Source organism: Robertmurraya dakarensis, from assembly GCF_900156875.1.
In the GTDB taxonomy this organism is placed as follows: Bacteria; Bacillota; Bacilli; order Bacillales; family Cytobacillaceae; genus Robertmurraya; species Robertmurraya dakarensis.
On record NZ_LT707409.1, the window covers coordinates 597580 to 655250 of the forward strand.

The 57671-nt window shown below is 35.0% G+C and carries 44 protein-coding genes (2 of these 44 only partly in view); 38 read left to right on the forward strand and 6 right to left on the reverse strand.

Annotated elements, in window-relative coordinates; genetic code table 11:
* The 3 genes in view from CZ487_RS11990 to CZ487_RS12000 are tightly spaced (each overlapping or abutting the next) and all read right to left on the reverse strand, a layout consistent with a single transcriptional unit that may run on beyond the window.
* Positions 1 to 528 carry the start of a UvrD-helicase domain-containing protein gene (locus CZ487_RS11990; protein ID WP_084783237.1) on the reverse strand. 1143 nt of this gene lie to the left of the window's left edge, so the window shows 528 of its 1671 coding nt (coding positions 1-528); the start codon lies at positions 526 to 528; its stop codon lies off the left edge, out of view.
* Complete coding sequence (locus tag CZ487_RS11995; protein WP_077212393.1) at positions 509 to 2986, reverse strand: hypothetical protein; 2478 nt, start codon at positions 2984 to 2986, stop codon at positions 509 to 511. Before CZ487_RS11995 ends, CZ487_RS11990 begins: the two co-directional genes overlap by 20 nt.
* On the reverse strand, positions 2961 to 5357 hold the full coding sequence (locus tag CZ487_RS12000) for a UvrD-helicase domain-containing protein (RefSeq protein ID WP_077212394.1): 2397 nt from the start codon (positions 5355 to 5357) through the stop codon (positions 2961 to 2963). Before CZ487_RS12000 ends, CZ487_RS11995 begins: the two co-directional genes overlap by 26 nt.
* 397 nt (positions 5358 to 5754) lie before the next feature.
* Here CZ487_RS12000 and CZ487_RS12005 point away from each other — a divergent pair, with 397 nt between their 5' ends.
* The 8 genes from CZ487_RS12005 (at position 5755) to CZ487_RS12040 (ending at position 18644) form a co-directional block, all read left to right on the forward strand.
* A complete protein-coding gene (locus tag CZ487_RS12005; protein WP_077212395.1) occupies positions 5755 to 6630 on the forward strand; it encodes a phosphorothioated DNA-binding restriction endonuclease in 876 nt (291 codons plus the stop codon).
* A 217-nt stretch (positions 6631 to 6847) separates the two neighbouring features.
* Positions 6848 to 9376: a hypothetical protein gene (locus CZ487_RS12010; protein WP_077212396.1), complete on the forward strand. Its 2529-nt coding sequence runs from the start codon at positions 6848 to 6850 to the stop codon at positions 9374 to 9376.
* Positions 9376 to 10083 carry an OmpA family protein gene (locus CZ487_RS12015; protein WP_139339567.1) on the forward strand — a complete coding sequence of 236 codons (708 nt, stop codon included), beginning with the start codon at positions 9376 to 9378 and terminating at the stop codon, positions 10081 to 10083. Before CZ487_RS12010 ends, CZ487_RS12015 begins: the two co-directional genes overlap by 1 nt.
* Positions 10076 to 11329, forward strand: coding sequence for a hypothetical protein (locus CZ487_RS12020; protein ID WP_077212397.1), 1254 nt, complete (start codon positions 10076 to 10078; stop codon positions 11327 to 11329). Before CZ487_RS12015 ends, CZ487_RS12020 begins: the two co-directional genes overlap by 8 nt.
* Before the next feature lie 328 nt (positions 11330 to 11657).
* Positions 11658 to 13130 (forward strand): ATP-binding protein, encoded by a 1473-nt coding sequence (locus CZ487_RS12025; protein ID WP_077212398.1) that lies wholly within the window; start codon positions 11658 to 11660, stop codon positions 13128 to 13130.
* On the forward strand, positions 13123 to 15777 hold the full coding sequence (locus CZ487_RS12030; protein WP_077212399.1) for a Z1 domain-containing protein: 2655 nt from the start codon (positions 13123 to 13125) through the stop codon (positions 15775 to 15777). Before CZ487_RS12025 ends, CZ487_RS12030 begins: the two co-directional genes overlap by 8 nt.
* A gap of 23 nt (positions 15778 to 15800) precedes the next feature.
* Complete coding sequence (locus CZ487_RS12035; protein WP_077212400.1) at positions 15801 to 16811, forward strand: PD-(D/E)XK motif protein; 1011 nt, start codon at positions 15801 to 15803, stop codon at positions 16809 to 16811.
* Positions 16812 to 16826: 15 nt separating this feature from the next.
* On the forward strand, positions 16827 to 18644 hold the full coding sequence (locus tag CZ487_RS12040) for an AIPR family protein (RefSeq protein ID WP_077215292.1): 1818 nt from the start codon (positions 16827 to 16829) through the stop codon (positions 18642 to 18644).
* A 38-nt stretch (positions 18645 to 18682) separates the two neighbouring features.
* Here CZ487_RS12040 and CZ487_RS12045 read toward each other — a convergent pair whose 3' ends face one another.
* Positions 18683 to 19099, reverse strand: coding sequence for a very short patch repair endonuclease (locus CZ487_RS12045; RefSeq protein ID WP_077212401.1), 417 nt, complete (start codon positions 19097 to 19099; stop codon positions 18683 to 18685).
* 378 nt (positions 19100 to 19477) lie between these two features.
* On the opposite strand from CZ487_RS12045, the gene CZ487_RS12050 reads away from it, so the two are divergent.
* The 23 genes from CZ487_RS12050 to CZ487_RS12165 all read left to right on the forward strand — a co-directional run bounded on the left by CZ487_RS12050 (position 19478) and on the right by CZ487_RS12165 (position 50470).
* Positions 19478 to 22000 carry a UvrD-helicase domain-containing protein gene (locus tag CZ487_RS12050; RefSeq protein ID WP_077212402.1) on the forward strand — a complete coding sequence of 841 codons (2523 nt, stop codon included), beginning with the start codon at positions 19478 to 19480 and terminating at the stop codon, positions 21998 to 22000.
* Between the two features lie 23 nt (positions 22001 to 22023).
* Entirely contained in the window at positions 22024 to 24681 is a 2658-nt protein-coding gene (locus CZ487_RS12055) for a hypothetical protein (RefSeq protein WP_077212403.1), read from the forward strand.
* On the forward strand, positions 24678 to 24884 hold the full coding sequence (locus tag CZ487_RS12060; RefSeq protein WP_077212404.1) for a hypothetical protein: 207 nt from the start codon (positions 24678 to 24680) through the stop codon (positions 24882 to 24884). Before CZ487_RS12055 ends, CZ487_RS12060 begins: the two co-directional genes overlap by 4 nt.
* 11 nt (positions 24885 to 24895) lie before the next feature.
* Positions 24896 to 26329 carry a 3'-5' exonuclease gene (locus CZ487_RS12065; RefSeq protein ID WP_077212405.1) on the forward strand — a complete coding sequence of 478 codons (1434 nt, stop codon included), beginning with the start codon at positions 24896 to 24898 and terminating at the stop codon, positions 26327 to 26329.
* A gap of 11 nt (positions 26330 to 26340) precedes the next feature.
* Positions 26341 to 27183 (forward strand): hypothetical protein, encoded by an 843-nt coding sequence (locus CZ487_RS12070; RefSeq protein ID WP_077212406.1) that lies wholly within the window; start codon positions 26341 to 26343, stop codon positions 27181 to 27183.
* A 494-nt stretch (positions 27184 to 27677) separates the two neighbouring features.
* A complete protein-coding gene (locus CZ487_RS12075) occupies positions 27678 to 27911 on the forward strand; it encodes a hypothetical protein (protein ID WP_077212407.1) in 234 nt (77 codons plus the stop codon).
* 304 nt (positions 27912 to 28215) lie between these two features.
* Positions 28216 to 30231, forward strand: coding sequence for an AAA family ATPase (locus tag CZ487_RS26165; protein WP_084783238.1), 2016 nt, complete (start codon positions 28216 to 28218; stop codon positions 30229 to 30231).
* A 17-nt stretch (positions 30232 to 30248) separates the two neighbouring features.
* Entirely contained in the window at positions 30249 to 31502 is a 1254-nt protein-coding gene (locus CZ487_RS12085; protein ID WP_077212408.1) for an LlaJI family restriction endonuclease, read from the forward strand.
* A 219-nt stretch (positions 31503 to 31721) separates the two neighbouring features.
* A complete protein-coding gene (locus CZ487_RS12090; RefSeq protein WP_077212409.1) occupies positions 31722 to 31934 on the forward strand; it encodes a hypothetical protein in 213 nt (70 codons plus the stop codon).
* A 40-nt stretch (positions 31935 to 31974) separates the two neighbouring features.
* A complete protein-coding gene (gene dcm / locus CZ487_RS12095) occupies positions 31975 to 33171 on the forward strand; it encodes a DNA (cytosine-5-)-methyltransferase (protein ID WP_202617829.1) in 1197 nt (398 codons plus the stop codon).
* Positions 33172 to 33551: 380 nt separating this feature from the next.
* Positions 33552 to 34466: an HNH endonuclease gene (locus tag CZ487_RS12100; RefSeq protein ID WP_237562961.1), complete on the forward strand. Its 915-nt coding sequence runs from the start codon at positions 33552 to 33554 to the stop codon at positions 34464 to 34466.
* 97 nt (positions 34467 to 34563) lie between these two features.
* A complete protein-coding gene (locus CZ487_RS12105; protein ID WP_077212412.1) occupies positions 34564 to 35718 on the forward strand; it encodes a phospholipase D-like domain-containing protein in 1155 nt (384 codons plus the stop codon).
* A gap of 1097 nt (positions 35719 to 36815) precedes the next feature.
* Positions 36816 to 38081, forward strand: a complete 1266-nt coding sequence (locus CZ487_RS12115) for an AAA family ATPase (protein WP_077212414.1) — start codon at positions 36816 to 36818, stop codon at positions 38079 to 38081.
* Positions 38082 to 39398, forward strand: a complete 1317-nt coding sequence (locus CZ487_RS12120) for a hypothetical protein (protein WP_139339568.1) — start codon at positions 38082 to 38084, stop codon at positions 39396 to 39398.
* 105 nt (positions 39399 to 39503) lie between these two features.
* Complete coding sequence (locus CZ487_RS12125; RefSeq protein ID WP_077212416.1) at positions 39504 to 40487, forward strand: PDDEXK family nuclease; 984 nt, start codon at positions 39504 to 39506, stop codon at positions 40485 to 40487.
* Between the two features lie 312 nt (positions 40488 to 40799).
* A complete protein-coding gene (locus tag CZ487_RS12130) occupies positions 40800 to 41726 on the forward strand; it encodes a LysR family transcriptional regulator (RefSeq protein WP_077212417.1) in 927 nt (308 codons plus the stop codon).
* A 286-nt stretch (positions 41727 to 42012) separates the two neighbouring features.
* Positions 42013 to 42858: an enoyl-CoA hydratase-related protein gene (locus CZ487_RS12135; RefSeq protein ID WP_077212418.1), complete on the forward strand. Its 846-nt coding sequence runs from the start codon at positions 42013 to 42015 to the stop codon at positions 42856 to 42858.
* A 163-nt stretch (positions 42859 to 43021) separates the two neighbouring features.
* Complete coding sequence (locus tag CZ487_RS12140) at positions 43022 to 44266, forward strand: acyl-CoA dehydrogenase family protein (RefSeq protein WP_084783240.1); 1245 nt, start codon at positions 43022 to 43024, stop codon at positions 44264 to 44266.
* Between the two features lie 140 nt (positions 44267 to 44406).
* Complete coding sequence (locus CZ487_RS12145) at positions 44407 to 44970, forward strand: OsmC family protein (RefSeq protein WP_077212419.1); 564 nt, start codon at positions 44407 to 44409, stop codon at positions 44968 to 44970.
* A 52-nt stretch (positions 44971 to 45022) separates the two neighbouring features.
* A complete protein-coding gene (locus CZ487_RS12150) occupies positions 45023 to 45526 on the forward strand; it encodes a TRAP transporter small permease (RefSeq protein WP_084783241.1) in 504 nt (167 codons plus the stop codon).
* Between the two features lie 172 nt (positions 45527 to 45698).
* Positions 45699 to 47000: a TRAP transporter large permease gene (locus tag CZ487_RS12155; protein WP_077212420.1), complete on the forward strand. Its 1302-nt coding sequence runs from the start codon at positions 45699 to 45701 to the stop codon at positions 46998 to 47000.
* Positions 47001 to 47204: 204 nt separating this feature from the next.
* On the forward strand, positions 47205 to 48308 hold the full coding sequence (dctP, locus tag CZ487_RS12160) for a TRAP transporter substrate-binding protein DctP (RefSeq protein WP_077212421.1): 1104 nt from the start codon (positions 47205 to 47207) through the stop codon (positions 48306 to 48308).
* A gap of 59 nt (positions 48309 to 48367) precedes the next feature.
* Entirely contained in the window at positions 48368 to 50470 is a 2103-nt protein-coding gene (locus CZ487_RS12165; RefSeq protein WP_077212422.1) for an acetate--CoA ligase family protein, read from the forward strand.
* Positions 50471 to 50601: 131 nt separating this feature from the next.
* Here the strand turns inward: CZ487_RS12165 and CZ487_RS27990 are convergent, their stop codons facing one another.
* A complete protein-coding gene (locus CZ487_RS27990; RefSeq protein WP_419865748.1) occupies positions 50602 to 50742 on the reverse strand; it encodes a DUF3887 domain-containing protein in 141 nt (46 codons plus the stop codon).
* A 230-nt stretch (positions 50743 to 50972) separates the two neighbouring features.
* Between CZ487_RS27990 and CZ487_RS12170 the strand changes: the two genes are divergently transcribed.
* The 6 genes from CZ487_RS12170 to CZ487_RS12195 all read left to right on the forward strand — a co-directional run bounded on the left by CZ487_RS12170 (position 50973) and on the right by CZ487_RS12195 (position 56151).
* Entirely contained in the window at positions 50973 to 51185 is a 213-nt protein-coding gene (locus tag CZ487_RS12170; RefSeq protein ID WP_077212423.1) for a hypothetical protein, read from the forward strand.
* 133 nt (positions 51186 to 51318) lie between these two features.
* Positions 51319 to 51552, forward strand: coding sequence for an HIT family protein (locus tag CZ487_RS12175; protein ID WP_272914224.1), 234 nt, complete (start codon positions 51319 to 51321; stop codon positions 51550 to 51552).
* Positions 51553 to 52182: 630 nt separating this feature from the next.
* Positions 52183 to 53193, forward strand: a complete 1011-nt coding sequence (locus CZ487_RS12180) for a phospholipase D-like domain-containing protein (RefSeq protein ID WP_077212424.1) — start codon at positions 52183 to 52185, stop codon at positions 53191 to 53193.
* Positions 53194 to 53268: 75 nt separating this feature from the next.
* Complete coding sequence (locus tag CZ487_RS12185) at positions 53269 to 53679, forward strand: hypothetical protein (protein ID WP_077212425.1); 411 nt, start codon at positions 53269 to 53271, stop codon at positions 53677 to 53679.
* A 48-nt stretch (positions 53680 to 53727) separates the two neighbouring features.
* A complete protein-coding gene (locus tag CZ487_RS12190) occupies positions 53728 to 54108 on the forward strand; it encodes a hypothetical protein (protein ID WP_077212426.1) in 381 nt (126 codons plus the stop codon).
* A 195-nt stretch (positions 54109 to 54303) separates the two neighbouring features.
* Entirely contained in the window at positions 54304 to 56151 is a 1848-nt protein-coding gene (locus tag CZ487_RS12195) for a DUF2075 domain-containing protein (RefSeq protein ID WP_077212427.1), read from the forward strand.
* Positions 56152 to 56360: 209 nt separating this feature from the next.
* Here the strand turns inward: CZ487_RS12195 and alsR are convergent, their stop codons facing one another.
* Entirely contained in the window at positions 56361 to 57257 is an 897-nt protein-coding gene (gene alsR, locus CZ487_RS12200) for an acetoin biosynthesis transcriptional regulator AlsR (protein ID WP_077212428.1), read from the reverse strand.
* A gap of 133 nt (positions 57258 to 57390) precedes the next feature.
* On the opposite strand from alsR, the gene CZ487_RS12205 reads away from it, so the two are divergent.
* Positions 57391 to 57671 carry the 5' portion of a 2,4'-dihydroxyacetophenone dioxygenase family protein gene (locus tag CZ487_RS12205; protein WP_077212429.1) on the forward strand. 211 nt of this gene lie beyond the right edge of the window, so the window shows 281 of its 492 coding nt (coding positions 1-281); it begins with the start codon at positions 57391 to 57393; its stop codon lies beyond the right edge, outside the window.

The window sequence follows — 57671 nt, forward strand, 5'->3', positions numbered from 1 at the left end:
AAAGAGCTTCTCATATTGTTGATTCTCCTTAGACTCGTTAAACTGCGCCAAAATCGAATGAACTCTGCGAAAAAGCAAATCTTCATGCCTTTTAATGCCAGCAGGGGTGATCGAGATGTATGGCAAAAAAGGATAGCCGCACTGCAATAATATTTTACGAGCCATATGATGAAACGTTAAGATATCAATATCGTGTTTCTCTTTAATACTAGTATATAAGGAAGATAAATGTATTTTCTTCTTTGCATCCTGAATTAAAGTTTGGTTAAAGGATACAAACAATACCCGCTGCCGTTCTTCCTCTTGTTCTAAAATTTTTAATAAACGAAAGATAAGCATTAGGCTTTTGCCACTGCCGGCAGAACCTTGAATGATCATTTGCGGTTCGTTTTGCTGGACAATTTGGTCCTGTTCGTCTGTTAATTCTACATTGGGCAAAACGCCCTCTACATTAAAATACTGCTGCCAGGTTCGAGCAGATTTCCTCGCAAAGGTTAGAAACTTTGAATTAGATGCGACTGCTGTCAATTGGATACATTCCTTCCATACAAATTGTTAGGTGAGGACACATGCTACAATGGTGACCGTTATCGGCTTCTACTTGATGTTGGTCAATAAACTGCACAAATTGATTCAAAAGCACTTTCTCGTTGAGTCGGCCATCTTCATATTGATTTCTCGCTTTTGTCCGATGATTTTCCCTGTACACACTCCTTAATTTCTGAAGGCGGTTCATCGCCTTGGGATATCGGACATTATCATATTCATAATATTTTCTGAACTTCGCAGGAAACTCGGTAGTTAATAAATTCAATTTTAAGGCTCCAGTCCATTGTGGAAAGAGAGGGAAGAGCGCTTCTTCCACTTCTTTTCTACCCCCGGATTGCTGCTCAAGCAGTGAGGATATTGTTGCAAAAGCCAGCCTTTGGTGAAAATCCGTTTCATAGATTGGCTGCTGCTCGATAATAGAAGTAAAGAAAAATTTTCTGGCACAAAAATCAAGGTCGAGCCAGTATAGATTTGGAAATTCACCTTTAATTGGTATTAAATCCTCTTGCCCGCCTTTTTCATGACGGATTGGCTCCCGCCACTCAAAATTATCATCTTCAGCTGGCAATGTACTTTGTGATTCGCCATAAATCTCCGTTAAAAATTCTAAATATATACTAGGGAGGTCATTTTCTCTTAAATTTTTGATCCAGCTTATTTCCAAATTGCCTTCATAGAATGCAACCAGCGAATAGAGGTTGTACAAGGATATTTCAGGAGCGTATTTTCGGCTTAAAAAGTCGACCAATAAACAATGCAGCAGAGTATTCTTTTGCTTATGATCAGGTGTAATCATTTCCTTTAGTCTTGAATGCTTCAACCATTTTGGTAAAGCTGGAATCACACTAGGGTATGAAAATAAACTGATATCCGTAACATGCAATGTTCTATGCTTGCTGAATAAGAAAGAAGGGATCTGCAAGAATCCTTGCACAGGTTCAGTTTCCTGCTGTTTATCCGATAATAATAGATTTAAAAGATCAAAAAGCTCCGGCTGATAGCATTCAAACGATTCATTTAGCTGAATGTTATAAATGCTTTGATAATACGCAGCTTGTTCTTCGTCCCAGTGTCGGCTAATACGGACGATGGCGCTTGTGAATCTTTTTAAATATTCATTAGCGTCCATTGTTTCTGTATCGTTTAATACCAAATATTGCAATTTTTTTTGCAAATCAACGGTTAATTCATAGAGCTGTTTGATGGTCACTTGGTAGCGGTGCCTATGAACGTAAGGCAGGACACGAAAAGGATTCGAAAGATAGCGTTTTACCCGGTTTTTTCCACTTTTTTCGGCGCCTTCATCATCGAAGACTTTGCTCACTTCACTAAGTTCTTGGAGGGTGGCGAGTCGCTCAATGATTTCTTGAATATTTTTGACCCCTTCCATATAACCTCGCAAATCCTTCACTAAAGCTTTAGAATCTACCCCCGACACATTCCTATCAAATACCCAGGCAGAAGTGATTAATTCCTCATATGTCTGATAAGACAAATACAATTCGTCGTTCCGTTTTTCGCATCGCTGCAAGAAATAAATGAATTTCCCGTATATATTCTCATATTTTGAATTAAAGGCTGTCGTAACAACGGTGTTTACTTTATCGCGATCAGCTGCGACCCATGCGTATGGATCTTTTCGTTCATGGAAATAGGTCCGAAAATGCTCGATTAAGTTAAAACGCATAATGGCGGGGGAAGCCTCATCCTGCATATTTTCTTTCTTGCCATCTAAGAAACCGGCGAATTTCGTTCCTTTTGTATGATGAGGGCGTTGTAATACTTCCCATTCTTTAGGTTCTTTCCTCGACAAACCATGGTAGATTTTTTGCCAGCCTTTATAGGCAGCTGGAAACCGGTTCTCATATGGAATGCGAAAAATAATCTTGATCCCAATGCTTCTTAACGCATGCACAAGCCTCATTGCGGTCGCGGACATAAGCTCCATCCCGTAAAAATAAATGGCTCTACAAGGTTGTAATTTTTCCTTCAAATAACCTTTGTTCCTTAAATGCTTTTTGGGTGAATGATGAGTAACAAATTCATCCTCTTTTAATTCTTCAACAATCTTTACGACCAGTTTTTCTTCGTTGTTTCGAGCATAGGTTTGATCAAAAGGAAGTCCACTTTCTTCAATAAATCGAAAAGTAATCATCATTTCACGAATGGAAGATAACAGATGCTTAGCTTCAACGGTAGTTTCTTTTAGCAATAAAGCTCTAATTTTACTTTTTAAGTATACGTCTGTCAGTGAATGATACCATTCTGGAAACAAAAGAATTTGAAGTTGTTGAATAGATAATGTTTGCATCTGGTATTTTTGTGCAACATCGACCATGGATTCTGAACCGAAAATGTGCATTTCATCGGATCGGTGATCGATTTTCTCCTCATCTAAAAACTGCTTGAGATTAACGTATGTTTGGACTTGAAACAAGATTTTCACTTCCTTTGACGATAAGATCGCTCCACGTACGAATAGAGAAATTATTTGTTTGATCAGGAGATTGCACGAAAGCTCCTTTCTTCGCCCTCGTGAGCGCTACATAAAGTAATCTTGTTTCTTCTCCTGCTAGTTCGGTTGTTTCTTCTCTTCTCATACCTTGATAAAATTTGTTCTGAATCCCTCCTTTATTGGTTAAATCAGCTGAATATCCGATGTTGTCTCCATCTAAGAGAACGTCCATACCGGTAAATTTCTCGAAAGGCTTGTTCGTGTTGGGGATAAAGACATAATCAAATTCGAGGCCTTTCGCTTTATGGACCGTCATAATTTTGATTCTTTTTTGGTCTTGTTCTTCTAGTGCCAATATCGATTCTGTATTATTTCCAGTCATGGAAATAGATAAATGCCTTTCGATAGCAAATAGGGTAGGGACCGAATAACGAAATGATTCCTTCAAAAGTATGAGCAGTTTTTCCAAATTCATCGCATATTCTCTTTCTTGAGTTCTTGCTTCGGCTTCAATCATGTCAGCTGGAATGTGAGTCTGTTTTTCTCTTTTGGCTGTATAGAGCCTCTCTGCATATCTCTTTGATGGTTTTATTTGATATATTAATTTTTCTAACACCTCGAAAACAGGCCGCTTGTCAAAATAGTCAGCAAATGCCGACAGATGTGGGTCTAGATCTGATAGCAAAGGCTCAATATACATTTTTTCCGAGGAATACGAACCAATTACATCCAAAATCGTTGTGGAACGGTCTCCGTAGGAAGACAGGTGCAAGGCCAAACGATTTTTCCATACATTGGGCTGCAGGAAACGTCTAATTAATAAATAAAATTCACGTACAGCCAGAGAGCGGTAGAAAGTGCCGTCTTGAACTGTTCGGAAGGCGATCTGCTCTCTTGACAGGATGGATGCTATTTCAAGAACTTCTTTATTCGTGCGAACAAGAATGGCTGTATCATTGTATTGATATTCTTCCAAATCCTCCAGGAACTCGCGATTTCGATGCCAGTTCTTTTTCACCAATCCGACTGCAGCCAGATCATTATCATGGATTGGCTTCAGATGATCTCTATCTTTGTATAGAAAGCCGTTGACCCACTTCGGCCAGCGATTGAACATATAATTAAAATGATGAATGAGCAACCGATTTGAACGGTAGTTTTTCTGAAGTGAAAAACGAGCGAAATTTGAGATGAGCTCTTCAATCTGCTCGAAAGCCGTATAATCAGCACCGCGGAACCTATATATGCTCTGCTTTACGTCTCCAACCACAAATAATGGGGCTTTAAGCATTTTTGAGAGCCATCCAAAAAAAGCCACCTGCGTTCGGTCAGTATCCTGAAATTCGTCGATCATGATCGATTTATAAGTAAATTCTTCAGGGAGTGATGCTGAATAAAGTGATTGCAGTTCGCTAATTAAATCATTTACATCTAAATAGCCTTCTTCATTTTTAATTCTGTTCAGCTTGCTGTATGTATTTTTAACAAGAAAATTAAGCAGATGATTCATTTCTTTTGTATCGTCTCCAAAAGAAAGGTCCATAATTTTAGAAGAGTCTAGAGCTAGATTGTCCAGGTGATCCAATATTTTTTCTACTAATGACACGATTTCATACTGAGGAACATAAAGCCATTCTTTGAATTTATCTTTATATTCCACCGTGTACGCATCAATCGAATCTTCAATAAGGAGGCGTCTTTGATAGCGATATCCCTTTATTTTAATGCGGTCATTGCTAACATATTCCTTTCGATTTGAAGGGAGAATGCGTCTTGCAAAAGAATGAATAGTGCCAATGGCCATATCCCTAAGTTCTTCCATCCATAATAAATACTTTCGATCTTTCGTGCATGCGTAATAGCCGCGAAGTTTTTTCAGCAGTTTATCTCTCATATTTGACACCGCTTCGTTTGTAAAGGTTACGACGACCATTTCATTAAACTGAATAGGGACATCATTATGCCTTAGAAAGAGGAGTCGATCAATCATTACCGTGGTCTTCCCAGTGCCGGCACCTGCGTTCACGAGTATATTTTCATCAATAGGAGAATGCTCAATAAGGTATTGTTCCATATTAAATGTTTCAAACGCCTTAGATAATTCTGTTAATTGCTCCTGTGGAATATTTCCATTTTCAAAGCAGAAGCGATTCCCCTGGTACCAAGAATCGGAAGGCAAGGTAAACACTTGCAAAATCGAATACTCTTTAGCTGTTTGCAAAAGAGGAGATTGAACGAAATCAAAAGGTGTCGGTGTAAAAAAGTATACCTTTATTCCATTTTCAACATCATTGATTATCGTATCAATATTTTCATCTGTTACTTCTGGTTCATAATAAATTTTGGAATACATTTCATAATCCTCCAAGAAATGACTATATGTCTATTATACTATTTGTGAATGGATTCAGTAAGTGAGAAGCTCCTAACCAACTTTTAACTAATATTATTCCTCTTTTTTAAAGGGCTTTATTCTTAATAATTGTTCTATTACTAACTTACGCAACTGCCTGGAAGTTCGAGTATAATAAGCAAGAAATATCTTGCCCATCTCTCAAAGATAGGTATAAGAGTAAACTATCTCAAGGGTTCCAGGCATTTAATGTTTTTTGATAAACTAGGGAATGAAGTTATTTGAGGTCTGTGCCAGTAGTTATTGGAAATAAGATTTTTATAGTATATATTCTTATTTTAAGGCAGAATTTTACTTAATTAGATTTTTCTAAATCATCGAAAAGGGAACGATAAAATTGAACATTGAAGAGTTAATAGAAGCCATTAAGAACTTAACTATATGGAAAAAAGGTAATCAGCGGGCTCCCCATAAACCATTGCTAATTCTTTACGCATTAGGAAAAATTCTTAGTAATCAAAGGCTGCTGTCGTATGAGCAGGTAAGTGGAGATTTAAAACAGCTTCTTATCGAGTTTGGTCCTTTAAGAAAATCATATCATCCAGAGGAGCCCTTTGTTCGTTTAACACGAGATGGTATTTGGGAACTTGATAAAGGAGTAAACTTGTCTAACCCAAATAATAGGTTGTTACTAGAGGAACAAGTTAACGGCGGATTTACAAACGAGGTTTATCATTTATTGAATCAGAATATAGAACATATTCCCATTATTGCTCAGATTATTCTTGATCAGCATTTTCCCGCTTCTATTCATGAGGATATTCTGGAGGCGGTAGGGTTAGACATGTCGTTTTCAATATCTAGAAGGAAAAAACGTGATTCAAGGTTTCGTGATAAGATATTAAGAGCGTATCGATATAGCTGCGCTATTTGTGGTTTTAACGTACGTCTCAGACATACATTAGTTGCAGTAGAAGCAGCTCATATTAAATGGCATCAAGCTGGTGGACCTGACGTTGAAGATAATGGTCTCGCGCTATGTTCCATGCATCATAAATTATTTGATAGAGGTGTATTTACTATAAATAATGAAAGACGTATGGTTGTTTCTCAGGATGCCCATGGAACTCAAGGATTTGAAGAATGGCTTATGCGCTATCATGGTAATGTCATTAAACCCCCTATTGAAACTATTTATCAGCCGAGTTCCACCTATATTAACTGGCATGTAAAGGAAGTTTTTAAGGGACCTGAGAGATATGTGACAGGTTAATCAATCAATTAAGATAGGTTATATAAGTTAACTAATAGTAAATTAATCATAGAAATACTCGTTGGTTTACGAATTACCATAAATATATATTGGTAATTTATTGTTATATTTTGTACTATAAATAAGAATGATCGGATTAGATATTAATCCGATTTTTATTATGTCTTTAGATGAGTACTATAATACTATTTATATAGATTACAGAGGAGGAAAAAATATGCTCTTGGACCTGCTTGTCGATATGTATCACAGTCCATATATTATATTTCTAGCAATTTTAGCGTTAGTGGTAGTTGCCATTTTTATGGTTCGTGCCTACCTGTTAAAGAAATCAGTCGCCATACTTGTGAAAAAATTAAGTGAATTAAAAGAAAGCAATCCGGAGGCATCAGACAAAGAGATAGCACATTTGTTTAATGAAATAATCGCAAGTGAAAATGTTAGCGAAGCTATTAAAGAATGTTGGGATCAGTACTATAAAGACTTAAAAGATTCTCAAGTCCCACCTGATGTGTACCAGTATTTTACGGAAAAATTACTTGTCAATGGTTATGGTTATCGTAAAATAGCAGAATCTATCCCTGCTGTATTCCTATCATTAGGTATTTTAGGAACTTTTTATGGTATCGCAGCCGGGATGAAAAAAATTGATCCGTATGCCCCATCAGAAGAACTCCGTTTAGGAATTGCAAATTTGATGGGGGGAATGGAAATTGCATTCCATTCTTCGATTGTCGGGATTATTTTATCTTTGCTTATTCAATTTATTGATAAAGGTTATATTTATAAAACCTTAACATCTAGTTTTCGAGTACTTAGAAATGCAATGGATAAAGCATTTCCAGTAAAAACAGAAAGTGACTTTTTGAACGATATTTTGGCAGATCAGACAACTAAGAGTGAAGGGTTAAAACAATTTGTCATTCAAGATTACTTATCAGCAATGAAAAATGAAATAACAGATATTGTTAATGACCGTCTTATTCCTTACTACACAAGAGATCAAGAAATTTATGAGACACAGGTTTCCTTACTTTCAAGTATGGAATCTCACCTAAGGCATGATTTAGCTATTCAAATAGGTTCAGAGGTAAGGGATATAGTTACAGGAACCTTGAATCCAATAATCGAACAGTTGCATGAAGCTCAAAAGCAGCAAAATACAAAACTAACAGAAGTAAATGAATCCATTGTAAAAGAGCTTCCTCAATTATTGAAACAGGACCTCATAGAAGTCATGGATAATAATTTTAGACCGCATTTTGAACAAAATAATCAAATTATGGCGGAAATGGCGGAAGGTACACAAACAGTTCTTCGAGAACACATGGATCAAATGGTGGACCATTTCGTAGGTACGATGAAAGACATGGCTGGAGAGCAAATTGAAAAACTTCAAGGAATTCTTACACAGACGATGGACTGGCAGACCAAAGTATATGGTGAACTAAATCAACTTGTTGAAAAACTACAGGTATCTGCAGATAGACAGTCAGACATGGCAGATAAATCTAGTACTCTCTCAGACAAACTGCAAGAATTCGTCTCAGTATTCAATGAATACCAAGAAAGTCTTGTTGGCTCAATAAGCGAATTGATGACCGTTACAGACCACAATAAATCAATACAAACACACACAGGAAAGCTGCTTGAACAAATATCCAGTGAAAAAGAAGTTCATGGCAAAGCAATAGTAGAGATGATCGGCAAATTAGTAAACGTAACAGACAACTTGGACAAGCAAGCAGCGGCACTAGGTGATATGCAAAAAGAAATGTCAACTCTTTCTGCTACGTATAATCAAGTGGAAATTCTTATTGAAAGTCTCGAAAAGTCAACAGAAAAACAAACGCAACTAGCTGCAAAAACATCTGAGTTGTTCAAGGAAAATGAGAAATTTGCAGAGCAGCTTTCTGATTATCAAGTTAAAACAGCAGAATCTTCAGAAAAGTTGTCAGAATCAGCCCTGAAGCAAGTTGAGACACATGAGAAAATGTCAGGGTTATTACAGGATATAACTAAAGAACGCATGAATATGCTTAAAGAATTCGAAAATCAGCTGAAGCAATTTAGTGAATCATCACACGTAATGAAAGAGCAGGGAGAAATGTTGAATTCGCTTCAAAAAACAATGGTTTCTTCCATAGAAAAATACAATAACTCAACAAAAGGTTTAGAGGAACTGACATTAACAAACAAATATTTGGCTGATAATCTATCAGACTATACAGGGAAAATAAATCAATCGGCAAAAGGTCTTGAACAAATCCTTGCTAACGCTGGGAAGAATATTGAATTACAGCACCAAATTCAAAAGGATTTGAATGGGATTGTAAATAAATTCACTGTAGAACGTGTGCAATTTGAAAAGCTTACAAAAGAAGAAATGAACACATTAAAAGAGCAGTTAAAAAATGCTGATCAGCGTTCCAAACAATTACAAGCATTTTGGAAAGACAATGTTGAGCAATTAAAACATGGACACAGAATGTTTGCAGACCTTAATGAAAAATTAGACAAGTCTATGGAACACTTTGCTGATCATATGTATAGAGGATTGGATCGTACATTTACCCAATTCGATAAGCAGTTATCTACTTCTGTATCTTACTTAGACCGTGGTGTCGGAAGTATCAAGACGGTCGTAGATGATATGGAAGAGAGTTTTACAGGTATTCACCGCAGTATTCGTTCTTTTCAAGAATCATTAGAGCAAGCAGCAATCTCTAAGGAGAGTGAAAAGTAATGGCCAGAAGAATTCGCGGATCAGATGATTTGCATGATGTTGATAGAGAAGAAACAAGCAGTCATTGGATATCTTATTCCGATTTAATGAGTGCTCTACTTTTAATGTTTGCTTTGTTTCTTATGATAAACATCTTAGAAAGCAAAGCTGCAATGGAAGAAAAGGATCAAATGATTGAGGAATTAACAGGCGTTCGAACCAAAATTATTGAAGAACTGAAAGCAGAATTTGAGCACTCTAAGCTGAGTATGGAAGTTGACCCGCAAACGGGTGCCATTCGTTTCTCTAGTGGTGTCTTCTTTGGCACGAATGAATCAACTGTTTCAGATCAGGGGAAAGAACATTTAAAAGAGTTCATCCCTAAATATATTGATGTTCTTTTCTCGGAAGGGTTTAAAGATAATGTAGCCCAAATTATTGTAGAAGGCCACACAGATCAAAGTGGAACCTATCTGTATAATTTAGATCTATCACAAGAACGTTCTTTAGCCGTTGTCAAAGAAATACTGTCTGATGAATTTCCTGATTTTGAACATAAAGACCAACTGCGTAATCTTCTAACTTCAAATGGCCGGTCTTTTAGTGAGTTGATTTATGAAGATGGTGTGGTAAATCCAAACAAATCAAGACGGGTGGAATTTAAGTTTCGACTAAAAGACGAAGATCTAATTAATAAATTACAGGATATGGTACTGACTCATGAGTAAGAGTGTCGTGTTTCATTCATTTGAATTCCAACCTTGTAAACTCAAAGAATTAGCTGGTTTTTTAGAAAATAAATATAAGGATGAGAAGAAATATTCTTCTCAAAATCTAAAAGAAGATATGCTGCCGCCTTTGCTTGACGAAATTAGGAAACTCTCCAACGAGAAAAAATTCATCATAGATTATGCAAACAATCTAAGCAGCAAAAATATCCGGTTGTTAGCATTCTATTATCCTTATATTCATAACGAAAAAGCAGATACTAAGAAAAAAATCCATCTCATTCTAAAAGAACGTTACCAAACTTTTGTTGGCGGCATAATGTGGAACCATTTCCAAAATACGCCAACAGATCCTATTATCATAAGTATATTAAGATTGGCATTTAATATGGAGAATGACGATTTCCTATCATTAGACAAAGAAATTCGGAATACTATTAACATAGCTATTAATCAGAAGAACCTTCTTCATAACTTGGAAAGATACCTTTCTCGTCAGAGAAAAACACTAATGGATATGTTTAAAATAATGTCTATCAACCCAGAAGGGAAATTGGCAAAATATCTTTGGTATTTCTCCCTAAAGGAAAATTTGCATAAACCCTCTTTTTTAAGAAAAGAAGGAGATCTATTTATTTTGGGCAAGTTACATGAGTTAACAATTAAAAATTATAAGCAAGTATTCATTAATTATCTTAGTAATGTTGCTGTGAATGAATTTAATAGTTTGTTCTTAGAACAAGTCTTAGAGAAATTAAAGGATCCGCGGAAAAATGACCTGGATTGGAAAGACATGCCTCCTTTATGCATCGAGAAAGTAAAACAATGGTTGATTCGTAATGAACTAAAAAAGTTCTTTGCTGAAGATACTAAATATGACCGTTTCCGATATTGGGAGAAACACACGAAAAATATTAAAGATGTAGACTTTATTGAGAACCCTATGCTAGCCATTATGGATTTTGGAGAATTTGTCGTGGTAGAATTTGCGGAAACGGGCAATGCAGCATACTTTTATCGAAAAGAAGCCTTTTATAACTCAATGTATATAAAGGTGAAATATGGAAACCATTCACCTAATCAAATCAAGCAATTGTTAAAAAGCAAAGATGCTGATTATTATATTAATAAAGAAATTCACTCGCCATCGAAGCCAGAGCCCCCTGGCTGGCATACAAAGTTTAATGGTTATATGCGAGCTTATATGCAGGGGGATTTCCTATACAATCATCGAAGCACATCTTAAAAGTTCCTGAATTTTCATGGTTAATTGTAATTAATAAACATCATGTGCCTATCATATATAAATCGCAATTAATATAAGGCCTGTCCCTCTGTAAAGTTTACTTTAACGGGGACAGGCCTGTTTTATTCATTTGTTACCAAAAGGTATATAATTTTTTAATCCCCCTGGCTGTTAGGCATGTTCAAAACTCTTATAAAAGTCAGTTTTTCACTAAAATGGGTCAAATTAAATTTTTCAAAATTAGTAAGAACGAGCTCAAAGCTATATTCTCCTATGATATGTTGTTATAATGGAAAATAGACAATTAAAGGAAACGGAGTTATTAACCATGAATGTTGTTCTTACTCAGCCATCTGCTGCACCGGTTATTCAAGCATTAAGATCCATTGGTTATACTGCCAGTACAGCTATAGCTGATTTAGTTGATAATAGTCTTGATGCTGAATCTTCAATTGTTAATGTGTATTTTGAATATGGTGAGTCTGATGGATTAATTAAGATAGTTGATAATGGTACTGGTATGAACGAGGATATGCTTCAAACAGCTATGAATATCGGTTCAAAAGACCCTAGGGCAAAAAGAAGTCCGAATGAACTAGGGAGATTTGGAATGGGATTAAAAACTGCTTCATTTTCAATGGGAAAGCGATTAAGTGTGTTAACGAAAAAAGATGGAGTTTATTTTGAGAGGTGCTGGGACTTAGATTATGTATCTGAGTGCAATGAATGGCAACTCTTCACCCGGATACCGGACGAGGTAAGGGTTAAATTGGGTGAAATTGAGGGACAGAACGGTACTGTCGTTTGTATTGATAAACTTGATCGGTTTATGGGCTATGGCAGAAAGAGAAAATTAAAGGAAACCAGTTTCTTTAATAAGGTTTCAAGGATTAACAAGCATTTAGAATTTGTATTTCACTCTATTATAGAAAAAAATGATGTAGGAATTTTTGTTAATGGTAATAAAGTTGTTCCTTGGGACCCATTTTTGAGGCATCACCAGAACACAATTGAGGGTGAGATGCAGCTATTAAAATTAAATGACCACAGAATAAAGGTTCAATATTTTATCCTTCCTCACGCCTCGCACTTAACTGAACCTGAATATAAAAAAGCAGGCGGCTATAAAGGATGGAGGGATCATCAGGGGCTTTATATTTATAGAGAAAATAGACTTCTGCACTTTGGAGATTGGATGGGTTTGTTCCCAAAAGATGCGTCTTCGCAGCTTGCAAGAGTGCGAGTTGATTTGCCAAATGAAGCCGATTCTGATTGGCAGGTAGATATAAAGAAATCCGGAATTAATTTGCCCGAAGAGGCCAAAAAAAGGCTGGAGGCCATTTCAGCTATTGCGAGGAAGGTATCCAGAGATATCTTTTATTTTAGAACTCAAAGTACCAATCATGGCAGGAGAATGGCCGGAAGCCTAAACACATGGGAGCAATCCGGGCGAGATGATGGGCCGCAGTTTATTTTAAATAGAAATCATCCGATTTTATCAGAGTTATTTAATAAAATTGATAATGAAAGTGCCAAATTGTTAAATTTATATCTTAAGTTTGTTCAATTAGGGTCACCTAGCAACATAATTGATTCCCCTAAAGTACCTGAGGAGACTGTTCAAGAGATATCCGATGCAGATAAGGGGCTTGTTTTGCAGTTTGCTTCAACCATGCTTGAATTGAACGTTGCTAGTGATGAAGAACAGCTTCTAAACATTATGATAACCCAGCCCGCATTTGATGGTATAAATCGTGTAACCTTGAAATTCATTCTAAAGGAGGCAGGTGTAATTGGCTGAGATAGAACAGAAAAGTCTTTTCGAACAGACATTCAGCAATACTTTTTATATATTTAAGAGTAATTTTCCGACTATGCAGGAAGCTGCTGAACAAGCTCTAAAACTTGCGAAGCAGGCAGTAACCGCTAAATATGGGGAGCTGGAAGATAGTAAATATAAAAAGTGGTCCCTTGAAATGTTTGTGAGGTATAAAATAGGGACGGAAATTTCTAAAAGCTATGTAATGAGATCTCAGAACGATAAGAAATGGTTCAAGCCAAGCATGATTGCCAGCGGTTTCTTTTGGACTAGATACCGCCAATATCTTTCTCACATAAAGAAATGGCCTATAGAATCTGTACAAGCAATTGACGACACAACGAATGAAATCCTGGAATCAATTGGAGACCCTAAATCCATGACACCTTTTGATAAACGCGGACTAGTGTTGGGGTATGTACAGTCTGGGAAAACGGCGAATTTCACCGGCTTAATTAATAAAGCCTATGATGTCGGATATAAATTAATTATTGTTTTATCAGGAATTCATAATGACCTAAGGGCTCAGACACAAATCAGGCTTAACGATGAGGTTATAGGAAATCGTATTGATAAAACAGGAAAACCTTTGGGAGTAGCACAGATTTATTCAAATACTCAAGACCATATTATACAATCGTGGACAACTGAAGACAAAGATATCAGTTCTGAACATGGCGGCACGAGTAATTTAAATTCCCCTACACTAATGGTAGTTAAGAAAAATAAAACAGTGCTGGAATCGCTTCGTGATCAGCTGATCTATCACCGGAACTTGTACAGCCTTGATATACCATTATTGATTGTGGATGATGAAGCAGATCAGGCATCTGTAGACACCTCTGATCCTAATAAAAATGAAGATCCAAAAACGATTAATCGATTAATAAGACAGATTTTAGAAGTGTTTAAACGTAAAGCGTATGTTGGTTATACTGCCACGCCATTTGCCAACTTGCTTATCAGTATGGATGCACAAACTGCAGTTGAAGGGGCAGATCTCTATCCAAAAGATTTTTTAGTGGGGCTGCCAAAACCAAAAGGATATTGTGGTCCGGAAGAATTCTTTAATGTAGAAGAGGATGCTGACGACTCTAGGCCGAGCTTAATTCGTCATTTAAACCAGGAAGATATAGATGCATTTACACCGCTTAAGAAAAAGACAGATGCAGATAAATTTGACGAAGTGCCTCCACAGCTGAGAGAGGCAATAATAGCATTTTTACTGACTATTTCTATTAGAAATCTGCGGGGCCAGAGAAGAACACATAATTCTATGCTTATTCACACATCACGTTTTAAGGATGTTCAGTCAAACGTGAAAGATGAAGTATTTAAAACGTATGATGCTATACTAAAACAAGTACTTTACAATCCAAATAGTGAAACAATTACAGAAATAAGGGAATTGTACGAACAGGACACAAGGCCTACTAGCAGAGAATGGCCAGAAGAAATACAAGACTTCAGCTGGGAAGAGGTTCTTGAGGAACTGAAAAAATCGGCCGGAAGTACTGAGGTTTTTGAAATAAACGGAAACAGTAAAGACGCTCTTGATTACCATCAATATAAGGAAGAGGGGTTAAATGTAATTGCCGTTGGCGGTGATAAACTTTCTAGAGGGTTAACCCTGGAAGGGCTTAGCATTACTTACTATTTTAGAAATACGCTGATGTATGACACGCTTATGCAGATGGGTAGATGGTTCGGATATCGAAAGGGATATATGGATTTATGCAGGATCTATACCTCTGAGGAAATTGCATCGAATTTTGAGCATCTTGCTATTGCTATGATCGAACTACGCAGAGAATTTGACCGTTTAGCTCAGAAAGGGAAGAAACCATCAGAATATGCTGTGAAGATGCTTAGTCATCCCACTATGACCTTAACCAGTCCATTAAAGATGCGAAATGCTGTTTCTTCAATTGTGATATATGGAGGCACACTGCAACAGACGAGACTGTTTGATAAAAACTTAGAATTCTACAGGGGAAATATGCTTGCTGCAGAAAGACTTGTTGAAAAACTACCATTAGAACAGAGAAATTTTGGAAGAGGAAAAACGAATTATTATTATGCATCAGGAGTTGATTCTGAGCTGGTAAAGGAATTTCTTTCAGAATTTAAGACATCGGGGGGAGAGAAGGTAGATTCAGCAAAAATACAAAAATATATTGATTTTGCAAATGATAATGGCGAGCTTACAGAGTGGTCCGTCGCAGTCGTAGAAGGTGAACCAAGTAAAAGAACCAAGGTAGAAATGTTTCCTGTGCAGCTCGGAAAGCTCAAATTAAAATCAGCCGTAGTACGAGGAGAAAATGTGAAACCATCGACTGAATCATCCTCAAAACTTGATATAAAAGCAATTGTTGCTCCAAATCAAGAGTACATTGATTTAGATCAATCAAAAATAGAAGGAATAAAGGACCGTGAGGAGAAGCGGGCTCAAAGGGATAAAGAGAAAGGATTGCTGCTTATTTATCCTTTAAATCCAAATGTTCGTGTCTTTAAGAGTCTTAATGTACCATTTTCAAACCAATTAGTACCAATAGGGATTGCTTTTTCCTTTCCCGAAACGAATATTGATGAAACAGATGTCTTTCAGACAAATAAAACTGTAGAGTAAAATTCAGTAAAAGGAGAATCGTTGTGGTAAAACTAAAAGCAGAGTTTGAGCAAATGATTCAAGAACTTTCACATAAAGAAAATAGTGAGATCTATAAACTTAGCATTCTGACGTATGAAGATCCTATTATAATCGCTGGGATTGACGGAGGTAACTTTTATCGTCAGCTTTATATTGATTTGGGGACTGAGCCCTGGGAGGAAGATCAAATCAAGTCATTGCCAAAATGGCGGGGCTTAACGATAGATCTTGAGTACCATGAAAAGCTTTTCCTCCTAGAGGATCATTATTTTCTTGTCGTGAAACAAGGGGACGGACACAGTTCTGATATTTTTGAATCAGTGCTTCAGAATATGCTTGATCATTTAATACTGGATACAACTGAATCAATGTTTTCCACAATCGTGAAAGTATTGGACAGATGGAGATTCTTCTTTCAGAGAGGCGGGTTTAGAAAGTTGTCTGATGAACAGCTAAGAGGTCTCTTTGGAGAATTATACTTTATTAATCAATGGCTGGATAAATTTCCTGGACAGCCTCCTCTTATTATTGAACAATGGGAAGGACCAACTCAAGGAAGAATAGATTTTAAGGGCAGTAAATTTGGCTTAGAGATTAAAACAGTGATTGATAAATTGGCCAAAACAATAAAAATTTCAAATGAAAATCAACTGATGTTAACTGAAGCAGTATCGTCCATTTATCTATATGTTTGTTACCTAGAACAGAGCAGGACACACGGGATGTCTCTTCAGGATATAGTAAGCCAAGTGCACGAGAAATTAACTGCCAGGTCTGAACGGATTGCTTTAATGTTTAGCGAATTGCTTTTGGAAAATGGCTACAGGGAAGATGAGTACACCGACAAGCTTTACTTTGTGGAGAAAGTTGAAGTGTATGAAGCAGATGAACATTTCCCTAGGCTCCTAAAAGACGACCTGCCAAGAGGGATTTCACATGTTTCTTATAATATAGACCTTACACATTGTTCTCATTTTCAAAGAGATGAAGAGGAGTTTTACGAAAAATTTTAGAGTGGAATGGTAAATATGATTGAAAATAGACAGAGAAAAGAATTTTTAATTGATTTCATGGAGGACCTGGAAGAAAAAGCGATTAAAACAGGGAGCTATCAGGTGCCGTTTCTAGAAAAAATGCTCACTTATATGGAGCAGTCAGATGAACCTGAAGTACTGCTACCTCCATATTTAGATACAGCAAAAAATATTGCAATAAATGCCTATTCTTTTGACGAAGAAAATAATGTATTAGATCTTTATGTTGTAGATTATAATTTTGAACAGAATGAGGACGATTTGCTTACAATCAATATGACGTCAGTAACTGAAATTGCTAACAAAGCTAAACGATTTGTTACAAATGCAAAATCGCTGCTGGATACAATTGACCGTTCTCTTCAAGGCTATGATCTTGCCAAAATACTTACTGAAAAAATGGAAGTAATCAGTGAATCAAATATTTACGTCCTAACTAATTTATTTTATACCTCAAATAAACCGGTTGAATTAACTATTCCAGGAATTGATACAGTCAACGTTCAGGTATGGGATTTTGATCGTATTCAGCAGTTAATCATGTCTGAGCAAGGTATTGAAATTGATTATATTGATTTTGAAAAAGATTATGGAGAATCTTTTGATATGATGCTAGTGCCAGATCCAGACAGTGGAGTAAAGGATTTTGACTGTTATGTTGGATATATTTCTGCTGAACTATTGGCAAAAGCTTATGACGAATGGGGACAAAAACTGGTTGAACGAAATGTAAGGTCATTTCTCCAAGCTAGAGGAGGCACTAATAAAGGGATACGTGATACTCTAAAAGATCCGTTCCAGAGAAAAATGTTTGTGGCGTATAATAATGGTATATCAACTGTAGCCCGTTCTGGTGACTTTGAAAAGATTAGTCAAGGAACAAATTTATATAAAATCAAAGGCTTAGCAGGCTGGCAAATTGTTAATGGCGGTCAGACGACTGCATCTATACATCAGGCTTATAAAAATGGCATAAGTTTGAAAGATGTTTATGTTCAGGCAAAGCTAACAATTCTGCAAGTAAATGAATTCGTTAAAAAGGATCAGCATGTATTAGAAGACGAAATGGTGTCCCGTATTTCTCAATATGCTAATACACAAAACAAGGTCAACAAGTCTGATTTGCTTGCAAATACAAGATTTATGTCTGATTTAGAGAAGTTCTCCAGGAACATTTGGATTCCTGTATTTGATGGCCGAAGACCCGAAAGTAAGTGGTATTTTGAACGAGCCAGAGGACAATACATGGTTGATATTAACCGTAGAAAACGCGGTAAAGAACAGAGTGACTTCAAGAAACAATATCCTAAGGATAAAGTACTGACCAAAGTAGATATTGCAAAATATTATATGTCTTGGGAAGGTCATCCTCATGTTTCAAGTAAGGGTGGAGAAGAAGCCTTCAAGAGGTTTATGGAAGCAAATAAAAGCTTTTGGAAAACAGAAGGAAGCTCACAGTCTAAAATGACCTTATCCGTTTACCAAAAATTAATTGCAAGGTCTATCATTAATTTACGAGTGAGAGAAATTGTTAATGAAATGAACTTAAGAGGTTATAAAGCTAATGTTATCTATTATACTGTTGCAATGATAAATCATTTATACAGTGATAAAATCGATCTAGTTAATGTATGGGAAAAACAATCATTGTCAGATTCGTGGGATGAAGTAATCCGTATTATCGCTGATAAAGCTCTATCATTCCTTAAGGTATCAGCTGGTGATCGAAACATCACTCAATGGGCAAAGCAAGAGGCTTGCTGGATTCAGTTTAAGGAGACTTGCTCAAAAGAATTAAGCAATCTTATATAATTAGAAATACCCTTGGCTTTATAATGGACAAGGGTATTTCATTTTTTAGATGAGCATTCTTCGATAAAATCACTAATCACATCAACCGCTTTGTTGAAATCAGCCTTAAACTCATGCTCCCATATACGGAGGATATTCCATCCCTGTTCTTTGTAGAAATTATTTACTTCAATGTCCCTTTGAGTATTTCTTTCTAATTTCTGTATCCAATATTCTCTATTTGATTTAGGCATGTTTCCATGGACAGGGCAGCAATGCCAAAAGCAAGAGTCAATAAAGATTACCACTTTATATTTTTTGATGGATATATCCGGCTTTCCGAACATTTTTGTGTTCTTCCTAAACCTAAATCCTTTCCTCCATAGGGCTTTTGTTATTTCGTTCTCCAGCTGGGATACCGATTTGATTGCTTTCATATTCTTTGTTCGTTGTTCTTTTGAGAGATTGTCAGCCAAAATATCACCACCATATTATTTGCTGCTGATAAAATTCTCTCCACTATAGCAAATTTAAATACTCAAGGTATTACTAAGTGAAGTTTTTTAATAAAGCAAATTGATTTGGATTAGAATTTCTTAATGCTCTTCGTGCCCATAATTGTCTTATTTTAGGTTTTTTTGGACGGTAACATAGAGTTTTCCATTATTATGTATTGATTAGTTCCTGATAGTTTTTGTAATATAAATATATAGAGCCGGATTGAAGATAATCCGGTTTTCATTTTGTATATAACTTAGTGCTTAATTCCTAATAATATAGCTAAAGATATTATTTTTTAATACCTTTATATTATTCAAAGGATACGGATTTATATTAAAAGGAGTGTTTCTGGTATGAATATTAATATAGATAAAATAAAATACTCACTTTGCATGTACACAGATACACTTAATGATGATTTAAAAGAAAAAGTAAATCAATTGCTTAGAACTGGAAGAAAAGTAATTCTATTTTCAAACATAAAATTCGAGGTGGCTCAGTGGGAAAAATATAGTGATTTATTTTTGTTTCAGCATTTTGAGCTTAATGACAGCTTGGCAGAGAAAGCAAAATCTATTTGTATTCAAGATGGCAAAGAAATTCATCAATTTAAGACTGTACTAAAAGAAATAGGTCAGGATATTCAATTGTTTAACTTTGAGCAGTTTGAAATAGAACATGCCCCTGTTGACACACATTTATCTATTGAAGCGGGTGCAGGGTCCGGAAAAACAACTGTAATGATACAGCGTATAATGTTTTTGCTTCACATAACTGATATTCCGCTAAACGAAATTGTGATGATTACGTTTACAAGGGAAGCAGCAAAAAATATGCTTAACCGTCTTCGAAAGGAATTTTGGAGCCGTTACCGTTTGACTGAGGATAAGCGTTATTTAGAGCTTATAGAAGAATTAAATAATATGAGAATTAGTACGATTGATTCTTTTGCCAAATATTTAATTTCAGAGATAGGCTCTGTGATAGGGTATGGAAAAAATGTGAGTATACGCTCATTTCAGCAAGAACGGAAAGAACTAATAGAAAAGGTCTTAAATGATTATTTACAACCTTTCGATAAAGAGATAACGGAACAGCTTGGCGGTATGAGACTTTACGAATTTGTTAATCTAGTTCATAGTTTCTGGGATGAATTTGAGAAAAAAGGACTGACGGAAGCCGAACTGCAAAAACTGGATTGGGGAGAACTGCTTAAAGAAGACGGAAAAAAGGCTGACGATTTTCAAGTAAGTCAATTACAGAAATTGTTCGGGAAGGTGTTTATCGATTGTGAAAAGCAGTTTCAATCTTTAAAAATACGGAAAAATGCAGTAACAATCAATGATTTAACCAGACAAATAAGTATTGCTGCTGAAAATAAGGCATCTTTTGAACGAATATCTCAGCAGATTAGATATCTGTTTATTGATGAATTCCAAGATACTGATGATTCTCAAATACAGCTTGCCTCCACATTACAGCAGGTATTAAAGGCTTATTTATTTGTAGTAGGTGATATTAAGCAAAGTATTTACCGATTCCGTGGAGCAGATTATACCGCTTTTAATCAGCTGGATAAGTTGTTAGGCAAAAACCAATTGGTTCCAAAAAAACTAAGAAAAAACTATCGAACTTCAGCCAACATTCTAAATAGTATGCACAGCCATTTTTTACAATGGGGAAAAAAAGAGTTCATCGATTATCTAGATGATGAATCTAATAGTGATCGATTAATCGGAATAAAAGATAGTGTTGGAGATTTTAAGATCCAATGGGGTTCCTATTGGAAAAAAGAACAGATGAAGTCAGATGTTTTATCGCTAATTAAAGAAGCAAAAGCAAGGACAGAAGCTGAAAACCAAAATTTTAAGGATAGAGTGCTGAAAACAGCTATTCTAGTTCGAACTAATAAGCAGGCATCTTTAATAAAAAAATGGTGTGAGGAAATTGGTTTATATCCAGACCTGGAAATTGGCGGCACCTTCTTTATCAGTGATGCGGTCTGGGACTTCTATTACTTAGTGGAAGGATTACTATACCCAAATCGGCCAGTCAGCCGAATGAATTTACTTCAGACTTCTTTTTCAAAAGTAAATGTCGATTGGCATCATCTTTCAAATTTTAATGGTGATGAAAAACAAATCATGTGTTATCTAAACCAATTTGAGCCTATTGAAGAATGGGATAATGTATTTCGTGAACTAAGACTGAAACCTGTACTTGCTGTTTTAAGAAGAATCTTAACCAAGAATCGGCCTGCAGAAAGATACTATTATTATAAATTAAAAGAATTAGAAGAAAAATCACCAGGTAACCCTGATAATGATCGGCATGCACGTGCTCTCTCGCTTCAATATGAGAAAAACATGAACTATATTTTTGAACTTCTGCATGATCAATACAATATAGAATTTTTATCTTTGTACTCAATCTATACATGGCTCGAAATGAATAAAGCAGTTAATCGGGATCAAGATGAACCGGAATTAAAGGATAGCGAAACAGAGAACAATTTGGTAATTGTTACTGTTCACAAGTCAAAAGGGCTGGAATTTCACAGTGTCATTATTCCTTTTACAGATTTAGATTTTCGATTTGAAAGAAGTGAACTGCTCCTAAGTAAAAATTTTGAAAAAGATAGAACAGGAAAAGAATGTACAAAATGGAGGGCGGCATGGAGCATAAAAGGGAGTTACAAAAGTCCGCTATATGAGGATATTTCACCTAATGAAGAAAGTGAAGTAATAAAAGACGAGACACGGCTCCTGTATGTAGCTATGACAAGATGTGAAGAAAGGCTTTGGATTTTAGGAAATTCCACTGCCTTAAATAAAGATAGGAAAAATTGGTCTGCTTTATTAAAAAATCAAATCTAGCAGAAAAAAGGGGATATGACTTAATGAGTGTTTATGTGATGACATATAGTGATCCGTTAAAACTTCACAGCCATCCCGGATTTAGTGCAAATAAAAATGCACTTCATATTTGTGCAACAGATAGCTTACGTGAAGGAATCGACAGCTTTTATCAAGAGTATATAAATATACCGGTAATGAGTGCCGGATTATTAATTTCCTGGATATTAGGGGAATGGGCTAATCCAAATAAGAAAGTAGAACAATACACCCGGCTGACAAAAGTCATACATGATTTAATAGATGAAAATAAGGATCAAGCACAAAAACTTCGATCTTTTCGATTAAATCAAATGGATGTCCTTCAATCTATGAGGCTGTTGACGGAATTAGGAATGAAGCCAGATGAATTGGCAGCAAAATCGTATGAAGAAAAGATATTCATTTCCCTTTGGAAGAAGATGATACTAGAGGACCCTTTAATAAAGGAATTATCTAATAGAATCGATAGTTATAATAGACGGCCGGAGAAGATAAAAAATCGCATTTTACAAGTTCTAAAGGAAAAGCAAAGATTGATGGATAAAAACTCTGCAATGAAAGAAAAACTTGGATACGACTTTACCAAAATTGAGGATATAGAAGTAATAATTTTACATGGTTTTTATTTTATGACGCCTATTCAGCAGAAAATCTTTACTCTTTTAAAAGAGGCCGGAATTAATATAATTTTTATGCACCTATATGACAAACGATTTCCAGAGACCTTCCGTGTTTACGAAGCATTTATCAATCGAGAAAACGGATGGATAGATAGAGAAAATTGGATGATAGAAGAAGAGAGTCAGGCAGTTTTAAACGGTGCGTGGTTTTTAAATCATTTCGAAGAAGACAAGCAGGCTGTACAAGATCATAAAGAACTGCCAGCTGTTATAAGATTTAAGGATTTTTATTCGTTCTTGGATGGGTTCGAGGATGAAAATAATCAAGAAACGCTCTATGTATCACCAAAGGCTGAAGGATTAAATAATCGAATAAAAGAATATCATCCTGAACTTTTTCAAGATCAGCATTTCCTTTCATATCCGATTGGCCAATTCTTGTTCCATCTTCATACAATGTGGGATGATCAGGAAAATAAATTAATCATCACGGAACGCGCTTTATTTGAATGTTTTTCTTCCGGTTGGCTCAGTGTCGCAGAGGAGAATGGGAGGAATTACACAAATATCCTGCAAGATGTTTTTCCTTATTTCAGCGATTGTAAAACATTACAAGAATGGCAAAATCGGACAGGAAAATTAGAGGAAATTCATGATAAGGTGATAAGTGCTTTTGATCAATCTTATGATATTGAAGATAAGACACAGCGTTTCCATCAAATGTTGGAAAACCCTTTTAATCGTTTTTCCTATTTTAGAGTAAAAACTGAAGATGTAAGAATAGTATTAAGACTGATGAATCGTTTGTTCTATATTGCAGAAGAATTATTTCATCAGGAAAACAATTTTGTAAATCTAAATGATCATTTTAAACGACTAGAAGAACTGCTCTTTGAGGAAGGAAGTACAAGCTCGCTTCTTAAAGAAGAAAAACAAATGTTGGAGACATTAAAAGCAAAACTACAAATAGGGGAGGCTGAATATGAGAATTTTTATATTGCAGATTTGGCCGAGGCTATTGCTCTTTATTTAAAAGGCAGTTTTATCGATCAAGATGATCCTAACGAAGTTGATATCCAGTCGGCGATATATGGTTTTGAAAAAATAGATGGTTTAATGTTTAAAAAAGATAAACCAATACATGGATGCGGTTTAGATGAAGAGACACTTCCTTACCACTACAGTGCTTTATTATGGCCGCTAAACAGACAAACACTGGAAAAGACTAATAATACTGAGATAAAGCTTCTCAACATACGTGAAAAATATAGTAAAGAGATTTCCCGTTATTTATTTTATCTATTAATCAATTATTCATCTAATGTAAAACTTTCATGGATTGAGTCAATAAAAGATAAGGAAGTAAATGAATCACTGTATTTAACAATTGTTAATGAAATAAACGAATATGAAGCAGGCAAATTGGATTTTGCGAAAAAACCGAAAGATGAAATACTCAAAATAAATGGAAACTCTTTGGAAGACGACTTTTATTATTATCCCGTCGCTGCTTTAGCAGAATATAATATTTGCCCTCGTAGATTCTATTATAGTTTTATCGTGCAGCCATTTGCTTATTATAAACAAAGTTTTCACCATGGATTTTTATTTAGCAATCTACTAATGTCCGGCTATTTATTTAGTAAAGAAAATAATCAAGCTGTTTACGAACAGACGAGAATACTATTTCCTCAGTGGACCGAGATTATGGCGAGAGAACGGGATGACTATGCAAGAAAAAGTCATAGACAGTTTAATTTGCGTGAACAGTTCCAATATGGAGACCGAGAATATGCCAATATATGCAGGGCTTTCCAATTTCTAATCAAGAAATGGAAAATCGAACAGGAAGATGTTATGGAGCCGGCGGATGCAGCATTTAAAGAAGAATATTCAAAACATGATTTTTTTAAGGGCTTGGAACAAGAAAAAGGTCTTATGGAAGCAAGACCATCTTCATTGTGCCGTTTATGTCCGCATAATAGTTATTGTAAAGATGCTCACTATCCTGTGGACGATGAAACGAGGAAATTATCATGATTCGGATTGATTACTGGCAATCTATTGCTGCAAAATGGACGATAAAGCCAATGTCAAAGGAGAAAATAGAAAAGATCGAGTCATCTGCAAAAGAAGCGGTTTTACAAATGCAAGATGAGTTAATTAAACATCGGACCAAAAAGAAGATTAGATCAGCTGTAGATGAACTCTTTAGTGACGACTTGGATGATGACTTATTTTAGGGGGGTAAACAATGGGGAAACTAACACTAGATGTCGATTTGACACCAAAGCAAAAAGAAATTATGGATTATGAAGGAGAGCATCTACTGATTAAAGGGATTGCGGGAAGCGGAAAAACCCTTTTGTTATTAAAACGAGCTAGAAAACTGTTAAGTGAAGAAAAAGATACAAAAATTGCGCTTTTTACATTTAATAATACGTTAGCAAATTATGCCAGCGAGTTTACGGAAATGATTAATGATGACCGTATTCAAGTTTTTACATTTCATAAATGGTCATCTAAAGCTCTAGCCAGTCTTTCCAAATACCGCAGTGCAATTTCAGATAATAAGAAAAAAGATATTATTAAAAAAGGACAAAAGGAACTAGGAAGGAAAAATAGTAATAGATTCCTGCAGGATGAAAAATTTATTGATTTTATTTGTGATGAAATAACTTGGATGAAAGGTAAGGGTATTCTCCACAAAGATCAATATTATGAGATAGAACGTATTGGACGTGGTAAAAAATACCGTGTAACAAAGAAGGAACGAGAGGTCATTTTTTCACTTTTTGAATTTTATCAAAAGGAGCTCGCTGCAATAAAGCAATATGACTGGGATGATCATGCCATAATTATAAATGAACATATTGGACGCTTACCGGAAAAAGTTAAATATGATCATGTCATGATTGATGAAGCCCAGGACCTTAAAGAAATGCAGCTTCGTGTCTTAAGACAAATCGCTGAAAAAAGCTTAATCATTGCAGCTGACAAAGGACAAAATATTTACCGGACGTCTTTTTCCTGGCGTGACATTGGAATAAATGTTCAAGGGGGAAGAACTAAAGTTCTGCAAAATTCATTTAGATCTACTAAACAAATCATTGAACTTGCCTATAGTCTTCAACAACAAGATCCTCTCTATATCACGAAAGACGAAGATTATATTCCACCTCAATTGCCAGATATAGACGGGCCGGCTCCAGTGGTTTTCGAGAGTGGAGATCATTATGAAGAGGAAGTTGTCTTAGTTCAGTTAGTTCAAAAAATCTTGGAAAGTGATAGCGAAGCAACTATTGGTATCCTAGGAAGGAAACAAAATTATTTATATCGTGCCAGCCATCTTTTAGCGGAAAAGAAAATATTAAGTGAGTTTATTTTAAACAAGAAACCAGGAAAAGTTACTACTCCCGGGGTTAAGTTAACAACTTTTCATTCGTCTAAAGGGCTGGAATTTGATTATGTTATTATGATGCGCTTAAACGATAAGAATATTCCTTTGCTAGAAGACGCTGATGATGATGATGAACAATTAGCTATTGAACGACGTCTGTTGTATGTTTCAATGACACGAGCGAAATATGGATTGTATATGCTTTACAATGGAAAGCCATCACGTTTTTTTGAAGAAATGGATAGCAGGTTATATGAAAAAAAGTCCATCGAAGCCTTTCACATCTAAAAAAGAATACCATGGATCTCATTAAAGAAGCTGCTCTCGACTATTATCAGTCAAGCAGTCAAATTAAGGACGAACCTGATTTACTTTTGCAGCTACGGAGGCTTCGATTCTCGAGATTCGGAAAGAAGATCTTTATTCAGGACCGCTTACCATTTAAATTTGAGCCTAATGTTATTTTAAAAGAAAAATATATTAAAGAAGCGTTTGAGTTTAGTTACAATATGACCTACGGTAGAATGGGTGCCCATCGGATTACAAGATCTGGAGGTCAAATGTCTCGTTCGTTATCTGATATTTTCAAAGATACATTTCAAGGGAAGTTAGGTGAATTTGCAGTCTATCAATTCTTAACTAACTATGGAATAGAATGCACTGCCCCAGATTTAGAAGTTTTGCCACTCGGGTATTGGGACGAATATGATTTAAAGGCAGGATCAGAATTAATCAGTGTCAAAACAACAAAGGGAAATGGAACATTGCTATTGCTTGAAACAGACCATTATAATAAAGATGGAGCCTATACGGCTGTTCCAGAAAATGAAACACCTGTTTTATATGATTATTTTTGTTTTGTAAGAATAATGATGAACAGGAAAATTCATGAAGAAGATATAAAATATAAATCATTTCAGCAATTTATGAGTAACCAGGTGTTCCACATACAAATAACTGGATTTTTAAACCATCATACATTTGCAAATTGCGTAATAAAAGAAAGCTTTGTTATTCCTCAAGGGGCATATATAACTGAAAACATAAAAATGGACGTAGAAAATTTTTATGTTCAAGCAGCCGATTTATTAGGGATAGAGGAGTTTATAGCTAGGATGAAATCTAACTCTCATTATAATTAATTTTTGGTTAATAAGGGTTTAATAGACAGTCCTGTATTATTTAATCATATTGGGAGTCATAATAGAGGTAATTTTATATTTCTGCCAGCGATTTAATTATAGTGGTCGTAACACTATTCGGGATTGCTGGCTTTTATATTCTAATTTTGACGATTATAGTCCTTCATTAGCTTTTCTAACCTTATCAACATCGATAATAAACTATACATCAATTCTTAAGGTGAAATATTATTAATCGATACTCATTCACAGTAGGAAAAAATGATCTATAGGTGATGTGTCATTGAGGATGCAAAAAATCGGGTTTACATCGTTTGTAAACCTACTTGCCAAATTTAGTATTAATAAGGGAACCAGCTATGCTATATTAATTTTTGTGGAACAGTTTGATCCTAGAAATAGGTAGTATTCGAAAAAGAGGAATATACGGGGGATAATTATTCCAGGAAAAATTTGCAAGTTAATAGCTTTAATAGATTAAATGGAGGCATCACATGGATGATGAAATTGTATATCGAAATGAAATCCTAGAATACCAGGATCAAAATGGGATTTCTTGTATTCTAGAATTGTATTTTACTAATTTTGGAGTTAAGGCTTTTGCAAGATTTAAAGATGAAATTGATGATACAACTGGATATGGTGTTGATATAAAGGATAAATATAAGGCAATAGATGATGCAATCAGTAATTTGTTCTATCAATACAAAATGTATAAGTTCAACTAAAAGTACATCAAAGAATTTCAAAAACTAAGAGACAATGTTTTATTTCTAATGTAAGGTGCAGTCCTACCTCCAAATAATATTTGTCCTGCAAGCCAAGACGATAAGAATACTTATTTTTTATAAAGATTAAAAAGATTCCCCAGGGCTTATCCCCTTCCGTAATAACCTTGATTGACTAGAGGAAAGCTAAAACCAATAAATAAGTTGGTGAAGTTCTCAAAAAGTTTTAGCGTCCAAAATAACAAACTAAGTTGTTAGTTGAAGATTTATAAAAAGTATTTTATGTAAAAAAGGGGATTAAAAAATGGAAGAATATAATTTATATCCTGTGTTAACAAGCATCCGAAATTCTGAAAGTGTACCAGAACATTTATTTGAACAGATGTTAAATTCCTATGATTTAACTATTGGAAATTTTGAAAATGGAGAAGAGAATCAAGTTGAATTCTCTAAGTTAATGGTTGAACGCCTTTTTAAAAAAGAAAACAAGAAATTTCATACTATTACTTCAAAAGAGAACTTTGTTCATTTGACTAATAAAGATGATGACATACCTTTTTTAGTGTTTCGCCCTCTTAATGACCATTCCAGATCCGATTTAGGAATAGGGGATATATTATTTTCTTACAGAAGTGGACAATTCAGTGACTTAGATGCAGCCTTAAATACGAGAGGTATTTATGGCTTAGGCATAGCTATTTCTAATCCTATGAAGTTTAGTGACGAACATAATGGTAAAGGTGAATACAAAGACTATGGTGTAATAGTATTTTATCCATTTAGACTTCAAAGGCATTTATCGGTGCGTGATATACAATTAAATCCAAACACGATTAATTTGACCCCGTATAACGGAAATAGAAATGACGCTTTACAATTTATTCCAAAAGAAAAACACTACAATACTTTGTTGGGAATGATACTTTTTAAAAATCCTCATATTAAGGGATTTTTAGAATTTATGAATATTTATACTGAAGAGAGTATTATTCCAGATGTTATTTGGGATAAGTACACGAAAACAGAGAATAGTGAAAATATTAATTTATACTATAAATCTGCGTTTAAGGAATGGCTACGAGAACAACCAGCGATTAAACCTAAAACTCAATCTAACTATATTTCAGCAATTAATACATTAGAAAGCATATGGAATAAACAACATGATGATAGAAAAATCGATTTATGGGGAGACCCCTATTTTGTTAAGAATAATATCGGAAAGGAAACGTTATTTAGCGATTCTCAAATTAAACGATTAAACGATACACAAAATAACTCCCAGTCAGCAGCTATAAACTATTACTTTAAATTTTTAGAATTCCTAAAGGAGTATCAAATTAAAGGTATTAATCGAATTTATTTCGGAGCACCTGGAACAGGTAAGTCATACAACATTGAAAAATTTATTAAAGAAAATGGCTTACCTAATTATAATCATAAAATAGACCATCCAAACGTTTTTAGGGCAACTCTGCATCCAGAATATGGTTATACGGATTTTGTTGGGCAAGTAATGCCTGTTGTAGAACCAATTGGTGTAGAGGGAAGTGAGACTAAAATAGAATATAAATTTAATCCGCAAGTTTTTACAAAAGCAATAAAGTTTGCTTTTGATCGATTAAAAAAGGATGAACCAGTTTTTTTAATTCTAGAAGAAATGTCACGTTCAAATGTTGCTGCAGTATTTGGCGACTTATTCCAATTGTTAGATAGAGATGAAAATGGAGAAAGTGAATATCGTATTGATAATTTAGTTATTTCAAGTGAAATCTGGGGAGAATATTCTAATAGAAAAATTTATCTTCCTAACAATTTTTTTATTATCGGTACTGTCAACACAAGTGATCAAAATGTATTTGTCATGGATACGGCATTTAAACGGCGCTTTGAGTTTGAATATGTCGATGCCAATGAGGTTGCAAAAGATGGTAACGGGACACCCTTAAATAATTTCATGTTTGAGTTCTCAGATGACGATAGTAATGAAAGTGTCGTTTTTGATTGGATCAATTTATATAGAAGTTTAAATAATTTCATTACAAACCAGGGCGAAAAAGGGTTAGGATTATCAGAAGACAAACAACTTGGCCAATTCTTCATCAAGTTTAGGATAAATGAAAATAGGTATAACTATAATCAATTCAGCGGAAAATTATTAGAGTATTTATGGAATGATGTCCAAAATGTCTCATATTCAAATGTATCGATTTTTAAACAAGAGATTTCCAACTTCTCTACAGCATATAAAAATGTTAAGGATGGAAAAAATATATTTTCCAATGAATTACTTGAATATCTAAAGGAACCGAAACATTAAAATGGTAGGTAATATTTGTGAGTGACTATAAATATACAATTGTTCAAGATGGTACCTTATTAAAGAGTGAAATCGAGAAAATATATAATGGGTATTTTACATATCGCGATATAAAAAGTAATAATGAAGGGGATTATTTTAATTTCGTTGGTTTTATATTCACTGAGGATGAAGCATTAGTGAGTTTCCCAAAACATTTTTTTTCTGAAAAGGATATAATTAATAAATCATCACTAAATATAGACAAGTATTTGAATCTTCTGTTTCGACTCATACAAAAATGTATGACCAATAATAATAAACGCCTTGTTCAGGTTAATCAAGAAATCAATAAATCATATCCCTTTGAACCATTTTATAAAATTTATGAGTATTACCAAAGATATGGGTTATTTACACAAGAAAGAGAAATAAAAAAGTTTGGCCAATATGGTAAGATTTTATGGAAAGATACATTTAATAAATCGCCGATAGTAATAAATCATGGGAACATACTATTTATGCCACCTGTAATTCAAAAACGTGTAACAGACTATGTATTTATTAGCAAATGTATGGCTTATGTTATCAATTCAACAATTGATAAATTTCATTTTTTATTTAACCTTCCACGAGTAAACTTAGAGTATAGAGATATAAACTTTACTAACAGTGATAGGATTATTGGAAGCTTAAAGAATGTAAAACAATTTTTATTTAAGGATATTCATCTTCAATTAATAGAAGACTTGATTGCTTATTTTAATAATGAAAATCGTGGTAGTAAACATATAGAGATTAAGATCTACTCTTTCCATTTAATTTGGGAAGAGATGGTTAGAAATTATCTAAATAAGTATTTTTTAGAAATTGATGATGAGAATGAAGAGCTTATTTTTGAAAGTACAGGTGATCAAAAACATAATTTACTAAAAAGGGAGTTCGAATTAGATAGAAGAAGGAAAATTAAAGGATTAAAAACATATAAAATTGAACCTGATTTCTATTTTGAGGAAAGAGACAAAAAGTATATATTTGATGCTAAATATTTTACAGAAATAAATAAGCTTGACTATAAGCAAATATCCTATTATTTCTTACTTAAGAATTATGAAAATGATTTGAAATTAAAGATATATAACGGATTAATTCTTCCAACTTCAGAACCAAATATGAAGAAAGTTCATTTTAATTTAGATAAGGAGTTTAGTGAAGCTGAGGAAGAATTTAAAATTGTAGAATATTATTTGAATATGCAAAAATTGATGCAAATTTATTTAAATAACAATTAAATTGAATTGATAATTAAACAATTTGAGCTCAGAGTATTTGTCTCTGAGCTTTTAGAATCTAAAAGGATTTTAAACTCGTTTACTAGTCTTATTATATTATTAATACAGTGACACGATATGGGAAAAGTTAGTAATTAAGCTCATGGTTAATATTTGATTAAAAATTATGGTTCAGTAGTGATATAATTGATTGTTAATACTTATTAAAGGGTGATAGAGTTGGGCAAAAGTTGGGGGGGGACTAGAGAAGGTTCCGGAAGAAAGGTAATTCCTGAAAAATTTAAGAAGAAAGGATATACCTTTCAACTAACAGAAGAAGAAATAAAATTCATTGAATCTTTTAAAGGGAAGAACAGAAGTGATTCATTAAGAACTCTTATTGAAAACTATAAAAACTTGAAAAAACAAATTGATTTTTCAAGTGGTGAATGATATTATTGTTAATATAAATACGATGTAAGGGGAAATGAATTTGAGATATTCAGTAGGAAGTTTATTTGCTGGGGTAGGTGGTATAGACTGGGGTTTTCAGAATACCACTTTTGAAGGTGACAGTTATGACATAGTATGGGCTAATGAAATTGATGAGTACGCTGTTGAAACATATCGCTGCAATTTCCCACATCCAGTATTCCATGGTGACATTGAAAAAGTAGTAAGACCAGAAAGAGCACAGGATGAAGTAGAGAGAAATAAATATCTTAAAATGCAAGAAGATATGCTTCAACAAAAAATAGATATTTTAGTCGGAGGTTTTCCTTGCCAAGCATTTTCAATTGCTGGATATAGAAGAGGGTTTGATGATGAAAGAGGAAATTTATTTTGGAGTATCGTTGAACTAATAAAATTGTTAGATGAAAGACATGGGAAACCATCTGTTCTGCTCCTTGAGAATGTAAAAAACTTACAAACACATGATAAAGGGAGAACGTATAGAGTCATAAAGGAACAATTAGAATTGTTAGGGTACACAGTTAAAGAAAAAGTTATTAATACAAAAGATATAACCCGATTACCTCAGAATAGAGAGAGGATTTATATAGTTGCTTTTTTAGATCCAAAAGTAGCAAACCGATTCAAATTTTTTGAGGAAATTGAAAAATATAAAGTTAATAAAACTGAAGAGCAACGAAGGGAGGATATAGGAAGAGTCCTTGATCTCCATTTAACAAAAACAGAAAACGCTAAATATTACTATACTAAAGAGAAATACCCATTGTATTTCTTAAATGAACAAGAATACTTGGGATTAGATGAAGATGAAAGAAAAGAACAAAGGGTTAACATAGATGAACAAATTGATGAAGAGTTTCAGTTTTACCAAGTAAGAAGAGGGATGTATGTAAGAAAAAATAAGAATGGAGTTTGTCCAACCTTAACTGCAAATATGGGTACTGGTGGACATAATGTTCCACTAATTAAAGTAAGTGACGGTGTTAGAAAGTTAACCCCAGCTGAAACATTTAAAATTCAAGGATTCCCTATTGGGTTTGGATATGAATTACCTAGTCAATATAAGGGGAGAGATTTTTCAGATGGGAGATTATATAAACAAGCTGGAAATGCAGTTTCTGTTGATGTCGCAGCATTAATAGCTAGAGAAATTTTAAAAGCCCTCCATACATCTGTCGAGGTTGAAGAGATAGAAAAAGATATTATTCATTCCTAGAAGGTAGTCTATTGGCTACCTTTTTTATTATGTTCAAGCTTTCCAAGTACTCAGATAAATCACTAATTCAACAATTTACATCTTCCAAAATCTATAAATAAGAACTTCCATATATATTGGAATTTAGTATATTAAAATTTATTTTTTGTCTAATTTATTATGGTTTTCATTTACTCCGTTAATGAGCTCCCTCGTATAAAGTTGTAAATATTTAACTTTTCTACATTTATGGCATTGAATAACAAAACTAATTAACAAAAATGAGATGACTAATTATTGTAAAAATGTTTAATGCTATAATTAAATAAAAATAGGGATTTCTCATATTAAATTTTGTTGAAGTTGATAATTAAGATTAGAGGAGAATACTTTTGGATAATGTGCATAAAGGAATACTAAAAAAATTTGAATATTTAAAAGGTCAATTAATAATAGGTAAAAAAGAAATTAAGGGTGAAAACTCAACAGATCGGCTACCGCCAGATTCTTTTGTTCCAGAAAAGCATATTTTACATGATTTAATCAGAGGCTTCTATAAGCCAGCAGGAAAACCATATCTATTATCATACCAGGCTACTGAATCTGAAAATAATTATGGCAAGCAAATAATATGGAAAAATGAAAATAATGCAGAATTCATTCGAATTGAAATGGCACCCCCTAATAGTCCAAAAGATAATCGAAAAAAAAGCGATATCGATGCTGCTAGATATAATTTAATAAATAAAATTCCAATTGGAATTTTACGTAAGGTAAAAAAAGGCCACAACATTATACTTGGCTTAGGAAGAATAACATCTGAAAGAGAGGATGGTATATTCATTATTGAGCCATTCTCATACAATGAACTGAAAAAGGAAAATCTAAAAAGATTTGAAGAAATATTAGAAGAGTTAGATGAGGTTGAGGCAATAAATACTTCAGTTCTTAGAGAGGTCTTTCAAAGACAAGGTCAGCAACAGTTTAAACGAACGCTTCTTGAAAGGTCTAATAAATGTGCACTTTGTGAGATTGAAGAGCCTTTTTTGATTGCTAGTCATATAAAACCGTGGAATAAATGTACTGACGAAGAACGCCTAAATAGTAATAATGGTCTGTTACTTTGTCCAAATCATGATATATTATTTGATAGAGGTTATATTACATTTAATGAGCATGGATTAATTAAAATATCCCCCAAGATGCCCGAAATTATCAAGCATCAGATGGGATTAAAGGAAAGTGCAACTATCTCTATAAATTTAAAGATGAATGAATACATGAAATGGCACAGACTGTATCAGTTTAAAAAGTAAGAATGAAAAATCAATATTAAATACTATATTTCGAACCCCGATAATCAGTCTTTAATCATACTGACAAAAATTACGAAATATTATGGGGATGATACATATGTTTTATCGTAAGCAATCTAATGAAGAGAAACAATTATACTTAGAGTTATTAAAAGTAGTAGGTTCTCTATCTAATCTTTTCTCTGAAAGTCCAGTTCCATACTTGTACTATCGTGCAGCAGAGAATATCTTTTGTCGTGCTTTTAATGCGGAAAACCTGAGCCGGGGTGATGTTTCTGCTGATGCTGCCAAAGCTAAGTTAGGAATTGGACTTAAAACATTTATGCACGGTAATGGAAAGACACTTCAGAAGGTTGCTGAGTTTAATAAAGAGGCAAATACATTTGAAGCAAAGAAACCAGAAGAAATTGTAGAAATGGTTTCTAAGATGAGAAATGACCGAATCAACTTTACAATGAGAGCCCACGGTTTGAATAGTATGATATATCATTTAGTAACAAGAGAAGAAGGAAAGTTTAATCTTTACGAAGAGAACATGAATACTATAGATTTATCTTCCATTAAGAACGTTAAAAGAACTAAAAACGCAGTAGCATTTAAAGACAAGGATGCCGAATATAACTTTTACATACCAAAGAGTACATTATTTAAAAGATTTATTACGAACAATCCAATTGAAATATTAGATGTTGAAATATTAGAGGATCCATATGCCTTTTTATTGGAAAGGTCAGGGACTCCCTTAAAAATTGTAATAGAAAAAGAAGAAACTCTAGAATATGTTTATTTACCTTTATATTCTGCACAAGATGGGGAAGTGCATAGAAGTAGTGGCTTAAATCAATGGAATGCTGGTGGTAGAGCTAGACACCATGACGAACTATATATACCTGTTCCTATTTGGATTCATAGGGATTTTAAAGGATTCTTTCCTTATGAGTTGGGAAGTGGAAAACCCGGCACACCATTTACATTAGTCTTACCGGACGGTCTAGAATATACTGCGAAGATATGTCAAGAGAACGGTAAAGCATTAATGACAAATCCAAATCGATTGTTAGGTCATTGGTTGCTACGTCATGTTCTTCAAATCCCAGTAAACACATTGGTTACATATCAAATGTTAGAAAATGTAGGTATAGATTCAGTGAAGATAACCAAACTGTCTCATGTACGATTTAGAATTGATTTCGCTAAAGTTGGTTCCTTTGATGAGTTTGAAAATGAGTTCAAAGATATCCATAAAAAATAAGAAAAGGCCCCCGTGACACAAATGGAGGCAAATTCGATAAAATCGTGTTTGCCTCCAATCCTTTTTCATTACAATTCTTTGGAGAGATATTAAGTGGTGACAAATGATCAGAAATTTGGGCATTTTGGTATTTAGTAATACTTTCTTAAAAGCCGAACACCAGGTTGAGGATTATGAAAAAAGGAAGGACTAAAACTATAATTTTCTTTTGATGCTAATACCGTATCGATTATGAGCAGAAAAGAAGATATTATCAGTCACGATATCGAAGTGGCAATCACTTAGATGAAAAGCTTCTTGTTGGATTAGTGTCAAATTAAGAGGATTAAGTAAAGTTTTTCAGTACTGGTTTTCTATAGTTGCCTATAGACAGCTTGAAAAAGGGATGGCAGGATGCAGATATGTTGTTCTTTATTCCAGGAATGGTGTAGCTTCTGCAAATGGAGTAAAAGAGTTCGCGAGAGTCAATGAATTCAAGATAAATGAGGAATTTGTAACATTTGTGCTAGAATCTTGGATTAATCTCCCGAGTGTTATTAAGGAAGTGAAAAGAACACCAAAACTGGGGTAAGTTATTTCGCCAGTCTTTCCGACTTCGTTGGACGGGAAGTATTTAAAGCCCGATTTAACCTACCTAAAAATAAATGAACATTCTAACGATATAACTAATCTTATAAAATAGAAATAGGTGAAAAATAAAGTTGCTACCTTTTTAGTGGCAATAATAAGACTTTTCCTTGGCTGCCGAATATTTTTCGACAGCATTTTTTGTCGAAAAACCCAGTGGATTATACCATGCGAAATTCAGTTTAGTATTAAAAAGTATTTGTAGATGATTTTCTAATTTTACAAAACTGATGGAGCGGATTAATTAATAATAGAAATCAGATTATAGGGTTAGGTTCAATACTAAAGCAGACTGAGGGACAGACCCCTCGTAATGACAACGAAAAGTGAAAGCATAGATGATTATACAAATATATTTATTACGTTTCAATCGAAGCCAGTTAGGCTATGTTCCTTTTTAAAGTAGTGGAGTTCGAGATTAAAAGTATATAATGTTAAATTAGGATTGATAATACGAGGGGGATTGGGATGTGCAGGGTGTTTATTTAAAAGATGAATTTGAAAATTGGTTGAGTGAACAAATTCAAGAAAATGGAAGTTTATATTCAAAGGAAACAATAAAAGGTTATATTTATGCACTAAGTAAGGCGTGTAGTGACATTCATAATCTAAACTTAGTTAATAGTAATTTGTTTTCTATTGGTTCATTAGATGAATTCATTTCGATTGTAAAGTTAATAAAGGATAATCCCGATTATAAACGTGTTAATAAAAAGTTCGGTAAGGGCCAACTATCGGCAGGAATGACAAAATACAAAGAGTTTTTGACTTCTAGAGAAAGTAGCTTTTCCATTCCATCCGTCGATTTTGACCGTGAAGTAAAACTAGAGAACTTGTTTTTCGAAGATAAAGAGCTCATTATCAAACAGGTTAAAACGGCTCTGTCAAAAGGGAAGAATGTCATTTTAACAGGCCCTCCAGGAACAGGGAAATCAAAACTAGCGAAAGAGATTTGCCGAAGCTTCGGTGTAGAATTTGTTATGACCACGGCTACATCGGATTGGTCAACTTATGAAACAATTGGTGGAAGCCGTCCGAATGCGGATGGGACACTTTCCTTCAGGCCGGGATTATTCCTCAACTGTTTTAAGGATGAAAAAACACTAAGGCCAGAGAATAAATGGTTAATCATTGATGAAATGAACCGTGCTGATATTGATAAGGCTTTTGGGGCGTTGTTCTCTGCGTTAACAGGTGATCCAATTGTTCTGAGCTTTCAAGGGGAAAGCGACAATCAAATAAAAGTACGTCCGCAAAACGACTTGGAAAGCGTGCTTTTGAATGACCATGATTATATTATTCCAAACGACTGGCGCTTAATCGGAACTATGAATACGATTGATAAAGCTTCTCTTTATGAAATGAGTTATGCGTTCATGCGGAGATTTGCGTTTATTCCTGTGGGGATACCACGGCATATTAATGAAGAACTTGTGAACTCCTATCTAACGATTTGGGGAATAGAAAGTTATGAGTATTCTTCTATACTTGCTTTTGTTTGGAAACTCATTAATGAATATAGGCAGATTGGTCCAGCCATTGTTGAGGATATTGCCCAATTTACAGAAGAGGACGGAGATTTCACATCCGCGGTGATTTTATATGTGCTACCGCAATTTGAAGGGCTACTAGAGTCTGAAATTCTTGAGTTTATTAAGAAACTTGGACAAATGGACGAATTTGAAATAGAACGTCTAAAGGATTTTGCTGCTGATTTTTTTCATATCAGGGAGTAGATGATGAAACGAAATACAGAAGAACTTATTGAAGAGGTCAGTGATTTTCTTGTTGTGTACTTAAAGGCAGGAAACGTAGGAGTTAATTCTTTTATTCGAAAAGCTCATTTGGATATTACGAATCTTGAACAGCTAATTATGATTCATTTCTTGTTGAAAAATGAGGTAAAGGAGTATGTTAGAAGACTGCCAATTTTAATAAGAAGATTCAAAACGACGACAACTAGTATTAGCGAAACCTATCATGGGGAGATTCGTGGGAGGGTTGATTGGGGAGCTACATTGAAAAAGAGATTAGAGGTTGGTTATAAAGATCGAACCATTTTTTCATGTACAGAACAATCTCGAAATTACTACATTAAAGAGAATTTAGTGTTAAAGGCCTTTATTGGGTTATTGAACACGATCCTTGATAGGAAAACAGAAAGGTTCATGAATTATGGCTGGTTTGCTGAATGGAATAAATTAAAACCGATTATCTATCAAATTTATCATCACAATGTTTATCTTTCTCGAGTTTCGCTAGAAAAAGTGGAGATAACAGACCGTATGCTTCAAGATACCGTAAAGCACCGCAATCCCTTGTATCGTGATGCGGCTAAATTGTTCCTTTTATACCGGCGGTTACAATCGAAGAAACTAAATGAAGCAGAAATTGGATCGCTTTTAAAAGAGACATTTGTTTTTCCGGACAAGCCTGAAGTGTTATTCGAGCTTTATTGGGCTAGTCAAATCGTTAAGCACCTTTCCCAAAATGTAAAGCTTGAGGTACTAGATGGGGGGCAAAATTTATTTGCCAGCTGGAAGGATGAAGATTTTGACTATCGTCTCTACCATGATTCTATCGGTTCAGGCCATCTATCCTTTCATATAGGTACTAATGAAGCTAGAGAGATGTACAATCCTTACATCGAAAGAAAAATTGCAGCAATGGAAAAAACGTCTGTTATTGCAAATGAAGTGTTTGGCGAAAGCGTTGATACAGGTACCTTATGGAGTGGGCGTCCAGATCTTCTCTTAGAGTTGTACCGAAGAGGAAGCGGCACACTGGAAAAGGTAATGATTGGTGAAGTCAAACATACAACAAATAGAAGTTATGCTATAAGGGGATTAAGTGAATTACTTGAGTACATGGAATTTGTGAAAAAAAGGGATGGACGATTCCTCTCTGAAGGTCCCATTGAGCTTAAGGGTGTACTGTTTTTTGATAATATTCCTGTTAAGCAATCGAGGGTTAATGATGTGCTGATAATAAATCATGATCATAAAGAGATGTTGGCTCAGCTAAATGATGAATGCAAATCTCATGGTTCTTAAAGGCTAAATCCTGTGTCTTTAAATATTTTAGGAATTGTCTGCTACTCTAAATGAAAGTGTGAGTATCAAATATGTGCTCTTTGGAATGGAAGGGGAAATGATTGCATGTATAAGATAGACTCCAATAAAGCTGTAAAAATAGCACATGTAACATTCTCTAAACTTCACATGCAAGAGAATGATATTGAGGAGTTATTAAGATCAAATATTTATATGATTTGTGAAGAAGAAGAATCTATGTTGATCGTTGGTAGACAGGTTAGAAATGCCCTTCATGGCCGAAGCGATCTAACGGCTGTTGATCAAGACGGCAATGTTGTTTTAATTGAGATAAAAAGGAATCTTAGGGACATTGAATCACGAAAGGAAGCTTTTGAATTCCAAGCGATCCGCTATGCTGCAAGTTATGCAACGATCAAAGATCCAGATGACTTAGTAAATAAAATCTATGCACCTTATATTGAAAAGTATCGAAGCGAATTTGAACATAATTCTCTAACAAGTACCGAACTTGGAAAACGCAAGCTGGATGAATTTTTAACGGTAAACGGTGCTGAGAATAGCTTTAATCGATCTCAAAAAGTTGTTTTAGTGGCATCTGACTTTGATGACCAAACGCTATCAGCTGTTTCTTGGTTAAATAGTAATGGGGTGAATATGAGCTGCTATAAATTGATCCCTTACAAGATTAATGGTGAAATCTATATTAATGTTGAAAAGCTTTTACCATTAGCTAGCTACGATGATTACTATGTGACCTTTTTAGAGAGATCTTCAGGAATAAAGAAACCAAGTGGCAAAAAATTTACCCGACGCAGTCTTCCTAAGATTGTTGCGATGCTGGAATGGGGAGTTGTTAAGGAAGGGGATATCATCATGGCTAAAGACCGTGAAGATGAAGGAACTCTTCTAAGTAATGGGAATGTTCTTGTAGACGGGGAAGAACTTTCCATGCAGAAATGGTTAAAGGATATCTATGGATGGTCTAGTATTCAAACGTATGTGTTCGCTATTCACAAAGACAGTGGTAAAGCATTATCAGAAATCCGCAGAGAGTATTTAGAAAAACAAGCTGAAAATGTGGAATGAAACGAATAGACCTTGTAAACAGGGTCTGTTTTTAGATGGAAGAGTGCTGTGCCTCCTTTTTGGCTTCCCTGCTAAGGGTATTATAGGTGGGTAACCAGCTCAAAGGTTTAAAACCCTCACAGAGATTAGTCATTAAGTAGAAGAAATAGCATATTTTGCGGATTACTCTAATAAATTAAAATAAAATTATTAATAGACTAATAATAGACTATATTGAAAATGGTACATTCTAGTTAATAAAATTAGTTTTTAATTCCTTCCAGGTTTATTTATGGCTATCAGTAATAAAAAGTTTAGAGGGGGGAAATATGGGTGCTTCTTCGTCGATTTGAATATGTACATCAGGTCGTCAAATATGGAACCATAAGAGAAGCAGCACAACAACTTTATGTTTCCGAGCCAACCATAAGTCAGCAAATTCAGAAGTTTGAAGAGAGTATCGGATTAAAAGTTTTCAAGAGACAGGGTCGAAAAATCCAACTTACGGATGAAGGGAGACTAATTTTACCAATCATGCAACAAGCGCTGCTATCAGTAAAGGAATTTGATCGACAAGTTGCAGAGATTAAAGATCCTAATCGTGGCTCTATTCGATTTGGATTAGGTCCAATAGCAACAAGTACAATCCTTCCGGATATTATGGCAGATTTTAATAGACAATATCCAAATGTATCTTTGAATGTTACTGAAGCGGGATCAGTTGAATTATTAGATCTATTTGATAGGGACCAATTGGATATCTCTATTATTTCATTAACGGATACATTGTATCAAAAATATCAACAACTTGAAAATATTAAGTGTAAGAGATTTTTTCGTTCTAATTTCTCTGTAGCGATGTCTGAAACACATCCACTCGCAAAATTTACAAAGTTAAATATGAAGGATCTGTATGATGAATCGCTTATTTTATATCGGAGTAGTATGATAAAACAGGCTCTTTTAACAGAATTAGGTTCAGAAATTGAAAATAACATTGTTTGTTATACTGACAGCATTGAAGCTACTCGTAATTTGGTAGTAAAAAATATTGGGATAAGTATCTTACCTAAATATTTTGTTAACTCCTGGAGTTCTGATCAAAGTAGGGGTTTGACTTTTATTGCATTAGATGAGGGACAACTAACTTTAAATTGGAGTTATCTTTATAAGGAAAAAGAATATCATCCAATATACCTTTCAGTATTTATAAAAGTTATTCAACAACATGTTAGAAATAAGTTTCAGAAAATTAAGTAAAACCACTACGAGGATTGAAAGCAGGTTGGCTTTTATCCTCGTATTTTATTTGTGCCTATTACTATTACTGGATTATTTGCAAATTATGCATCCTCTAACAGTGTATCGCCCTTACGGACAAATACTTTAGATAAAGATATTTCACGTCATTCATGTTTTGATTAACTCCTACTGGTCAAACATTTATTAAAACTAAAGAATCGAAGTTGATAACTAATATATTATTCAGAAAATTCTGTATATAATTCTTATAAATAATCCACTAATTTTACAGGGGGTATACCTAATGGGAAATTATAAAGACATAATAGTTGAGAGAAGGGGAGGCATTGCAATAGTAACACTCAACCGCCCTCAACAAATGAATGCGTTTACTTGGCGATTACATTCTGAATTACATGATGCATTTGCAAGATTGGATTTAGACGATGAAATACGCTGCGTTGTAGTCACTGGGGCAGGTAAGGCTTTTTGTGTGGGTGCAGAACTAAATTCCTCAGGATCAACCTTTAATCCAAATAAAAAAGATGAGGCGCTCCAATCGATGCATGAAGAAAATTTTAAGCATTGTCATCCCATTAATGTGAGAAAACCTATAATAGCTGCAATTAATGGTCATGCAGTAGGGGTAGGAATCACGATGCCATTACAGTATGACATACGCATTGTGGCAGAAGATGCAAAGTTAGGCTTTGTGTTTGTAAGGCGAGGAATCATACCCGAACTTGGTTCACATTGGATACTTCCTAGAATGATTGGAATTTCTAAAGCAACTGAACTATTGCTTACTGGGCGTCTTTTTTCAGGAAAAGAGGCAGTTGATATGGGAATAGCTAGTCAAGCTGTTCCAAAGGAAAAAGTATTAGAAACTGCTATTAGTTTAGCAGAAGAAATAGCAGTGAATTGTGCACCTGTATCAGTTGCATTAACCAAAAGACAATTATGGGCCTATCTTAGTCAATCCAATTATGTTGAAGCAGCAGATACTGAACAAAAATATTTTGATTGGACTAGAACACAACCTGATTCTATAGAGGGTGTTAGAGCATTCATGGAAAAACGTCAACCTGCTTGGTCATCAAAGGCGTCAATTGATCTTCCATCAGATATTCCTTCTCTCTTCGATAAATAATTTAGAAGTACTAATAAGGTATTAATTGTAAATGAAGCATTTTTTCTAAGCATTGGGGAGACGTCATATAGTAATATCCTTTGAAAGCCATCTGCAATTATTTTCTGAGGATATAAGAGATAGATAGATTTATCAATTTCCGATAGTAAGGAGGAATTTATAAATGATTGATTATAGGATACCGGATGATGTTAGAGAGGTTTTGTTATCGATTGATAAATTTATTGACCAAGAAGTTGTTCCCCTCAAAAAGAAATATCGTGAATATTTGGAAAACGAAAGAAAATATTACGATGAAAATGGAGCATATTCCAAGGAAATTCGTGAAGCTAAACGTACTGTGAGAATGAAATCTGCCAAGGCTGGTTTTTATAATATGTTTGGCGAGCCGGAGTTAGGAGGGACAGGGGATTCATTTGGACCAATAAGTATTGCACTTATTCACGAAGCTTTGTATAGAAAATATGGTCACGACCCGCTTGTGGAGGAGATTTTTCCAATTGGCCTGTTTACGAGTGGCTTAACACCTGTTTTGTTAGGGTTGCAAAAGGAAGTTAGAGATGAAATTGTACCAGGAGTAGCGAATGGGGAAACCCAGTTGTGTTTTGGTTTAAGTGAACCTGATGCAGGTTCTGATGTATGGGGTATGAAGACAAGGGCTAAAAAGGACGGGGATTATTGGGTTATTAATGGGACAAAGCAATGGATTACATTTGCACCTTATGCTCAGTATGCAATGATTTTTGCTATTACCGATCCAGAATTAGCGTCACAAAGGAAAGGAGGAATCACTTGTTTCTTAGTACCATTTGACGGAGAAACATGTGTATGCACCTCGGTGATTTCCATTCTAGGGAATCTAGGAGGACATACCGGCATTATTTCGCTAGAGAATGCCCGAGTGCATGAAAAATATATTATCGGTGAACTACACCAAGGATTTGGTAAAGCAATGAACGGGATTAATCGAGGTAGGATCACAATGTCAGCCACCTGTATAGGAATAGCACAATGGGCTTTAAATAAAGCGATTGACTACGCTAATGAAAGGAAGACGTTTGGTGTAACAATTGGTAATCATCAAGCGGTACAAATGATGCTTGCAGATTGTGCTATGGATATTTATGCTGCACGAAATATGTTATTACATTGCGCGTGGAAGATAGAGAATCAGCCTGAATCACCAATTAAAGAACTCTCAATGATAAAGGCATTTTCAACTGAAATGGTACAAAGGGTGGTAGACCGTTGCATGCAAGTTCATGGAGGCATGGGGCTAACCAATGAATTAAAACTTGAAAAAGCATGGAGATGGGCTAGATCACAGCGAGTGCCCGATGGTACAACGGAAATACAAAAACGTACGATTGCAAGGCGGTTACTGAAAGGTGATAGAAGTTTTTCGTAGTTTCCGAACATGAAAATGGAAGAATTATCCTGGTTGTCTCTGTTTATGATTACTTTGCGACTCTCTTCTAGTGTATGTCTAATTTGATCTTTGAAAGCGACTTGATATTAAAAGAATCAATCAAAAAGGGGAAATGAAAATTGGCTAAAAACTCTGTTAATAATAGTAATGGCATTAATGTTTCTGCATTAAATGATTACAAAAAAGAAATTACGAATAATGCCAAAGCCGGAATGATTGATTACAATGTTAATTTGAAATGGCTTGGCGGGACAAAATCAAAAGTTACTACAACCGGAATTACACTTGGTGAGCAACAATTAGAACGAAATTTCTCTTTTGTCATTGATGAGCCCGAACAACTCCTAGGTGAAAATACAAATCCAACACCCCAGGAATATTTATTGGGAGGTATGGGTGCTTGTATGATAGTTGGTTACTCTGTTGGTGCTTCACTACTAGGAATTAACATGGAGAAATTAGAAATCAATTTACAGGCAGGATTGGATTTGCGGGGGTTCCTTGAAGTGGAGCCAACAGCACCGATTGCATTTAAGGACGTAAATTACACGATTCATGTTAAAGGAAATGGTACTAAAGATCAATTTGAAAAGATTCACGAAACTGTAATAAAGACTTCCCCAAATAGAGCAACAATTTCTAATTCGATCAGGATTAATTCCGAGTTAATTGTTGAAGAATGAGCATTTACGTAAATCTTAACTAAGAAAAGAAGTCACAGCTTAGGAGGTGTTCTTGATTAATATCATTAGCAAGTTTATTAATTCTTTTTCTGCATATGCCAAATATGTATCATTGTTTACTCAAGCTTTTATGATGGTTTTTATAACCATTGCAGTAATTTTGCGGAATCTTAATCATTCTATAATGGGAGATTACGAGATTGTCCAGCTCTTAATGATCGTTGTGATCATGATGGGTTTGCCGTATGTTCAGCAAATAAAAGCTCATGTATCGATAGGTCTTATTGTTGATCGATTACCCAAAAAGATTCAAAAAGTCCTTGACGTAATTTCATATCTGTTAACGTTTGTTGTCTGTGAACTAATAGGTTGGGTAAATATTCAAGTTGCTATTGATTATTTTGTTTCGTATCGTACATCCTTGTTGCTAAAAGTTCCACTTTATCCCTTCTTATTTATAATCGGGATCGGGTTTATTATCTGGGGGTTCGTTGCTTTTATGCAGGTTTTCGGAGTATTCAAAACAAAGGATGAGGATATTCAGATAGAAAGTTAAATGGTTTGCCTCATATTTCTTTTCAAAACAGCTAACAGTATAGGACGTTCATAACCCACAAAACTTTGTCGGAAGATAATATTCAGAAAAAGAGAGAACTTTCCTCTGGTACAGCAACCTTGATTTCTATGAAAAGTGGAAATATGAGAGTCTGTTTTTAAAGGAGGTCACAATGTCAATTGAAGTAATCGGGATCATTGGAATAGCTGCTATGTTTTTATTAATGGCTGCAAGAGTGCCAATCGCAATTTCAATGACAGTTCCAGCAATCATGGGAATTTATTATATTAGTGGTTGGGAAACTCTGTCTACTGTTTTTCATACTGTCGTTTGGCAGCATACTGCGAGCTATAATCTAAGTACAATACCAATGTTTGTTTTAATGGGGGAGCTGCTTTTTATTTCTGGAATTACAAGTGAACTTTTCAATATGTTTAGAAAGTGGTTAGGTTCTTTGCGAGGAGGATTAGGAATGGCTACGATAGGTGCTTCCGCATTTTTCGCAGCAGCTTCTGGATCAAGTTTGGCCAATACGGGTACTATGGGCGTGATTTCCTCGAAAGAAATGTTGAAATCAGGTTACGATAAAACTTTAACAAGCGGATCAATTGTGGCTGGTGGGACACTAGGGATATTAATTCCTCCAAGTACAACTTTTATTATTTATGGAATTATTACGGAAAGTTCTATTGGTCAACTTTTATTGGCAGGTATTATTCCAGGGATAGTTCTAACATTATTTTATATGTTAACAGTTTATGTATTAGTCTTATTAAATCCTGAACGTGGACCTGCAGTTGAAAAAGTAGCTTGGAAAGAAAAATTCACATCACTTAAGTCTATATTTTGGATAGTGATCTTATTTACTTTAGTAATCGGAGGAATGTATTTTGGGTTATTCAGTCCGACTGAAGCTGCTGGAGTAGGTGCTTTTGGATCATTGATTATTGCCATAATTAAAAGGAGGATGTCCATAGGAAGTTTTGCTAAAGCTCTTACCAGCACAATGAAGACGACTAGCTTTATTTTTGCGATAATCCTTGGTGCATTCATTTTGAACTACTTTCTAACGATAACCAAAATCCCTACAATTCTAGGAGAATTTTTGTTATCTATTACTACCTCAACTCTAGGTGTATTATTGCTAGTCATCTTAATGTATATAATCCTTGGAGCAGTAATGGATTCATTGGCGATGATTGTAATTACAATCCCAATCATCTTACCTACTCTCGTGGGATTGGGTGTAGATTTAATCTGGTTTGGAGTAATCATTGTTATCGTAATTGAAATGGCAATGATAACACCTCCAGTTGGAATGTTATGTTTCGTTCTTAATGGTGTAGCACCCGAATTGGAATTGGAAAAGATCTTTAAAGGGAGCTTAACATTTGTCATACCAATGCTTATCCTAATAGCATTGTTGATCATTTTTCCCGAGATTGCATTGCTTATTCCATATTCTGCTTATTAGAGTATACCAATTTAGTAAGCTACTTCTTACAGTTTATATAAAAGGGACTATCTCAGTATTAAAAGTTATCTGAATCACACTTTTTAAGATGAAAAAGAAAGCGGTTTCTAAGAGGGATGATAAGTCATGAGCATCCAAATATTTTGATCCCGAATCTATCGTGAAGACGTCATTATTTAAACCAGATTAGAAAGGGGAAAAAACATGAAACTTAAGAACATATTTTTTTCAATAACGATGATTTCTATATTTGTATTAATTCTTTCTGCATGTGTAGGGAATCAAACTAGTAACACGGATGATAATTCTAATGATCCTAACAGCCCAAATAAAAATGAAGTAATTGAATTAGATCTAAATACTTGGCTACCTTCAACACATCATAATATTTCTTTAGCCTATGAACCCTGGGCAAAAATAGTAGATGAAAAAACGAATGGAAGAGTTAAGATAAACATTCTCACTGGTGGTGCATTAGGAGGATCTGGTACGCATTTAGAAGATTTACAAGGAGGACTCTACGATATAACCCACGGTACAATTGGTTATTATCCTGATACAGATCTCTTTAAATTAACGGTCTTTGACCTTCCTTTTGCTTTTGAGAACACAAGAGATGCTTCGGATGCTATAACAAAGTATTTTGAGTTACATGGTACAGGAGATTGGCCAGATAAAGTAACTGTATCCAAAAAAGGTGTTACAACGGATCCGTATGTCTTATTCAGTACAAAGGAAATTCGAACGGTTGAAGATCTAAAAGGAATGAAAATCAGAGTTGCGAGTGATGTTTGGAATGAGGTTTTGAAAAGTTTAGGAGCTACACCTGTATTTATGCCTAATGACGAGCTTTATGCAGCTCTTGATCGAGGGGTAGTCGATGCTGCGACTTATAGCCCGATAGGAGCCCAAGGTCTAAAATTATATGAACCCGCACCGTATATCTTGAACTTCCCTTTACAAACAATAGGTCTTGATCCAATGATTAGGACTGGTGCACTTGAAGAAATGTCAGAGGACTTAAGAGAGCTTTTTGTAGAAGAATTATTACCTGAATTAAGTGAGCTTTTAATACAAGATGTTGAAAAATTATTACCAGAAATATGGAACGAGTATGAACAATTAATTGAAGGAAGAGGAGAAATCATTACATGGTCTGAAGAGGAAAAAAATAAGTTTAAACGTGCTGCTGAGACTGCCTGGGATATGTGGGTGGAAACTGCAAATCAAAAAGGGTATGACGGGGATCAAATCATGGAAGAGTTTAAACAAATACGAAAAGATCTTGGGCTTCAACCAGTGTTTTAATTTAAGGAAGTCTAGAAATGATCTATCAGCCAAATATTAAGTATAAAGGTGATGTATAGGTGAATAAACATAATAGTATTGAGAAATTGTTTAATGCTCGTTCAATAGCAATTATTGGTGCAAGTAATGATCTAAGTAAGATCGGTGGACGTCCGATACACTATTTACAAACACAGCGTTTTAAAGGAGAAATCTATCCTATAAATCCTAAATATAAAGAGATTGCTGGCTTAAAAGTTTATAAAAGTATTTTGGAAGTACCAAAAGATGTGGATGTAGCGATTGTGTCATTGCCAGTGAGAAGTCTTAGGCAGGCAATTAAAGATTGCACGGAGAAAAATGTAAAAACAGCTGTGATTTTTACTGCTGGGCTTGCTGAAGTTGGAGAAGAAGGAGTTAAATTACAAAAAGAGCTTGTAGAAATCGCCAATAGTAATAATATGTATTTGGTAGGGCCTAATTGCTTTGGGGTTGCGAATTTATTAAACGGTACCATTGGAAGTTTTGCAGAAACATTTGCTATCCCAATTCCGATCACTGGTACCACCGGTTTTGTAAGCCAAAGTGGTGGAATTGGATTAAATTTACTTAACCATGCATTAAATGAAGGGATTGGTTTTAATTATTGGGCAACTACCGGAAATGAATCTGATCTAGAATTTGTGGATTTCTTAGCATATATGCTAGAACAACCTGATGTAAAAGTAGTTGGCGGATATATAGAGGCATTAAAGGATGGGAAAAAGTTTACTAGCGCTGCCAAAAGGGCTCTGGAGTTAAGAAAACCATTGGTTTTACTAAAAGTCGGTACAACTGAAGCCGGTCAAAAAGCTGTGATGTCCCACACTGGGTCTTTGGCAGGCGCAGATACCATATATGAAACGGCATTTCGGCAAAGCGGTGTTATCAGAGTAAAAGACAAAACTGAGTTGTTGGATACACTTAAGTTATTTCAAAATAGAAAAAAATGCAAAGGTAATCGAGTGGGAATTGTAACCGCTTCGGGTGGAAATGGGATCATGATTACAGACTGTGCAATTGATTCCGGCCTAGAAGTTCCTTCGACTTCTCCAGGCACTAAGAAAAAGTTATTGGAAAAACTTCCTCCTTTCGGCTCTGCGAATAACCCTATTGATGTCACTGCACAAGTAAATAATAATAAGGAACTTTTTAAAGAGTGTATTGAACTAGTGATTAATGACGAAGAATTCGATTCAATTGTCATTTGTTCCACGAGACTGCATGAATTTCTAGAAAATGCCATTGATGCTATAACAAAGTCCGATAAGTTGATCTGTTTAATATCTTCTGAATCATCACATCAAACAAAGGAGATGGCAATAAAAAATGGTATTCCCTGCTTTGATGATATCTCTAGATGCGTTAAAGCTATTTCAAATGTCGTAAAATTTGAAAATAACTATAAGGACTACATTGCTGATAAAACAGCTACGGAATGTAGTGATACAATCATTTTTCCGAGTATTAAATTGCCGAATTTCTGTGGAGTTGTCTCTGAATGGGAAGCAAAAAAAATATTATCAAATGTTATTTCTATCCCAAAGGGAGGCTTAGTTTTTACTGAAGAAGAAGCGGTTGAGACTGCTAAAAAAATTGGTTTTCCTGTGGTCATGAAGATCAATTCTTCAAAGATTGCTCATAAATCTGATTTAGGGGGAGTTAAGGTTAACTTACAAAATGAGCATGATATAAAAAATGCTTTTAAAGAAATTAATAAGAATGTTTTTTCTGTTCTGCCTGATACGAAATTTGAGGGAATGCTTATCGAAGAATTTGTATTTGATAAAGGGATAGAAGTAGTTGTTGGTTTTAATAAAGATTCGTTATTTGGTCATGTTCTAACCTTTGGTTTAGGTGGGGTCTTTGTGGAGGTTCTACGAGATGTTAGTATGAGAGTACTTCCAATTAATCAACAAGAAGTTATCAAGCTAATGGAAGAGATTAAGGGTTGGGCTATACTAGAAGGTTATCGAGAAAATATTTCATATGATATAGAAGCCTTATCGAATATGATAATGAAACTTATTACATTGGTAAATCAATATGGTCATAGAATTGAGGAATTAGAGATTAATCCTATTAAAGTGTTGCCAAAAGGGCAGGGGGTTAAGGCATTAGATGCGCTATTAAGGTTAGAATAGTCAGAATGGTTAAATTATTAGAATAGAAGTAAGAGTTCTCGAGTGCATGTTTATTGTGGACGGGAAGAAAAGGGCTTGGAGTGTTTCCACCAAGCCTGTTTTATCTTAACCCATGATTCATCATGTAAACCTCATTGGATAAAAAACCCAGCAATTTGGTTATCTTCATCAACGGTTACGGTAAAGATGACATCTTGATTTTTATATAAACCAGAAAGTTGGAAGACTTGATAGCCATCTGATTCTTGAGTTGACGTGTATTCCTGATCAATGAAGTACCGTTATGTTATTGAACCGTTTCCCATACTTCTTCTAATTTCTCTGGTGGGAGTTCTGTTGCCATCGTTTCATCGAATTGTTGGGCAGCCTCATTATACTATGTGACCTATTAGTGAAATCCCCAGGAATAAAGTAACCGGGTGGCAAAAAATTAACTCGGCGCAACCTTCCTAAAATCGATGCGATGTTTGAATGAGGCGTTGTTAAGGAAGGGGATATCATCATGGCGAAAGACCGTGAAGATGAAGGAACTCTTCTAAGCAACGGGAATGTGCTTGTAGACGGCAAAGAACTTTCCATGCAGAAATGGTTAAAGGATCTCTATGGATGGTCTAGTATTCAAACTTATGTGTTTGCTATACATAAAGAAAGTGGTAAAGCATTATCAGACATCCGCAGAGAGTATTTAGAAAAACAAGCCGGAAATGTGGAATGAGACAAATAGACCTTGTAAACAGGGTCTATTTTTAAATGGAAGAAACCAAATGTGTCGATGTAATCGGGGAATCTGGTGCATGTGCCCCGCTACATTAATGCTTTAGTATATTGGGGGACAGGCACCATTTCCCATTGAAACAACTCCTGAAGAGAAGCTAGCCATTCTTGAGTTATTGGATGAGTGTAAGGCAATGGTAGATGAAACCTTTTCGCCTGCGGGCTATAACATCGGGGTCAACTGCGGAGAGACTGCGGGTCAAACGATTTTTCATCTGCATGTCCATCTTATACCTCGTTATGAAGGGGATATGGAGGATCCTCGGGGAGGGGTTAGAGGGGTTGTGCCTGAGAAGAGATTATTTTGATTGTATGTTTATTTTAGTTAAAGTCATTTTTCTAAGGATAAATAGCTCCATATTACTACGAAAATCTTTTCAATATTCTTTCTAGAAGATATGCTTAAATGAGAGTAGCGGAACCAATAACTATAAAAATATTATGTAAACATTTAAGTAGAACACAACGATGATCTTCTTCGAGTAAGTGGAGTCATAATAGTGTGTATTTGTAGATAAGAGGTGACCTAAATGAAACAATTTATAGATGCTTTGAGTTCTAAATTTCCAAGCGAAAAGTATGCATTACATTTTTATTTTTCAAAAAATTGATAAACTGTATCACGCTAATTCGCCGGATCAGCCGGGTGAATTAAATATAGAACTTTTACATTGGAAGGACGGTAGGGTTCGTCTTGATGTAAATGGGGAGAGCTCGTTGGAAATGAGAAACGATCAGAAAAAATGGATATGAACAACTTCGCAAAAAAATGCTTTATGTTCTGCAACGATTGGTATGAGAAGATTTAGGATAGATATCTTACATATGTGAGTTTAGGATTAAGTTTACCATAATTATATTACGTTAAATAAAATTCAGGGTTTTAGACTTTTTGTTTACCAAAGAATTAAGTATGTGAATACTAGGAGGGGATAGCAATGAATCTATTAACAGAAGATTTAATTGAAGTAATTACAAAGTCGGCAGAGAAAGCACAAAAATCGATTTTCATTGTGTCGCCGTATATAAAAGAACAGACAGCACATGAGATTATTAAAGTTATGGGAAATAAGAATCTAGATCTTAAACTTGTTACTCTTCCTCCTGGTGAGGAGTACATTACTGGCGCTACTGATCTGGAAGCAATACTAGCACTTCAGGAAAATGGATTCGATATTAAAATGCTTCCTTATTTACATGCGAAAGTCTATATGTTTGATGATAAGACGTTATTTTTAGGGTCCGCTAATTTTACGAATAAGGGGCTTGGATTAGCAAAAGATTCGAATAAAGAAATTCTTATTGAAAAGAGTGTGACGAAGGAAGAAGTACACACAATCAAGAGTGAGTTTTGGGAATCTGAGGAAGGGAGGTCAATAACTGAATACACCGGTTTGGAAGAACAGATAAGAAACATTCGGGATCAATTCTCAGAGTTAATTACAGATCTTAATAAAATAAACAGAGCAATAGAGGAAATAAATCAGAGAAGATCACCTCATGAAGAACTACTAAATAGACTCAAAGATAAAGCCGTAATCAGTAGCTACGAACGATTGAAAAGTGGCTTTTTGAAACATGTTTTTAAGCTTAATGATAAGCAAATCGTTAAGATTACAAGATCAAAGCAGGGGCAAACGAATCAGGCAAAGGAGTTTGCTGTGTTTAGTTATCAAATCAGTAAGAAGTCAGCAGATCTATTCCGTCAACGAAAGGTAAAAGCTTTGATCTTAATATTAGAAGATCCGGATCATTTTGTTTGTCTGCCTACTTCTTTCATAATAGATAAAGTGCTGCGTAAATCATACGAAGGAAAAAGAAAGGACTTCCAGTTTAAAATCAGAAGAAATAGCGACCAGTTGCTTCTCACCATTAAAGGAAAAGGTCGTTTGCGAGAACACCAAATAAAGCGTTATGAGGGTGTTTTGCATTTTAAGGTGCTAAAGTAATAGTGAAATCGATGGTTATAGATATGAAATGGCTTGTTTGTAGTCTTTTATTTTTATAGGTTTGGAGGAAGCATAATGAACACACAGGAAGTTGCTTATCGTTTTTGGGAGTTAGTAAAGAGCCAGTTTCCGGATGAAAGAATGAAGGAGCCAACAGAAACCAGACATAACCGATATAGCATTTATGTACCTAATAAGAACCGAAATAAAAGGTGGATGCAGGTGGATTGGAATGTCAATGTAGTTAATATTGCAATGGATCACTTTAAGGGCGATATTACGAGAGATATGGTAGAAGGGTATGGGATCCCTTATGGAGATTTCGATGGCTCCCATACAAGAATTAGAATAAACAATGATGATGCCGTCTTTATCTCGATTTTTTTGGAAGAACCCGTTGATTTTCATCATCCTGGTTTTATAGAGTTTCTGAAAGTTCACTATAGATCTTATTTGCGCAGAGTGGGAATTCTATTTAGTAACTAGTTTCTAAGAGTCTTACATAACATGAATTTCTGAAAGGAGAACGTTGAGGTGGAACAAAAAATTAAAAAACTGCAAAGTTATATATGGAAAGAAATCCAATCTACTTTATATGTGGGTCAACAGATTCAAATTTTTAAAAATGAAAATTTGTTTGAGATTATTAGTATTGACGATCATGCTATACAAGTAAAGGTTCTCTCCACTGGTAATACCCCAAAAATTACGAAGAGAACATTTGATAATATCGTAAAAAAGATGGTTGAACATGATCAAGTAAATCAAGGAAAAGCAGGTGCACAACCAAGAATAACGTTAGCCATTCTGAAGCTGCTGCCGTTTTTTACTCAGGAGGAACGAATGGTAAATGGTGAAAATAAGCAATGCCTCGTTTGGGAAGCTGACTTCAAAGAGAGATTATTAGAATTGTAGCAGGGAGGCGGTCGCTATCCTGCTTTTTTACTATCTTGATCACTTTTATGATGACTTAAATGGTGATTTAAGTGTTAAAATAAGGTAAATGTATGTTTTGAACAAAGGGGATAGCGACGTGAAGGAAATTCGTCAGTGGATACTAGCGTTTCGTGATCAACAGGTTTGGAAAAAGTTTAAGGTTGGGGACCAGTTATGATTATCTATAATGAAACTTCATCAGCATTTTTAGAGCATGTCTACGAAAAGAAAATCGGCTATGTGCTCAAGGAAAAAGTACATAAAAAAATGAATAAGCTGGTTTCAGCCAGCGAATTAAGGTCTTGGGAAAATTCTTTGCCTCAAATGGCAAGAGTTCTGCGTGATGCCAATTTGAAAAAGGACACCCATGTCTTACTTGAATATAAGCTGCCTTCCTCAGAGAAAAGGATTGACTTCATTGTGACAGGTCAGGATGATAAAGGGAAAAAGAACGCCGTCATTATTGAACTGAAGCAATGGCAGAAATCTAAGGTTGCGGACGGGGATGGCATTGTTCGCACCTTTTTAGGAGGACGTGAAAGGGAGACGGTTCATCCTGCCTATCAAGCGACTTCCTACAAGCGATATTTATTAAACTTTAATGAGTCGCTTTATAATGATCCATCGATTCAGCTTCATTCATGCGCCTATCTGCATAATTACATACGAGCTAAAAATGGTGAACCATTGCTAGATGAGCGATATCGAGAATATTTATTGGAATCTCCAATCTTTTTCCAATTTAGTGATCGGGAACTCGCTCATAGAATTCGAATGATGGTTGCCAGAGGGAACGGAAAAGAGATTGCGGAGACAATTGAAAAAGGAAAGATTCGCCCTTCGAAGAAGTTAGTAGAGACGGTTGGATCTCTCATAGAAGGTAATGAGGAATTTGTCCTGTTAGATGAACAAAAGGTAGCCTATGAAAAAGTGGTCAGTATCTACAATAAAACGAAAACACAAACAGATCAAAAGCATGTGATCTTGATTAAAGGCGGACCGGGCACAGGAAAATCAGTGATTGGTCTGAATCTCATGAGCTACATGCTTAAATCGAGAGCCTATGTAGAATATATTACACCGAATCAGGCTTTTAGAGAGGTTTTACGGAAAAAGCTGATTGGTTCTTCTGGCCATGTGGAGGTCAGAGATTTGTTTAAGGGGTCTGCTTCCTATGTAGAGGCACCTGAAAACTACTTTGATGTGTTAATTTGTGATGAAGCCCACCGGCTAAAAGAGCATGGACATATGAAAAAGAAAATCCCTGGTGAGAATCAGGCTACGCAAATTATCAGATCCTCACGTGTCAGTGTGTTTTTCATTGACGACTTTCAGAAAATCTCTAAAAAGGATATTGGCAGTATAGAATTACTGCAACAGGAAGCTGAAAAGCTTGGGGCAAATATACACGTCCTCGAGCTGGATTCTCAGTTTCGCTGCTCTGGATCTGGTAACTATATTGAATGGCTGGAAAGTATCTTTAACGAAAGCGATGAGGAAGTACCGCTGCAAGGTGATTTTGAGTTTAAAGTTTTGTCAAATCCTCATGAATTGAAGGAAAAGATTGTAGATCAGAGAGGTGGAAGGCTCTTAGCTGGCTATGCATGGGACTGGACCAAGAATGTGAAAAGTGGGCAATTGGCTGATGATGTGGTTATCGAGGAGCATGATTTTGCATTGCCGTGGAATGACCCAAATCGGATTGACTGGGCAATCCACCCAGAATGCGCCAATCAAATCGGCTGCATCCACACTGTTCAAGGGTTGGAAATGGATTATGTTGGCGTAATCATAGGGAAAGATCTAGGTTATGATGAAGAAACCGATTCGCTGGTTGTGCGAAGAGAAGAGTTCAAAGATAAAGGTGCTAGACCAGCAAAACCTAAGAAAGGCCAGCCTGACCCGCTCGTTGATCTTGTGAAGAATACCTATAAAACGCTCATGACAAGAGGCATGAAAGGGTGTTATGTGTATTGTTGTGATGTAGGGCTGGAGAGGTTTTTACGGAGAAAAAGTGAGTAAAGATAACTAAATCTTATTGATTCTGGTACTGAATTTCAGGGTCTGTCCCCACCGAGCTAATAAATTAGCACCTTAAGAATCTGATGCCTGTCCCCCGCTACATTAATGCTTTAGTATATTGGGGGACAGGCACCATTTTTTATTTTTTTAATGAATAAACAATTGATAACTTGTTGTGGTGTAAAAATATTGGTGTTGTAGTATTTCGCTTAAGAAAGAATTGGAATAACAGAGTCTCTTACTAATTTAATAAACGTATGAACTACTGGTGATCGATTTTCACTTATCCATGCTATAGCAGTTACAGTATTAAATTTACAATCTTTTATATTACGATATACAACATCGTTTTGTAATAGTAATTGCATTGAAGATGGTACTAATGCTATACCAATCCCTGCAGCAACTAAAGAAAGAACAGTGAACATTTCTTCTGTTTCTTGTTTAATTATTGGACTAAACCCTTCTTGATAGCAACTATTAATCACCATATCGTAATGATTTTGATTTGCTTTCCTTCCCGTAATAATAAATGGCTCATTAGCTAAACGTATAAGTTCAATTGGGGATGTTTCAGTAGCTAGAGGATGTTCTTTCGGTAAAGCTATTACAAAAGGCTCTTTTCTAATTACTTCAAAATTAATTTCCTCGCTGTCAGTGGGTTCGCTAAGTATTGCAATCTGGATGGTTTCTTCTTTTAAAGCTTTGAGTTGTTCTGCGGAAGTTAATTGTTTTAATTCCACATGAACCTCAGGATATTTATGTCTGTAATGTTTAATAATTGTCGGAAGAATACCATAAGCTACTGTAGCAATAAAACCAACTGCTATTTCTCCAACTTCTCCACGGTTTAACCTTCTTACAGTTTCAATAGCTTCATCGAGATTCTCTAAAATTTGATTAACTTTTTCTAAAAAGACTTTTCCTTCCTCCGATAACTCCACATTTCTTTTTGTCCGATGAAAGAGTAATACCCCCATTTCTTCTTCTAGTTGGCGAATTTGAAGGCTTAATGGCGGTTGTGCCATTTTTAATCGCCTTGCTGCTCTTCCAAAATGCAATTCTTCAGCTACTGTTTTAAAATACTTTAAATGACGTAATTCCACTTTGAATTCTCCTAAATTAATACTTTATATATATTAATTATTATATAAAAATATATTGGATATATATAATATAATGTAATAATATAAAATTATGAAAATTCACAATATATATTTTAATCAGGGGGGAAATAAAATGAAAAATTTAGATTTGAATGAATTCACTGAGAAATTTAACTTATCGGACCAAGCAATCGATGTTAATGAAATTCCTTGGGTTCCTACTTTTGAAGGATCTAATGATGTTTTTTTTAAACCCGTTAGATTTGATTTAACAACAGGTAACTGGATTCACATTACTAAATTTAAAGCAGGAAAAGGAAATGCACGCCATAGACATACTGGAGGAACTGTTTTAGCCTATACTCTTCAAGGTACGTGGAGATATCTTGAAAGAGAATGGATAGCCAAGCCGGG

Excerpts from the sequence above, each read along its gene's own strand:
- CZ487_RS12055 (WP_077212403.1), top strand. The coding sequence starts at position 22,024 with ATGAGTGTTTATGTGATGACATATAGTGATCCGTTAAAACTTCACAGC.
- dctP (WP_077212421.1), top strand. The coding sequence starts at position 47,205 with ATGAAACTTAAGAACATATTTTTTTCAATAACGATGATTTCTATATTT.
- CZ487_RS12000 (WP_077212394.1), bottom strand. The coding sequence starts at position 5,357 with ATGTATTCCAAAATTTATTATGAACCAGAAGTAACAGATGAAAATATT.
- CZ487_RS12075 (WP_077212407.1), top strand. The coding sequence starts at position 27,678 with ATGGATGATGAAATTGTATATCGAAATGAAATCCTAGAATACCAGGAT.
- CZ487_RS12060 (WP_077212404.1), top strand. The coding sequence starts at position 24,678 with ATGATTCGGATTGATTACTGGCAATCTATTGCTGCAAAATGGACGATA.
- CZ487_RS12195 (WP_077212427.1), top strand. The coding sequence starts at position 54,304 with ATGATTATCTATAATGAAACTTCATCAGCATTTTTAGAGCATGTCTAC.
- CZ487_RS12180 (WP_077212424.1), top strand. The coding sequence starts at position 52,183 with ATGAATCTATTAACAGAAGATTTAATTGAAGTAATTACAAAGTCGGCA.
- CZ487_RS12125 (WP_077212416.1), top strand. The coding sequence starts at position 39,504 with ATGTATAAGATAGACTCCAATAAAGCTGTAAAAATAGCACATGTAACA.
- CZ487_RS12020 (WP_077212397.1), top strand. The coding sequence starts at position 10,076 with ATGAGTAAGAGTGTCGTGTTTCATTCATTTGAATTCCAACCTTGTAAA.
- CZ487_RS12135 (WP_077212418.1), top strand. The coding sequence starts at position 42,013 with ATGGGAAATTATAAAGACATAATAGTTGAGAGAAGGGGAGGCATTGCA.
- CZ487_RS12025 (WP_077212398.1), top strand. The coding sequence starts at position 11,658 with ATGAATGTTGTTCTTACTCAGCCATCTGCTGCACCGGTTATTCAAGCA.
- CZ487_RS26165 (WP_084783238.1), top strand. The coding sequence starts at position 28,216 with ATGGAAGAATATAATTTATATCCTGTGTTAACAAGCATCCGAAATTCT.
- CZ487_RS12155 (WP_077212420.1), top strand. The coding sequence starts at position 45,699 with ATGTCAATTGAAGTAATCGGGATCATTGGAATAGCTGCTATGTTTTTA.
- CZ487_RS12140 (WP_084783240.1), top strand. The coding sequence starts at position 43,022 with ATGATTGATTATAGGATACCGGATGATGTTAGAGAGGTTTTGTTATCG.
- CZ487_RS12170 (WP_077212423.1), top strand. The coding sequence starts at position 50,973 with ATGGCGAAAGACCGTGAAGATGAAGGAACTCTTCTAAGCAACGGGAAT.
- CZ487_RS12070 (WP_077212406.1), top strand. The coding sequence starts at position 26,341 with ATGGATCTCATTAAAGAAGCTGCTCTCGACTATTATCAGTCAAGCAGT.
- CZ487_RS12185 (WP_077212425.1), top strand. The coding sequence starts at position 53,269 with ATGAACACACAGGAAGTTGCTTATCGTTTTTGGGAGTTAGTAAAGAGC.
- CZ487_RS12105 (WP_077212412.1), top strand. The coding sequence starts at position 34,564 with ATGTTTTATCGTAAGCAATCTAATGAAGAGAAACAATTATACTTAGAG.
- CZ487_RS12120 (WP_139339568.1), top strand. The coding sequence starts at position 38,082 with ATGATGAAACGAAATACAGAAGAACTTATTGAAGAGGTCAGTGATTTT.
- CZ487_RS12050 (WP_077212402.1), top strand. The coding sequence starts at position 19,478 with ATGAATATTAATATAGATAAAATAAAATACTCACTTTGCATGTACACA.
- CZ487_RS12040 (WP_077215292.1), top strand. The coding sequence starts at position 16,827 with ATGATTGAAAATAGACAGAGAAAAGAATTTTTAATTGATTTCATGGAG.
- CZ487_RS12010 (WP_077212396.1), top strand. The coding sequence starts at position 6,848 with ATGCTCTTGGACCTGCTTGTCGATATGTATCACAGTCCATATATTATA.
- CZ487_RS12065 (WP_077212405.1), top strand. The coding sequence starts at position 24,896 with ATGGGGAAACTAACACTAGATGTCGATTTGACACCAAAGCAAAAAGAA.
- CZ487_RS12015 (WP_139339567.1), top strand. The coding sequence starts at position 9,376 with ATGGCCAGAAGAATTCGCGGATCAGATGATTTGCATGATGTTGATAGA.